54 protein-coding genes and 2 pseudogenes (2 of these 56 only partly in view) are annotated in these 57,671 nt (G+C 52.8%); 30 read left to right on the top strand and 26 right to left on the bottom strand.

Going from position 1 to position 57,671, the window contains the following annotated elements; translation table 11 throughout:
* From potF to B9P82_RS01955, 5 genes are all read right to left on the bottom strand, one after another.
* Positions 1-206 carry the start of a spermidine/putrescine ABC transporter substrate-binding protein PotF gene (potF, locus tag B9P82_RS01975; protein WP_101699870.1) on the bottom strand. Its footprint begins 907 nt before the window's first position, so only the first 206 of its 1,113 coding nucleotides appear in the window; it begins with the start codon at positions 204-206; its stop codon lies off the left edge, out of view.
* A gap of 433 nt (positions 207-639) precedes the next feature.
* On the bottom strand, positions 640-1,116 hold the full coding sequence (locus tag B9P82_RS01970) for a type III secretion system chaperone family protein (protein ID WP_016152413.1): 477 nt from the start codon (positions 1,114-1,116) through the stop codon (positions 640-642).
* Between the two features lie 90 nt (positions 1,117-1,206).
* Entirely contained in the window at positions 1,207-2,109 is a 903-nt protein-coding gene (gene rimK, locus B9P82_RS01965; RefSeq protein WP_016152412.1) for a 30S ribosomal protein S6--L-glutamate ligase, read from the bottom strand.
* A 59-nt stretch (positions 2,110-2,168) separates the two neighbouring features.
* Entirely contained in the window at positions 2,169-2,891 is a 723-nt protein-coding gene (nfsA, locus tag B9P82_RS01960; RefSeq protein ID WP_101699869.1) for a nitroreductase NfsA, read from the bottom strand.
* Positions 2,875-3,165 (bottom strand): YbjC family protein, encoded by a 291-nt coding sequence (locus tag B9P82_RS01955; RefSeq protein ID WP_016152409.1) that lies wholly within the window; start codon positions 3,163-3,165, stop codon positions 2,875-2,877. Before B9P82_RS01955 ends, nfsA begins: the two co-directional genes overlap by 17 nt.
* Positions 3,166-3,337: 172 nt before the next feature.
* Here B9P82_RS01955 and B9P82_RS01950 point away from each other — a divergent pair, with 172 nt between their 5' ends.
* Positions 3,338-3,601: a GrxA family glutaredoxin gene (locus tag B9P82_RS01950; protein ID WP_016152408.1), complete on the top strand. Its 264-nt coding sequence runs from the start codon at positions 3,338-3,340 to the stop codon at positions 3,599-3,601.
* 34 nt (positions 3,602-3,635) lie between these two features.
* Here the strand turns inward: B9P82_RS01950 and B9P82_RS01945 are convergent, their stop codons facing one another.
* Entirely contained in the window at positions 3,636-4,016 is a 381-nt protein-coding gene (locus B9P82_RS01945; RefSeq protein ID WP_016152407.1) for an inner membrane protein YbjM, read from the bottom strand.
* Between the two features lie 269 nt (positions 4,017-4,285).
* On the opposite strand from B9P82_RS01945, the gene B9P82_RS01940 reads away from it, so the two are divergent.
* Together B9P82_RS01940 and B9P82_RS01935 are read left to right on the top strand one after the other, a co-directional pair.
* Positions 4,286-5,971, top strand: a complete 1,686-nt coding sequence (locus tag B9P82_RS01940; RefSeq protein WP_016152406.1) for an aspartate:alanine antiporter — start codon at positions 4,286-4,288, stop codon at positions 5,969-5,971.
* Between the two features lie 270 nt (positions 5,972-6,241).
* Positions 6,242-7,039 (top strand): SDR family NAD(P)-dependent oxidoreductase, encoded by a 798-nt coding sequence (locus B9P82_RS01935; protein WP_101699868.1) that lies wholly within the window; start codon positions 6,242-6,244, stop codon positions 7,037-7,039.
* On the opposite strand, the gene B9P82_RS01930 is transcribed toward B9P82_RS01935, so the two are convergent.
* Entirely contained in the window at positions 7,026-7,586 is a 561-nt protein-coding gene (locus B9P82_RS01930; protein WP_029139468.1) for a TetR/AcrR family transcriptional regulator, read from the bottom strand. The two genes, B9P82_RS01935 and B9P82_RS01930, sit on opposite strands and share 14 nt — an antisense overlap.
* Before the next feature lie 85 nt (positions 7,587-7,671).
* Between B9P82_RS01930 and B9P82_RS01925 the strand changes: the two genes are divergently transcribed.
* The 3 genes from B9P82_RS01925 (at position 7,672) to B9P82_RS01915 (ending at position 10,083) form a co-directional block, all read left to right on the top strand.
* On the top strand, positions 7,672-8,880 hold the full coding sequence (locus tag B9P82_RS01925) for an MFS transporter (RefSeq protein WP_029139467.1): 1,209 nt from the start codon (positions 7,672-7,674) through the stop codon (positions 8,878-8,880).
* Entirely contained in the window at positions 8,880-9,695 is an 816-nt protein-coding gene (locus tag B9P82_RS01920) for a Cof-type HAD-IIB family hydrolase (protein ID WP_101699867.1), read from the top strand. Before B9P82_RS01925 ends, B9P82_RS01920 begins: the two co-directional genes overlap by 1 nt.
* Before the next feature lie 106 nt (positions 9,696-9,801).
* Entirely contained in the window at positions 9,802-10,083 is a 282-nt protein-coding gene (locus B9P82_RS01915; RefSeq protein WP_019076373.1) for a hypothetical protein, read from the top strand.
* Positions 10,084-10,111: 28 nt separating this feature from the next.
* On the opposite strand, the pseudogene B9P82_RS01910 reads toward B9P82_RS01915, so the two are convergent.
* Positions 10,112-11,343 (bottom strand): annotated as a pseudogene (locus B9P82_RS01910) (MFS transporter).
* A gap of 297 nt (positions 11,344-11,640) precedes the next feature.
* On the opposite strand from B9P82_RS01910, the gene ybjG reads away from it, so the two are divergent.
* Together ybjG and deoR are read left to right on the top strand one after the other, a co-directional pair.
* Positions 11,641-12,249, top strand: a complete 609-nt coding sequence (gene ybjG, locus B9P82_RS01905; protein WP_075847011.1) for an undecaprenyl-diphosphate phosphatase — start codon at positions 11,641-11,643, stop codon at positions 12,247-12,249.
* A 64-nt stretch (positions 12,250-12,313) separates the two neighbouring features.
* Positions 12,314-13,072 carry a DNA-binding transcriptional repressor DeoR gene (gene deoR, locus B9P82_RS01900; RefSeq protein WP_047415286.1) on the top strand — a complete coding sequence of 253 codons (759 nt, stop codon included), beginning with the start codon at positions 12,314-12,316 and terminating at the stop codon, positions 13,070-13,072.
* Positions 13,073-13,117: 45 nt separating this feature from the next.
* Here deoR and dacC read toward each other — a convergent pair whose 3' ends face one another.
* Complete coding sequence (gene dacC, locus B9P82_RS01895; protein ID WP_016156089.1) at positions 13,118-14,320, bottom strand: serine-type D-Ala-D-Ala carboxypeptidase; 1,203 nt, start codon at positions 14,318-14,320, stop codon at positions 13,118-13,120.
* 328 nt (positions 14,321-14,648) lie between these two features.
* Between dacC and B9P82_RS01890 the strand changes: the two genes are divergently transcribed.
* Positions 14,649-15,275, top strand: coding sequence for a glutathione S-transferase family protein (locus B9P82_RS01890; RefSeq protein ID WP_016156088.1), 627 nt, complete (start codon positions 14,649-14,651; stop codon positions 15,273-15,275).
* Between the two features lie 5 nt (positions 15,276-15,280).
* Here B9P82_RS01890 and B9P82_RS01885 read toward each other — a convergent pair whose 3' ends face one another.
* Both B9P82_RS01885 and bssR read right to left on the bottom strand, forming a co-directional pair.
* Complete coding sequence (locus B9P82_RS01885; protein WP_047415284.1) at positions 15,281-16,378, bottom strand: PQQ-dependent sugar dehydrogenase; 1,098 nt, start codon at positions 16,376-16,378, stop codon at positions 15,281-15,283.
* A gap of 102 nt (positions 16,379-16,480) precedes the next feature.
* Entirely contained in the window at positions 16,481-16,864 is a 384-nt protein-coding gene (gene bssR, locus B9P82_RS01880; protein ID WP_046274655.1) for a biofilm formation regulator BssR, read from the bottom strand.
* A gap of 230 nt (positions 16,865-17,094) precedes the next feature.
* Here bssR and rimO point away from each other — a divergent pair, with 230 nt between their 5' ends.
* Positions 17,095-18,420, top strand: coding sequence for a 30S ribosomal protein S12 methylthiotransferase RimO (rimO, locus tag B9P82_RS01875; protein ID WP_016152393.1), 1,326 nt, complete (start codon positions 17,095-17,097; stop codon positions 18,418-18,420).
* 56 nt (positions 18,421-18,476) lie between these two features.
* Here rimO and gsiD read toward each other — a convergent pair whose 3' ends face one another.
* The 6 genes from gsiD to B9P82_RS01845 form a co-directional block, all read right to left on the bottom strand.
* Positions 18,477-19,388, bottom strand: a complete 912-nt coding sequence (gsiD, locus tag B9P82_RS01870; protein WP_047359421.1) for a glutathione ABC transporter permease GsiD — start codon at positions 19,386-19,388, stop codon at positions 18,477-18,479.
* 2 nt (positions 19,389-19,390) lie between these two features.
* Positions 19,391-20,311 (bottom strand): glutathione ABC transporter permease GsiC, encoded by a 921-nt coding sequence (gene gsiC, locus B9P82_RS01865; protein ID WP_016152391.1) that lies wholly within the window; start codon positions 20,309-20,311, stop codon positions 19,391-19,393.
* A 46-nt stretch (positions 20,312-20,357) separates the two neighbouring features.
* On the bottom strand, positions 20,358-21,896 hold the full coding sequence (gene gsiB, locus B9P82_RS01860; RefSeq protein ID WP_046274653.1) for a glutathione ABC transporter substrate-binding protein GsiB: 1,539 nt from the start codon (positions 21,894-21,896) through the stop codon (positions 20,358-20,360).
* Between the two features lie 28 nt (positions 21,897-21,924).
* Entirely contained in the window at positions 21,925-23,796 is a 1,872-nt protein-coding gene (gene gsiA / locus B9P82_RS01855; protein WP_047415279.1) for a glutathione ABC transporter ATP-binding protein GsiA, read from the bottom strand.
* Positions 23,783-24,748 carry a beta-aspartyl-peptidase gene (iaaA, locus tag B9P82_RS01850; protein WP_016156081.1) on the bottom strand — a complete coding sequence of 322 codons (966 nt, stop codon included), beginning with the start codon at positions 24,746-24,748 and terminating at the stop codon, positions 23,783-23,785. The genes gsiA and iaaA overlap by 14 nt, the downstream gene beginning before the upstream one ends.
* Positions 24,749-24,940: 192 nt before the next feature.
* The gene (locus B9P82_RS01845; protein ID WP_101699866.1) at positions 24,941-25,729 is read right to left on the bottom strand and encodes an aminoglycoside adenylyltransferase family protein; all 789 of its coding nucleotides are present in this window, start codon (positions 25,727-25,729) and stop codon (positions 24,941-24,943) included.
* A gap of 176 nt (positions 25,730-25,905) precedes the next feature.
* On the opposite strand from B9P82_RS01845, the gene moeA reads away from it, so the two are divergent.
* Positions 25,906-27,141, top strand: coding sequence for a molybdopterin molybdotransferase MoeA (gene moeA / locus B9P82_RS01835; RefSeq protein WP_019076362.1), 1,236 nt, complete (start codon positions 25,906-25,908; stop codon positions 27,139-27,141).
* Positions 27,141-27,890, top strand: coding sequence for a molybdopterin-synthase adenylyltransferase MoeB (gene moeB, locus B9P82_RS01830; RefSeq protein WP_101699864.1), 750 nt, complete (start codon positions 27,141-27,143; stop codon positions 27,888-27,890). The genes moeA and moeB overlap by 1 nt, the downstream gene beginning before the upstream one ends.
* A 119-nt stretch (positions 27,891-28,009) precedes the next feature.
* On the opposite strand, the gene fsa is transcribed toward moeB, so the two are convergent.
* Complete coding sequence (gene fsa / locus B9P82_RS01825) at positions 28,010-28,672, bottom strand: fructose-6-phosphate aldolase (RefSeq protein ID WP_019076360.1); 663 nt, start codon at positions 28,670-28,672, stop codon at positions 28,010-28,012.
* Between the two features lie 132 nt (positions 28,673-28,804).
* Between fsa and B9P82_RS01820 the strand changes: the two genes are divergently transcribed.
* The 4 genes from B9P82_RS01820 (at position 28,805) to B9P82_RS01805 (ending at position 34,495) form a co-directional block, all read left to right on the top strand.
* Positions 28,805-29,704, top strand: coding sequence for a glycyl-radical enzyme activating protein (locus B9P82_RS01820; RefSeq protein ID WP_101699863.1), 900 nt, complete (start codon positions 28,805-28,807; stop codon positions 29,702-29,704).
* 5 nt (positions 29,705-29,709) lie between these two features.
* Positions 29,710-32,142 (top strand): glycyl radical protein, encoded by a 2,433-nt coding sequence (locus B9P82_RS01815; RefSeq protein WP_101699862.1) that lies wholly within the window; start codon positions 29,710-29,712, stop codon positions 32,140-32,142.
* Between the two features lie 121 nt (positions 32,143-32,263).
* On the top strand, positions 32,264-33,079 hold the full coding sequence (locus B9P82_RS01810; RefSeq protein ID WP_016156075.1) for a Cof-type HAD-IIB family hydrolase: 816 nt from the start codon (positions 32,264-32,266) through the stop codon (positions 33,077-33,079).
* A gap of 153 nt (positions 33,080-33,232) precedes the next feature.
* Positions 33,233-34,495 (top strand): DUF1479 domain-containing protein, encoded by a 1,263-nt coding sequence (locus B9P82_RS01805; RefSeq protein ID WP_019076358.1) that lies wholly within the window; start codon positions 33,233-33,235, stop codon positions 34,493-34,495.
* 143 nt (positions 34,496-34,638) lie between these two features.
* Here the strand turns inward: B9P82_RS01805 and B9P82_RS01800 are convergent, their stop codons facing one another.
* Positions 34,639-36,231, bottom strand: a complete 1,593-nt coding sequence (locus B9P82_RS01800) for an ABC-F family ATPase (protein WP_016156073.1) — start codon at positions 36,229-36,231, stop codon at positions 34,639-34,641.
* Between the two features lie 232 nt (positions 36,232-36,463).
* Between B9P82_RS01800 and ldtB the strand changes: the two genes are divergently transcribed.
* On the top strand, positions 36,464-37,384 hold the full coding sequence (gene ldtB / locus B9P82_RS01795) for a L,D-transpeptidase (RefSeq protein WP_003035268.1): 921 nt from the start codon (positions 36,464-36,466) through the stop codon (positions 37,382-37,384).
* Positions 37,385-37,464: 80 nt separating this feature from the next.
* Here the strand turns inward: ldtB and B9P82_RS01790 are convergent, their stop codons facing one another.
* Both B9P82_RS01790 and mntR read right to left on the bottom strand, forming a co-directional pair.
* On the bottom strand, positions 37,465-38,574 hold the full coding sequence (locus tag B9P82_RS01790; RefSeq protein ID WP_101699861.1) for an anion transporter: 1,110 nt from the start codon (positions 38,572-38,574) through the stop codon (positions 37,465-37,467).
* Complete coding sequence (mntR, locus tag B9P82_RS01785; RefSeq protein WP_003831586.1) at positions 38,571-39,044, bottom strand: manganese-binding transcriptional regulator MntR; 474 nt, start codon at positions 39,042-39,044, stop codon at positions 38,571-38,573. The genes B9P82_RS01790 and mntR overlap by 4 nt, the downstream gene beginning before the upstream one ends.
* Positions 39,045-39,230: 186 nt before the next feature.
* Here mntR and mntS point away from each other — a divergent pair, with 186 nt between their 5' ends.
* Together mntS and B9P82_RS01775 are read left to right on the top strand one after the other, a co-directional pair.
* A complete protein-coding gene (gene mntS / locus B9P82_RS01780) occupies positions 39,231-39,359 on the top strand; it encodes a manganase accumulation protein MntS (RefSeq protein WP_016152374.1) in 129 nt (42 codons plus the stop codon).
* A 276-nt stretch (positions 39,360-39,635) separates the two neighbouring features.
* Entirely contained in the window at positions 39,636-41,222 is a 1,587-nt protein-coding gene (locus tag B9P82_RS01775) for a phosphoethanolamine transferase (protein WP_101699860.1), read from the top strand.
* A gap of 63 nt (positions 41,223-41,285) precedes the next feature.
* On the opposite strand, the gene ompX is transcribed toward B9P82_RS01775, so the two are convergent.
* Positions 41,286-41,801 (bottom strand): outer membrane protein OmpX, encoded by a 516-nt coding sequence (ompX, locus tag B9P82_RS01770; RefSeq protein WP_016152372.1) that lies wholly within the window; start codon positions 41,799-41,801, stop codon positions 41,286-41,288.
* Between the two features lie 411 nt (positions 41,802-42,212).
* On the opposite strand from ompX, the gene rhtA reads away from it, so the two are divergent.
* The 6 genes and pseudogenes from rhtA to ybiO all read left to right on the top strand — a co-directional run bounded on the left by rhtA (position 42,213) and on the right by ybiO (position 48,859).
* Positions 42,213-43,100, top strand: coding sequence for a threonine/homoserine exporter RhtA (rhtA, locus tag B9P82_RS01765; protein WP_016156069.1), 888 nt, complete (start codon positions 42,213-42,215; stop codon positions 43,098-43,100).
* Positions 43,101-43,402: 302 nt separating this feature from the next.
* The gene (dps, locus tag B9P82_RS01760) at positions 43,403-43,906 is read left to right on the top strand and encodes a DNA starvation/stationary phase protection protein Dps (protein ID WP_006685362.1); all 504 of its coding nucleotides are present in this window, start codon (positions 43,403-43,405) and stop codon (positions 43,904-43,906) included.
* A 365-nt stretch (positions 43,907-44,271) separates the two neighbouring features.
* Positions 44,272-45,018: a glutamine ABC transporter substrate-binding protein GlnH gene (glnH, locus tag B9P82_RS01755; RefSeq protein ID WP_016152370.1), complete on the top strand. Its 747-nt coding sequence runs from the start codon at positions 44,272-44,274 to the stop codon at positions 45,016-45,018.
* Between the two features lie 107 nt (positions 45,019-45,125).
* A complete protein-coding gene (gene glnP, locus B9P82_RS01750) occupies positions 45,126-45,785 on the top strand; it encodes a glutamine ABC transporter permease GlnP (protein WP_003035248.1) in 660 nt (219 codons plus the stop codon).
* Complete coding sequence (glnQ, locus tag B9P82_RS01745; protein ID WP_003035246.1) at positions 45,782-46,504, top strand: glutamine ABC transporter ATP-binding protein GlnQ; 723 nt, start codon at positions 45,782-45,784, stop codon at positions 46,502-46,504. Before glnP ends, glnQ begins: the two co-directional genes overlap by 4 nt.
* Before the next feature lie 118 nt (positions 46,505-46,622).
* Positions 46,623-48,859, top strand: a pseudogene (ybiO, locus tag B9P82_RS01740) (mechanosensitive channel protein).
* Here ybiO and rlmF read toward each other — a convergent pair.
* Complete coding sequence (gene rlmF / locus B9P82_RS01735; RefSeq protein ID WP_047359435.1) at positions 48,856-49,782, bottom strand: 23S rRNA (adenine(1618)-N(6))-methyltransferase RlmF; 927 nt, start codon at positions 49,780-49,782, stop codon at positions 48,856-48,858. The pseudogene ybiO and the gene rlmF overlap by 4 nt on opposite strands.
* Positions 49,783-49,992: 210 nt before the next feature.
* Here rlmF and mcbA point away from each other — a divergent pair, with 210 nt between their 5' ends.
* The 5 genes from mcbA to ybiJ all read left to right on the top strand — a co-directional run bounded on the left by mcbA (position 49,993) and on the right by ybiJ (position 54,456).
* A complete protein-coding gene (gene mcbA, locus B9P82_RS01730) occupies positions 49,993-50,253 on the top strand; it encodes a DUF1471 family periplasmic protein McbA (protein ID WP_016152367.1) in 261 nt (86 codons plus the stop codon).
* 293 nt (positions 50,254-50,546) lie between these two features.
* Positions 50,547-52,832, top strand: coding sequence for a catecholate siderophore receptor Fiu (locus B9P82_RS01725; protein ID WP_101700006.1), 2,286 nt, complete (start codon positions 50,547-50,549; stop codon positions 52,830-52,832).
* A gap of 43 nt (positions 52,833-52,875) precedes the next feature.
* Positions 52,876-53,553 (top strand): PKHD-type hydroxylase YbiX, encoded by a 678-nt coding sequence (gene ybiX, locus B9P82_RS01720; RefSeq protein WP_101699859.1) that lies wholly within the window; start codon positions 52,876-52,878, stop codon positions 53,551-53,553.
* A 75-nt stretch (positions 53,554-53,628) separates the two neighbouring features.
* The gene (locus B9P82_RS01715; RefSeq protein ID WP_003035233.1) at positions 53,629-53,895 is read left to right on the top strand and encodes a DksA/TraR family C4-type zinc finger protein; all 267 of its coding nucleotides are present in this window, start codon (positions 53,629-53,631) and stop codon (positions 53,893-53,895) included.
* Between the two features lie 300 nt (positions 53,896-54,195).
* On the top strand, positions 54,196-54,456 hold the full coding sequence (ybiJ, locus tag B9P82_RS01710) for a DUF1471 family protein YbiJ (protein ID WP_016152363.1): 261 nt from the start codon (positions 54,196-54,198) through the stop codon (positions 54,454-54,456).
* Between the two features lie 97 nt (positions 54,457-54,553).
* On the opposite strand, the gene B9P82_RS01705 is transcribed toward ybiJ, so the two are convergent.
* The 3 genes from B9P82_RS01705 to dinG form a co-directional block, all read right to left on the bottom strand.
* The gene (locus B9P82_RS01705; protein WP_019076349.1) at positions 54,554-55,639 is read right to left on the bottom strand and encodes a malate/lactate/ureidoglycolate dehydrogenase; all 1,086 of its coding nucleotides are present in this window, start codon (positions 55,637-55,639) and stop codon (positions 54,554-54,556) included.
* A gap of 161 nt (positions 55,640-55,800) precedes the next feature.
* Complete coding sequence (ybiB, locus tag B9P82_RS01700; RefSeq protein ID WP_016156063.1) at positions 55,801-56,769, bottom strand: DNA-binding protein YbiB; 969 nt, start codon at positions 56,767-56,769, stop codon at positions 55,801-55,803.
* Positions 56,770-56,798: 29 nt separating this feature from the next.
* Positions 56,799-57,671 carry the final stretch of an ATP-dependent DNA helicase DinG gene (dinG, locus tag B9P82_RS01695; protein ID WP_101699858.1) on the bottom strand. 1,278 nt of this gene lie beyond the right edge of the window, so 873 of the gene's 2,151 nt are visible here — the last part of the coding sequence; its start codon lies off the right edge, out of view — the gene reads right to left on this strand; it ends in the stop codon at positions 56,799-56,801.

The following is a 57,671-nucleotide window of genomic DNA, read 5'->3' as shown; positions in this document are numbered from 1 at the left end:
TCCAGCACTTCATTGGAATCAAATACGTCATAGATAACTTTAATTCCGGTCTCTTTTTCAAAATTAGCCACCGTATCTGGGGCAATATAATCAGACCAGTTATAAATATGCAGCGTTTTTTGTTCAGCAGCGAGCGTGCCAGCAGAGATGGCCATCAGAACACCCGCAACCAGGCCTGGTAACCATCGTTTATTTAAGGCGGTCATAATCTCTTTCCTTCTGAAAGTTCGTTAACAAACGAACAAAAATGTCACACTCTAATGATATGCAAGAAACGTGCATATTCTTTCAAGCGGCACCCATGAAAAGAGAGGCCTCTCCTCACGCCGCTATTGCGCGCTGTTATCCGCCCATGCATTCAATATGCATTGTGGCCACAGGTCAGGCCACAAGGGGCTGTTTGAATGATGACGTTGATAAGCTTCGCAAGAATAACTTTAGCCAGGATTTGTGGATATAGCCCAGATTAAAAAACGTCTTTTATCAATTTTTTATGCATGAATTGTCTATGACATACAGCGGAAGGCGCTGAATGGAGGTGAATAATTCTTTAATGAACGGTTAAATGCAGAATAAAAACAGGCAATACGCAACCGCTTTGGCAGCGGCTGCGCAATATATGTCCAGATTCAGGAAGAATTAATGGAGGAAATGAACTTCGGCGTTGCTGTTTTGCGCATCTTCTTCAGCGTTAAATAACAGCTGATGCGCACCGGCCTCGAGGATCACCATCGATATTTGCTCTTCACTCTGGCGAACAAAATATTCGAACTGCTCAAACGTCACGCCCGGGATAACGGATAAAGACTGGCAGACCACCAGCTTTGGCAGATTATCATCCTGCATATCCAGAAAGGCTTTCACCGTCAGTGAACTGGCGTTAATCGCAGACAGATCGGCGGCCAGCGGCAGTAGTGCAGAAGGTCTGACTTCTGCCATCGCAGAAAACAGAATGACGTTATCGACCAAATCAACTTTTGCATCAAAGATGCCGTCAAAATTCTGCATGTGCGGCAAATGCAGCGCCTGACAGGTATCGCATTCAAAAAAACTCATGCCCAGGTCGTCGAGCCATTGACGCAACGTATCCAGAGTGGGAACGACCAGTGATGTCATAATAATGTGCGACCTCTATTGATGAAAAAAATACCGGCACAGCTTACGCAAAAAGAGCGTGTCATACTACGATCGCAATCGATATTGTGCTTAGCCGCCGATTTTAAGGCAAAATTCAGGCGTAGCGTGACGCTCAATCCACTGGATCATCTTGCCGGCAATGTCTATTCCGGTGGTTTTCTCCACCCCCTCCAGGCCAGGAGAAGCGTTGACCTCCATGACCAGCGGCCCACGTTCAGCACGCAGAATATCAACGCCAGCAACGTCCAGACCCATTGTCTGAGCGGCTTTGAGCGCAATTTCCCTTTCGCGCGGCGTGATATTCGCAATAGTGGCAACCCCACCGCGATGGAGGTTAGAACGAAAATCACCTTCTTTGGCCCGGCGCTCAATGGCGGCCACCACCTCGTCACCCACCACGAAACAGCGAATATCTCGCCCTTTCGCTTCTTTGATATATTCCTGAACCAGAATATGGGCATTCAACCCACGAAAGGCATCCACCACGCTTTCTGCGGCCTGGCGCGTTTCCGCCAGTACCACGCCGATCCCCTGCGTACCTTCAACCAGTTTCACCACCAGCGGCGCGCCGCCAACCATGTCAATCATGTCGCTGGTATCGTCCGGAGAGTGAGCAATCCCGGTGATGGGTAAATCGATTCCCTGACGCGCCAGCAGCTGCAGCGAACGCAGCTTATCGCGCGCACGCGTAATCGCTACCGACTCATTCAGCGGATAGCTACCCAGCATCTCAAACTGGCGCAACGCCGCGGTACCGTAAAAGGTAATCGCTGAACCAATCCTTGGGATCACTGCATCGAAATGAGGAAGCTGGCGGCCCTTGTAATGAATAGAGGACGCCGCCGGGCTGATGTTCATATAGCAAGAAAGGGGATCGATAATTTCAACCAGGTGACCACGCTGCATCGCCGCTTCACGCAGGCGCTTACAAGAATAGAGCGTTCCGTCCCGGGACAAAATGGCAATTTTCACCCTGCACCTCTCTGAATGACCTGGTAAAAGCTGGCGTATCATACACTGCGTTAAAATCTTTAGCGCGTAGCCCATCCCAGTTTATGCAAATATTCCAGGATAAAGGGACGACTTTCTTTAATGATGGTGCGGCGAATATGGTCGCTCCAGGTGTCACGGCGCGTATTGCTCCCGCGGGTCAGATAGTACTGCGCGAGCTGCTCATCATATTGCGACAAAACGTCTTTGTTGAGTGGCTGATACTGATTTTCGTGCACCACAAGCGACGCTGGCAGTCGCGGCTTGATATCCGGGTTATCAGCAGGCCAGCCGATGCATAGCCCAAACAACGGCAGAACATGTTGCGGAAGCTTCAGAAGTTCAGTGACCGGCTCAATATTATTTCGCAGACCGCCAATAAACACGCCGCCAAGTCCCAAAGACTCTGCCGCCGTCAGCGCATTTTGCGCCATCATCGCGGTATCAACAACGCCCAGTAGCAGCTGTTCCGCCAGCCCGAGTTGCGCGTCAGGGCAAATCTGCAAATGGCGATTAAAGTCAGCGCAAAACACCCAGAACTCGGCAGCCTGCGCTACATGTTTTTGTCCGCCGGATAAAGTAGCCAGTGATTCACGCAAGGCGTTATCCGTTATGCGAACGATGGTTGTGCATTGTAAAAAACTGGAGCTTGAGGTCCCCTGAGCGGCGGCAATAATCGCCTCCCGCTGCGCATCTGAAATGGCATCATCGGTGAAATGGCGAATGGAACGGTGGCTACGAAGTAAATCAATGGTTGGCGTCATCTCTTTTTTCTCTGTCTGAACGTGAAGAATCACCGGGGGTTCGTGACATCAGCTGCGGCGCAACCAGTTGAGCAATACGCCACGTTAATACCACCGCGGCGGGAAGCATCAGCAGCACACCCAGAAATATCATCACCACGCAGGCTAACGGACTGCCAAGCGGTGCGGGTAAAGTGAGGTAATCGTTAAGCGATAGCAGCGCCAGCGATAACAAAACCATCCCGATTATTTCCAGCATCAATACGCTTTTGGGTAATGCACCAATTGTGCGCATAAGCGGCCTCCCGGCGAAATGGCTTTCATTATAAAACGTTCCGGCTTGTCGTGTTTAACAGTTATAGCTTGAGGATATCAAAGCAACAGGCTGAACCTGCTTTTCATCCGTCACAAATCGCGGCATCATAACAAGTATTGCCATCCGGCCTGATAAGTTCGAGGAGAGAGAGATGTTTGCCGTTATTTTTGGTCGTCCAGGGTGCCCGTATTGCGTGCGCGCAAAAGAATTAGCAGAAAAATTAAGCAATGAGCATGACGATTTTAACTTCCGCTACATTGATATCCATGCCGAAGGTATTACGAAAGCCGATCTGGAAAAGACGGTAGGTAAGCCAGTTGAAACCGTTCCGCAGATTTTTGTTGATCAAAAACACATCGGCGGCTGCACGGATTTTGAAGCGTGGGCAAAAGAGAACATGAATCTGTTCGCCTGATCGCCGTTTCTACGCCCTCCGCTGGAGGGCGTCTTCAGTTCTTTTTCCGTCGATGATGCTGATTGAACAAGTTGCTGATAAACAAAAAACACAATGCGCCAAGCGCGCACCAAAACACCGCACTAAACAACCACGCCAGCTCTTGCCACAATGAACGCGTCGGCATAAAAACGAACCGCATCAGTAACAGACAGCACGGCGCCGCCAACATGGCACCAAGAAGGGGTTTGAGCACCTCCCGACGATGGGAGAAAAAGCTTGCTGCAGCACCAGGCAGGATAAAAAACAACAATCCGACCTCAGGATGCCCTGCCGCTCTGAATGCCCCTTTCACGTTCAGCGTTAATGAAAGACACACCACAATAAAGAGCACAAAGCAGCAGACCGCACCCGCCCAACTTTGCTTATGTTTCAATTGTTCCTCCTGACACATTCTCTATCGAACACTCTTTTCGCCCGCAGGCGTCCAGTCAGATAAAGTAACCAGGCATTCCATGCCAAAAACACACTCACACGATTCTTATAGCCGTTGATACGTAATGAGATTAAACTAACCGCATATATTGTTATGCTGCATTATTCGGGGCTGTGTACGAAGCTGTCGCCCCTTAATTTCTGGCAAAAACATTAGCGTAAATTGCCATTTCTTTCAATAGCTTACTAGTAAACAAGAAGTTAGTCTCCGTGAATATAAACGTCGCAGATTTGTTAAATGGGAATTACATCCTGTTATTATTTGTGGTCCTGGCACTGGGCCTGTGTCTGGGTAAATTACGTCTGGGTTCAGTCCAACTCGGTAATTCCATTGGCGTTTTAGTGGTGTCCCTATTATTAGGTCAACAGCACTTTAGTATTAACACCGATGCATTAAATCTCGGCTTTATGCTGTTTATTTTTTGTGTCGGCGTCGAAGCCGGTCCCAACTTTTTTTCGATTTTTTTTCGCGATGGGAAAAATTATCTAATGCTTGCTCTGGTGATGGTCGGCAGCGCCATGCTGATCGCCCTGGGGCTGGGTAAGCTATTTGGCTGGGACATCGGCCTGACGGCAGGTATGCTGGCCGGTTCGATGACCTCAACGCCGGTGCTGGTCGGCGCGGGTGACACCTTGCGCCATTCCGGAATGTCGGGGACATCGCTTTCAACCGCCCTCGATAACCTGAGCCTCGGTTATGCGCTCACCTATTTGATTGGTTTGGTCAGTCTGATTGTTGGCGCGCGCTACCTGCCGAAACTTCAGCATCAGGATCTGCAAACCAGCGCCCAACAAATCGCACGTGAACGGGGTCTGGATACTGATGCCAACCGTAAGGTTTATCTGCCGGTAATTCGTGCCTATCGCGTTGGCCCGGAACTGGTGGCATGGGCCGATGGCAAAAATCTGCGCGAGCTGGGTATCTATCGCCAGACCGGTTGTTACATTGAACGCATCCGTCGCAACGGCATTCTGGCCAATCCGGATGGCGACGCGGTACTGCAAATGGGCGATGAGATAGCCCTGGTGGGTTATCCTGATGCGCATGCCCGCCTCGATCCAAGCTTCCGTAATGGTAAAGAGGTGTTCGATCGCGATCTGCTCGATATGCGCATCGTCACTGAAGAGATTGTGGTGAAAAATCACAATGCCGTTGGCCGCCGCCTGGCCCAGTTGAAGCTGACCGATCACGGCTGTTTTCTCAACCGCGTGATCCGTAGCCAGATTGAAATGCCTATCGATGACAACGTCGTGCTTAATAAAGGCGACGTGCTGCAGGTCAGTGGGGATGCTCGCCGCGTCAAAACCATTGCCGATCGTATCGGCTTCATTTCCATTCACAGTCAGGTGACCGATCTGCTGGCCTTCTGCGCCTTCTTTATCATCGGTCTGATGATCGGGATGATCACCTTCCAGTTCAGTAATTTCAGCTTCGGCATCGGGAATGCGGCTGGACTGCTGTTCGCTGGGATCATGCTGGGCTTCCTGCGTGCCAACCATCCAACGTTTGGCTATATCCCACAGGGGGCGCTGAACATGGTCAAAGAGTTTGGCCTGATGGTATTTATGGCAGGCGTCGGTTTAAGCGCGGGCAGCGGCATTGGCAATGGCCTTGGCGCCGTGGGTGGGCAAATGCTGATTGCCGGCCTGGTTGTCAGCCTGGTGCCGGTTGTCATCTGTTTCTTATTCGGTGCTTACGTATTGCGCATGAACCGCGCCCTGCTTTTTGGCGCCATGATGGGCGCGCGTACCTGCGCTCCGGCAATGGAAATCATCAGCGATACGGCACGCAGCAACATCCCCGCATTAGGCTATGCCGGGACCTACGCAATTGCCAACGTACTGCTGACATTAGCGGGGACACTCATCGTCATTGTCTGGCCTGGGCTTGGTTAGCGCTGAAATTTACTCTTAAACGAAAATTTTTTGCAGGTAAGCAGAACTTTTCTTCAAGACGTCAGTCATAACTATTGCCACTGCTTTTCTTTGATGTCCCCAATTTGTGGAGCCCATCAACCCCGCCGTTTTGGTTCAAGGTTGATGGGTTTTTTGTTGCCTGAATTTTGCGATCGCTGACTCCCTCCCCCGAAACTCTCTGTCACATTTGCAGCATGCTGGTTATGACACATACTTTTAGTCAGAGCTAAATGGTAATAGGTGGTTGCTATGTTACTCGCAGGCAAAGTCGCGGTAATTTTCGGTGGCAGCGGCGCTATAGGCAGTGCAGTTGCGCATGCTATGGCGCGTGAAGGCGCTCATGTGTATCTGGGCGCGCGCAGTCAGGAAAAGCTGGATTGGGCGGCCAGTAGCATTCGAACCGCGGGCGGTGCCGTCGAAACCTTTGTCACCGATGTCCTCGACGAATACGGTACCTCAAAACAAGTTACTCACCTTGCGCAGCAAACCGGTGGAATAGATGTGGTGGTTAACGCAACCGGCTTTATGCATGAACAGGGCAAACGCATCGAGGCGTTATCCCTTTCTGAGTTTATGAGCGGTATCACCCCTTTCCTCTCGGCGCAGTTCAATATCACAAAAGCCGTAACACCACACATGGGCGGCAATCGTGCGGGCGTCATTCTCACCGTTGTTGCGCCAGCGGCCCCGATGGCGATCCCTGGACATCTGGGACACATCGTTGGCTGTGCGGGAACAGAGGCCTTTATTAAAGCGCTTGCCAGCGAACTGGGGCCGGCGAATATTCGGGTCGTCGGCGTGCGCTCGCATGCGATTGTGGATGCCGTTCAGGCCGGTTCCTATACCGGGGAAATTTTTACCGCTAAAGCGCAGTCAATGGGTATTACCGTCGCACAATGGTTAGCTGGTGCGGCGCAAAGTACCATGCTTGGGCGTCTGCCTACGCTTGCACAAATCGCTGAGGTAATGACCTTTCTGGCTTCAGACCATGCCGGAGCAATCACCGCAACGGTGGTGAATATTACCGGCGGCGCTACGCACAACTGACCGTTGCGGGCAACCCCGCAATACGCTCCACCATCAGCAAGATATCTTCTCGCCGCAGTGGTTTTTTGTCCGTGACAAAATGCAGCGTCATCCCTTCAATAAACGCATCCAGCGCCCGCGCCGTAACCGGAGCAAACCACTGCTCCAGCGTTTGTTGGCTGCGTAACATCCAGTTTTGCATCACCGTTTTTAGTGCCGGTTTACGGCTGGCGAAGGCATACAGCTGATACATGAGTTCCATGTTATCGGGTGTCGTGACCTGGGAGCTGTAAATCATATCGGTAATCGCATGGCAAGCCTGCGACGCATCCGCAACGTCGGCAAAAAAAGCCTGATACTGCAGCATCATCCTGTCAGTAAAACGGTCAAACGCCTCCATTAAAAGCTCATCAATTCCCGAAAAGTAATAGGTCATAGAACCCAAGGGCACCTGAGCAATTGTCGCAATCTTCCGATGTGTAACCGCATGAATACCATGGGCTATTACCGCATCCAGAGTCGCCTGAACTATTTTTTCCCGCCGTTGCGGATCGTTCGCACGTCGCACTGCATTACCTCTTCTTGCATTTGTGTACAAATGTACACAACCTTGCTAAGGTTGTCTTCTTTCCTCTTTTCTTCGGCTCGAATTCATGACTGGCATCTCATCACGCAAAGCCTTAAGACGTCGCACCTGGGCACTGTTCACGTTCTTCTTTTTACCAGGATTATTAATGGCTTCCTGGGCAACGCGTACCCCTGCCATCAGAGATATCCTCTCCATCTCAACCGCCGAAATGGGCGCGGTGCTGTTTGGACTTTCAATTGGTTCGATGAGTGGCATTCTTTGTTCGGCCTGGCTGGTGAAACGATTTGGCACGCGTAAAGTGATCCGCACCACCATGTCTTGCGCAGTCCTCGGAATGGCAATCCTCAGCGTGGCGCTCTGGCTGCATTCCGCATGGCTTTTCGCATTTGGTCTGGGCGTGTTCGGCGCCAGCTTTGGCGCAGCAGAAGTTGCCATCAACGTCGAAGGTGCGGCTGTTGAGCGCGAAATGAATAAAACCGTACTGCCGATGATGCACGGTTTTTACAGCCTGGGAACGCTAGCGGGTGCCGGAGTCGGGATGATGCTTACCGCCTTCAGCGTACCGGCGACCGCGCATATCTTGCTGGCGGCGATGGTGGCAATCACCCCTATCTTCATCGCCATCAAAGCCATTCCTGACGGCACGGGTAAAAATGCCGCTGACGGGTCTCACTCCGGCGAAAAAGGACTGCCTTTTTATCGCGATATTCAGCTATTGCTGATTGGCGTCGTGGTGCTTGCAATGGCATTTGCTGAAGGTTCCGCCAACGACTGGCTTCCGCTGCTGATGGTGGACGGACATGGATTTAGCCCGACATCAGGCTCGCTGATTTATGCCGGATTTACGCTGGGTATGACCGTTGGACGATTTACTGGCGGCTGGTTCATCGACCGCTACAGCCGCGTCGCGGTAGTACGCGCCAGTGCGCTTATGGGGGCTCTTGGGATTAGCCTGATTATTTTTGTCGACAGCACTTGGGTGGCGGGTGTTTCCGTTATTCTGTGGGGACTCGGCGCATCACTGGGCTTCCCACTGACCATTTCGGCTGCCAGCGACACCGGCCCCGATGCGCCAACCCGCGTCAGCGTTGTCGCCACTACCGGCTATCTGGCATTCCTGGTTGGACCACCGCTGCTGGGCTACCTGGGTGAACACTACGGCCTGCGTAGCGCTATGCTGGTGGTGCTGGCGCTGGTGCTTGTCGCCGCCATCGTCGCGAAAGCGGTGGCAAAACCGGATCTCAAAAACACCACTGTGATGGAGAACAGCTAATGCGTATCAAACTGATTGCAGTCGACATGGACGGCACATTTTTAAGCGACCAAAAAACCTATAATCGTGAGCGCTTTATGGCGCAATACCGCCAGATGAAAGAACAAGGGATCCGCTTTGTGGTCGCCAGCGGCAACCAGTATTACCAGCTCATCTCCTTTTTCCCTGAACTGGCCAGTGAAATCTCATTTGTTGCCGAAAACGGCGGATGGGTGGTCAGTGAAGGGGAAGATGTCTTTAACGGCGAGCTGGCAAAAGACGATTTCCAGGCCATCGTGGAACATCTGCTGACCCGTACGGACATCGACATTATCGCCTGCGGTAAAAATAGCGCCTATACCCTGAAGCGGTACAGCGATGAGCATAAGACGGTCTCCGCCATGTATTATCATCGTCTTGAATTTGTGGATAATTTTGACAACCTCAACGACATTTTCTTCAAGTTCGGGCTAAATATTTCAGACGATCGTATCCCCCAGGTGCAGGCTGACCTCCATGAGGCGATTGGCGACATTATGGTGCCGGTACATACCGGCTACGGCAGCATCGATTTAATTATACCCGGTGTGCATAAGGCAAACGGTCTGCGTCTGCTGCAACAACGCTGGAATATTACCGACGATGAGGTTGTTGTGTTTGGCGATGGCGGAAATGATATTGAGATGCTGCGTCAGGCAGGATTTAGTTTTGCAATGGCGAACGCCCATGAGCCGGTGATCCAGGCGGCAAAATATCGCGCAGGGTCGAACAACGAAGAGGGCGTGCTGGATATTATCGACCGCGTGTTAAGGAATGAAGCACCGTTTACGCAATAACGCCTCAGCACAGACGGCAACAAAATGATGGCATGATCTATTCATAATCCGCCTCAAATTAACCCGCTGGATTATTACCTCCAGTGAATATTCAGACGAGCGGATTATGAAGAAAAGTGTACTGATAGCGACATTGTTGCTGGGTTTTGCGGGGACAACATTTGCGCAAAGCGTTACCGTTGATGTACCAAGCGGTTATAAGGTGGTGGTAGTGCCCTCTTCCGTCAGCGTTCCGCAGGCGGTCAGCGTCACCACCGCGCCACAAACGGTGTATGTTGCTCCGGCGCCTGCCCCAGCCCCAGTCTATCGCGCACATCCTTATGCGCGACATGTTGCAAGCGTCGGTGAAGGAATGATCATCGAACACCAGATTGACGATCACCACTAAGTTTTTGCCTGGCCCGGGCAACCGGGCTTTAACCTTCCCGTGAATCCCCTACCCGTTTATCTTTCAGGAAGATAACCATCAGAATCACCCACAGTACGCCGCTTGCCAGATTGAACAGGCTGAACAAGCCGTTTCCTCCGAGCAGATAAGCGTGTTTACTCAGCTCAATACCGACGGTAAAAATCAGCATCTGCAACATACCCATGGCGGCAGAAACCGTGCCCTTACTCATTTCACTGGCAAACAGCGTCAGACGTACCAGTCCCGCATTCGCCACGCCAATACCAAACGCATAGATGCTTAAACCCGCCGTCATCCATAGATAAGCGTGGGATGACACCACCGTGGCCGCAGCGGCAATCACCAGCCCGACGGCGATTGGCCAGCCGCCCATGATAATCAGCGAACGTACGGTTTTTCGTGAGGTCAGGCGCGCCAGTACCAGGTTACCGGCAATCAATGCGCCAAAAATCGGCACCTGCAATAGGCCATATTCGTAGCTGCTGAGAGTTCACCGCTGATGATTATAATCGGGGACTGCGCAATCCACGCCAGTAACGGCAGACTGACAAAACCCAATGCCAGCGCGCCTGCAACGAAGCGCACGTTCCTCAGCACCAGCTTATAATCTTTGCCCAGCTCTTTAATCGACAGCTTTTCACCAAGCCGGGTTGCCGTCTCCGGCATCGCGCGTTGCAGACCAAAAAAAGAGATGGCGGCCAGGGCGGCAAACAGGATAAACATCCCTTCCCACGGCAGAACATGTACCCAGGCTGCACCGACCAACGGCCCCAGCAGGGGCGCAATCAACGCTACGTTTGCCATCAGCGCGGTAATTTTTATGCACACCGCTTCTTCAAAGGATTCTTGAATTGCGGCGTAACCCACCGCGCCAATAAAGCACAGGCTTATCCCTTGTAAAAAACGCAGGAAGGTAAATTGCTCAATATTCTGCGCAAGCAGGGTTGCAAGGCAGGTCACAATGAACCAGAGCACGCCGGTTAACATCACCGGGCGACGTCCAATTCGATCCGACAGCGGTCCTAATAACCACTGCAAAAACATGCCGCCAGCCAGATAGGCGGTCATGGATGTGGGCACCCAATCTAATCCGGCATTATATTGCTCCACCACCGCCAACATTCCGGGCTGGATCATATCGTTGCCGATATAAGTAGAGAATTCGTAAAGCACCAGACAGAGAGGGAAAAGTAATGCCTGACGCCCCAAACGGGCGCCTGAAGATAAACGGTTCTGCATGCAGTCTCTTAACTATAGAAAAATCGCGCAAAGTGTAATAAATGCGCCGTACTGGCGATAGTGAATTATGTGATTTGAAAGCAAATTGCGCACATTTTTACACTCATTTGCTCAGGAACATTTTGCGTTAAGGTTAATTTAAGTTGAGGCCGCTATCATGTTCAATAAGTCTCATTAATTGTCTGAAAAATAGTCATTTAACAGACAAATAAGACAAGACCGCTTTTTATCCCGTGAAAGCAATTTTATGCTCTCCCCTCTTGGGCCTTTTTAACGATTACACTGAGTCTGGACGTTATGCTGGAAAATCTGAACAACTCACTTTTTTATCTCATCAATGCCACGCCGGACTCTGCGCAATGGATGATATCGCTTGCCATTTTTATTGCCAAAGACCTGATTAACATCGTACCGCTGTTAGCCGTTGTGCTTTGGCTTTGGGGGCCGCGGGCCCAGGTTACTCTCCAGCGCCAGTTAGTTATAAAAATGGCGATTGCGCTGATCGTCGGTCTGACGATTTCATGGCTGATGGGGCATCTGTTCCCTCACGATCGTCCGTTTGTTAACCACATCGGTTACAACTTCCTGCATCATGCGGCGGATGACTCTTTCCCGAGCGATCACGGTACGGTTATCTTTACCTTTGCACTGGCTTTCCTGTTCTGGCATCGCCTGTGGACGGGCGCTCTGCTGATGGTCGTTGCTGTGGCGATTGCCTGGTCGCGGGTCTACCTTGGCGTACACTGGCCGCTGGATATGCTGGGAGGATTACTCGTCGGGCTGATTGGCTGCCTGAGCGCCCAGATGATCTGGCAGCGGTTTGGCGCGCCCCTGTACCTCGGCTTGCAAAATGGCTATCGCGCCTGCTTCGCTCTGCCCATCCGTAAAGGCTGGGTGCGTGACTAACCCACGGTAAAAAGAGTAGTATTAAGCGCGATACTGAGCACTTATTCTACTCTCCAGGGGAACTATGGAAACTCGACGCGACGAGCGTATTGGTCAATTACTGCAGGCGCTGAAACGCAGCGATAAATTACACCTCAAAGAAGCCGCGACGCTGCTGGGCGTATCTGAGATGACCATTCGTCGCGACCTGAATAATCACGATGCTCCCGTCGTCTTGCTCGGGGGTTATATTGTTCTGGAACCCCGCAGCGCCAATCACTATTTAATCAGCGATCAAAAATCCCGACTGGTTGATGAAAAGCGCCGTGCCGCCCAGATGGCGGCAAGCCTCGTGCAGGCACATCAGACTATCTTTTTCGACTGTGGTACCACCACGCCGTGGATCATTGAGGCTATCGAAAATGAATTGCCTTTCACCGCAATCTGCTACTCGCTGAATACGTTTCTGGTGCTACAGGAAAAACCGCAGTGCCGCGTCATTCTGTGTGGTGGCGAATTCCATGCCAGCAACGCAATTTTCAAACCGCTTGATTTCCAGGAAACGCTGAACAACCTGTGCCCGGATATCGCTTTTTATTCCGCAGCTGGCGTTCATATTGAGAAAGGCGCGACCTGTTTTAACCTGGAAGAGCTACCGGTGAAACACTGGGCGATGTCGATGGCGCAGCATCACGTGCTGGTGGTCGATCACAGCAAATTTGGTAAGGTGCGTCCTGCGCGGATGGGTGAAGTAAAACGCTTTAATACCATCGTCAGCGATAGCCGTCCTGACGAGGCGTTTGTTGAATACGCGAAAGCGCAACGTATCAAACTGATGTATTAAGCGATACTGCCGGATGGCGATAGCGTCATCCGGCAAACGCTAAGATTAAGAGAACCAGCCGCCAAACCACTGGTGGAATTTCATCATCACGAAGTCCCACATGCGACTAAAGAATCCCCCCTCTTCCACGGCCTCCATCACCATCAGTGGACGCTGCTCGATGGATTTCCCGTTCAACTGGAAGTCGATAGTCCCCACAACCTGGCCTTTCTTCAGCGGCGCGGTTAACTGTGGTTCGGTCAGGGTAAAGCTGGCCTTCAGGTTTTTGAGCTGACCACGCGGGATAGTCACCGAGCCCGCTTCTCCGGCGCCCAAATTAACTTCACTCTTATCGCCAAACCAGACGCGCTGCGTCACGAAAGTGGCATCCGGTTTAATCGGCGTAACGGTTTCAAAGAAGCGGAAGCCCCAGGTCAGCAACTTTTCTGACTCATTAAAACGAATGCGGTCGGTTTTCGCCCCCAACACCACAGAGATCAGGCGCATATCCCCTTGGGTCGCGGAAGCAACCAGGTTGTATCCCGCCCCGGCCGTGGTACCGGTTTTCATACCGTCCACGTTCAGGTTGGTGCTCCACAACAAACGGTTGCGGTTCGGCTGGCGGATTTTATTAAAGGTAAATTCTTTCTCTTTGTGGATAGCGTACTCTTCCGGTACATCGTGGATTAGCGCCTTCCCGAGCAGGGCCATATCACGTGCGGTACTGAACTGTCCTGCCGCATCCAGGCCATGCACGGTCTGGAAAGTGGTATTGGTCAGCCCCAGTTTTTTCGCGTAGCCGTTCATCAGACCAATGAAGGATTCCTGGCTGCCGGCAACGTAATCAGCCAGTGCGATACAGGCATCGTTACCAGACTGGATGATAACGCCTTTGTTCAGATCGGACACTGCAACCTGATCGCCGGGCTTGAGGAACATAACAGACGAACCGCGCAGGGCCGGATTACCGGTCGCCCAGGCGTCTTTGCCCACGGTGACCATGTCGTTGAGGTTAATTTTCCCGGCCTTCAGCGCCTGACCGACTACATAGCTGGTCATGATCTTGGTCAGACTGGCAGGATCCAGTTTCTCATCAGCATTACCTTCCGCCAGTACCTTACCGCTGGCGTAATCCATTAGGATCCACGCGCGCGCGTCGACGCTCGGTGGGGCCGTTGGTTGCTCCGCCGCCTGTACGCTCGGCGCCAAAAGGATTAAGAGTGCAGAACCTGCAGCAAAGCTGCGAAGTGAAGAGAAGTATTGCGTCATAAATGCCACCCGAGTATCCATTCCAAAAAACCACGTCATACCACACCGTGTTTACACAAAACCAGCCAAGCGACCCTGGCCAACCCATGCAGAAAAGGTCTGATGGATGACGTGTAAAATAAGTGCGGTGAGTAATAACGCACTAACGAGCTTAAAGAAACCGTAAGTTGGTAAAGTTTTTAAAGTTTATGCAATAACACCGCGCTGCGCTGCTCCTGGCACGATTTTTTTAGACTTTGTTGCGTAAATATTAGGTTTACCCCACCATGTGGGCTAGTCAGATGGCATCTGCAGCCATAAAGCTGCTCAATTAATTTGCGGGGTTACTATGATTACACTGTGGGGTCGCAATAACTCGACCAACGTAAAAAAAGTATTGTGGACGCTCGAGGAACTGGAACTGCCGTATAACCAAATTCTGGCGGGCGGACAGCATGGCGGTAACCGCGATGCCGACTATCTGGCACTCAACCCGAACGGACTGGTCCCGCTACTACGTGATGATGAAACGGACGTTGTTCTCTGGGAATCCAATACCATTGTCCGCTATCTGGCAGCTCAGTACGGACAAAAGCGTTTGTGGATTGACGCCCCGGCCGCGCGCGCCGTCGGTGAAAAATGGATGGACTGGGCAAACCAGACGCTAAGTCCTGCGCATCGGGTTATCTTGTTTGGCCTGGTCAGAACCCCTGCCGAGAAACGCGACATGGCGGCAATCGAGGCGGGTAGTCAGGTGTGCGATAACCTGTTTGCCATTCTGGATAACGCGCTGGCGGACCAGCCATGGTTCTCCGGGGCTGAATTTGGCACTGCCGATATCGCCGTTGCGCCGTTTATCTATAACCTGTTCAACGTTGGCCTGAGCTGGACCCCGCGCCCACATCTGGAGAACTGGTATCAGCAACTGACCGAACGTCCGGCGTTTCAAAAAGTCGTGATGATCCCGGTCAGCTAACTAAATCAGGGACTCACTTTCAGTAATTCCCCGTCGGACTCGTCGGTTAGTACGTATAAGTACCCGTCTGGTCCGACGCGCACATCACGGATCCGTTGCCCTCTTTCCTGCAACAGACGCCCCTCTTCGGTGACGGCATTCCCTTTGACGCTCAGCACGATCACTTCTTTATCTTTCAACGCGCCAATGAACAACTTCTGCCGCCACTGTGGGAAGGTATCGCTATTATAAAAAGCCATTCCGCTGACCGCCGGTGACTTTTCCCAGTAAAAGATGGGTTGCTCTGTACCAGCAACAATTGGGCCTTTTGCTTCGGGAATTTTAAGACCACTGTAGTTAACGCCCCAGGTCGCAAGCGGCCAGCCGTAGTTTTTCCCTTTCTCCGGGATATTGATTTCATCGCCCCCGCGTGGGCCATGCTCATTGAGCCACAGCGTATCGCTCCAGGGATTCATCGCCATCCCCTGCGGGTTGCGGATACCATATGACCAAATCTCTGCCCGCGCTCCTGCCCTCTTCACAAACGGATTATCCGGCGGAATTTTTCCCTCATCGGTCAGTCGTACGACCTTGCCCTGCAGCTTATCCAGATCCTGTGCGGTAGAACGTTGATTGTTTTCACCAAGGCCAATAAACAGATAACCGTTGCCATCAAAAACCATACGTCCGCCAAAATGGTTTCCGCTGGAGAGCTTCGGCTGTTGGCGAAAAATGGTCTGGAACCCTTGCAGATGTTTGAGATCGTCGCTCAGTCGTCCGTAACCAACCGCTGTCCCGGCGTTACCTTCACCGTCAGCTTCAGCAAAGCTAAGCCACACCCGGCGGGATTGTTTAAAATCCGGTGCTAATGCCACATCAAGCAATCCCCCCTGACCATTCGCCCAGACTTTGGGAACGCCGGTCAGCGGGTCGGAAAGCCCCTTCCCTGACTGCCAAAGTCGAAGCTGGCCGCCTTTAAGCGTAATGAGCATACCGCGATTGTCGGGTAAAAACGCCAGCGACCACGGATGATCGAGTTTCGTTTGCAGCACTTCCACCTCTACCGCGACGGCATAAGAGGAAAATAGCGCGAGTGGGACAGCACAGAGAAAGAGTCGACGCATAACACCTCCTTAATGGCTCTGCATAAAGCGTAGCCAGCAAGGGGAATTATCCCGCCACATTTACATAATCTTAACGAAAAGGGGGAGCGCCCTCCCCCTGATTCAGACGTGTTCCAGCGTTGAATAAGATTGCAAACACTGGATACTTAGCGTCAGCGTTGTCAGGCAGTTTTCCAGTTTCTCTGCGTTAACGGCGATAAAAGTTGGACAATCGTGATGTCCACTCATAAGACAAACAGCGGCGGCGGCTAACGCCCCTTCAGCACGATGAAGGGCATTCCACTCTTCCTGATCAAGATGCATACCGTGAGGCTGTGATTGCTCGTGCAATTCGCGATTCAGTGCAAAAAAATTATCACGCAGACGATCGCTCTCGCTGACTGACATGTAGCCTTTCGCTTTTCTCAACAGCAGATAAGCGGCAAGTTCGACACGGGCGTTTATCAATTTGTTGAGAAGATCGGTTCTCAGTCTGTCAACAACCATACTTTGTTCCTCCTCTTTCCAACTATGGTGCAACTTAATAGTATGGTCATTTTTTGAACAAAGTCGTGTCCAGGATCAATCCATCACCGAAAATTAACACAATTTACAAATAATCTTTAATTCCACGCCGGGCGTGGCGACTGATGGTATGAGATTGCGATACAATTTTTATTCAGAACTCTGTAGAATCCGTGCCCTGAATATTCCAATAACTGAACAATTTTTACGCTATGAGCAATGTAACCCACCAGCCGAAAATCGGCTTTGTCTCCCTCGGCTGCCCGAAAAACCTCGTCGATTCTGAACGCATCCTGACCGAACTTCGTACCGAAGGCTATGATGTTGTGCCAAGCTACGACGACGCGGATATGGTTATCGTTAACACCTGTGGCTTTATCGACAGCGCGGTTCAGGAGTCGCTGGAAGCAATCGGCGAAGCGCTGAACGAAAACGGCAAGGTGATCGTCACCGGCTGTCTGGGCGCGAAAGTCGATCAGATCCGTGAAGTCCACCCGAAGGTGCTGGAAATCACCGGGCCGCATAGCTACGAACAGGTTCTGGAGCACGTTCACCACTATGTGCCCAAACCAAAGCACAACCCGTTCCTGAGTCTGGTTCCTGAACAGGGCGTCAAGCTCACTCCGCGTCATTATGCCTATCTGAAAATTTCTGAAGGCTGCAACCACCGCTGCACGTTCTGCATTATTCCGTCGATGCGTGGCGATCTGGTGAGCCGTCCGATTGGCGACGTCCTCAGCGAAGCCAAACGTCTGGTGGATGCGGGCGTGAAAGAGATACTGGTCATTTCTCAGGATACCTCCGCGTACGGCGTGGATGTGAAGCATCGCACCGGTTTCCATAACGGCGAGCCGGTCAAAACCAGCATGGTTGATCTGTGCGAGCAGTTATCAAAACTGGGGATCTGGACTCGTCTGCATTACGTCTATCCCTATCCGCACGTTGATGACGTGATCCCACTGATGGCGGAAGGGAAAATCCTGCCGTATCTGGACATCCCGCTACAACATGCCAGCCCGCGTATTCTTAAGCTTATGAAACGCCCAGGCTCCGTGGACAGACAACTTGCACGCATCAAACAGTGGCGTGAAATCTGCCCTGAACTGACGCTGCGCTCAACCTTCATTGTCGGTTTCCCAGGTGAAACGGAAGAAGACTTCCAGATGCTGCTCGACTTCCTGAAGGAAGCGCGTCTGGACCGCGTGGGCTGCTTTAAATACAGCCCGGTAGAAGGCGCTGGCGCCAATGACCTGCCGGACCAAATCCCGGAAGAGGTGAAAGAGGAACGCTGGAACCGCTTTATGCAATTGCAACAGCAAATCTCTGCTGAACGTTTGCAGGAGAAAGTGGGCCGCGAAATTCTGGTTATCGTTGATGAAGTTGACGAAGAAGGCGCGATTGGCCGCAGCATGGCTGACGCCCCGGAAATCGACGGCGCGGTATACCTGAATGGCGAAACCAAGGTGAAACCTGGCGATATCATTCGCGTGAAGGTCGAAAACGCTGATGAATACGATCTGTGGGGCACCCGCGTTTAAATAAGCGCAACCCAACAGTAGGCCGGATAAGCGTTACGTCTTATCCGGCCTGTGATTTATCCTTTAATTTTCGGGTCCAGCGCGTCGCGCAGACCATCTCCCAGTAAGTTAAACGCCAGTACCGTCAGGAATATCGCCACCGCCGGGAAAATCGCCACGTGCGGCGCGATAACCATATCAGCGCGGGCTTCATTGAGCATTGCCCCCCACTCCGGGGTCGGCGGCTGCGCGCCCAATCCCAGAAATGACAGGCTCGCGGCAGAGATAATCGACGTGCCAATACGCATGGTAAAAAAGACCACGATCGATGAAACCGTACCCGGCAAGATATGGTTGAAGATGATGGTCGCATCGCTGGCGCCGATACTGCGCGCGGATTCAATAAAGGTCTGCTGCTTTAGCACCAGCGTATTTGCGCGCACCAGCCGCGCGAAGGCCGGAATGGAGAAAATGGCCACGGCAATAATCACGTTTGCAATGCCGCTGCCCAGCACGGCGACCACGGCTATCGCCAGCAAAATGCCCGGAAAGGCGAACAGCACATCGCAGATACGCATAATCAGTCGATCCCACCAGCCTTCGTAGTATCCCGCCAGCAGACCCAGCACGGTGCCAATCGCCGCGCCAATAAATACGGCAAAGACCCCCGCCGCCAGCGAGATTTGCGCCCCCACCAGCACGCGGCTAAAAATATCCCGCCCCAGCGAGTCAACGCCGAACCAGTGCAGCATCGATGGTCCGTCATTCAGACGGTCATAATCGAAGTAATTCTCGGCATCAAATGGCGTTAACCAGCGAGCAAAAATCGCCACCATTATCAGCAGCAGGACAAATAACCCCGCTAACATCGCCATGCGCTGGCGACGGAAACGACGCCAGAATTCATGCCACGGCGTGCGTATCTGCTCAGGCTTAACAAGGGGCATCGCATTTAAAATCGCCTGTCGGCGCCAGTTAAAAAATCGCATCCTTACTTGTACCTGATAGCCGGATTAATGGCGGCATAGAGCACATCCACCACTAAGTTAATAAGAATAAACTCCAGAGAAAACAACAGCACCTCGGCCTGAATCACCGGGTAGTCGCGCATTTCGACTGAGTCCACCAACAGCCGCCCAAGCCCTGGCCAGTTAAACACCTTCTCAACGACAATTGAGCCGCCAAGCAAAAAGCCAAACTGTAGCCCCATCATGGTGACCACCGGGATCATCGCATTACGCAAACCATGTTTTAACACCACCCAGGTTTCACTCACCCCTTTGGCCCGCGCGGTACGCATATAGTCTTCACTGAGCACATCGACAAACGAAGCGCGGGTAAACCGGGCTAACACCGCAGCCACCGCCGCACCCAGGGTAATAGACGGGAGGATATAGTGCCGCCAGGTATCAGCGCCAACGGTGGGCAACCAGCCAAGCTCAACGGAGAATATCTGCATGAGCAGCATGCCGAGCGCAAACGCCGGGAAAGAGATCCCGGTGACGGCGAGCGTCATACTCAATCTGTCCGGCCAACGATTACGCCATACAGCAGCAATGATCCCTGCCGTCATGCCGAATAACACCGCCCACGCCATGCTGGCAATGGTCAGCCATAGCGATGGCATAAAACGACTGGCTATCTCTTCGGAGACCGGGCGACGAGAAACCATTGAGGTTCCAAAATCGCCTTGCAACACGTTAGTAATGTAATGCCAGAACTGAATATGCAGCGGCTGGTCCAGACCCAACTGCTGACGCACCAGTTCGATCACCTCAGCATCAGCCTCCGGTCCGGCAATCAGCCGGGCCGGATCGCCTGGTAGCAGGTGAACAAATAAAAATACCAGCACCGCTACGATCAACAGAGTTGGAATCAACCCCAGCAGGCGCTTGAAAACATAGTTAAGCATCACACTCCCTTCGCCGGCCCCTGCGTGGCGGGGCCGGATGAATAGCTTATTTTAAATCCGCATCATCAAAGCTAAATCCGGTATCCGGCATGATCCAGAACCCGGTCAATCTGGTGTTGTGCGCCGAAATCAGTTGTTCCACTACCAGTGGGATCCACGGCGACTCTTTCCAGATAATATCCTGCGCATCCTTGTACAGCTTCGCTTTCTGGGCCGGATCGTTGGTTTGCAACGCTGCCGCTAAATCACTGTCCACCTGCTTATTGCTGTAGAACGCCGTATTAAACAGCGTTGGCGGCCAGTTTTGAGATGCAAACAGCGGTGACAGCGCCCAGTCTGCTTCACCCGTAGAGGCAGACCAGCCGGTGTAGAACATGCGTACCCCGCTCTCTTTCTGCGCTTTACCTTCGACTTGCGCCGCGCGCTGACCGGCATCCATCGCCGTCACCTGAGCCTTAACGCCCACCTGCGCCAGTTGCTGCTGGGTAAATTGCAGCACTTTTTGCGCGGTACTATGGTTATGAGAAGACCATAGCGTGGTGGTAAAACCGTTCGGATAACCCGCTTCTTTCAGCAGTTCGCGCGCTTTTGCCGGGTCGTATGGCCATGGCGTATAGCTTTGCGCATAGGCGATCGACGGAGGGAGAACGCCGGTTGCTGGCGTCGCGTAACCGGCAAACGCCACTTTCACCAGCGCCTGACGGTTAATGGCATAATTCAGCGCTTCACGCACCTTCGGGTTATCGAACGGTTTTTGCGTGACGTTCATGCTGATGTAACGCTGCATAATAGACGGACTGGCCACCAGTTCCAGGTTTTTATTCTTCGCCAGTAGCGCCGCCTGCTCGTAAGGGATCGGGAAGGCAAACTGCGCTTCCCCGGTCTGCAGCATTGCCGCACGCGTGTTGTTGTCGGTCACCGGACGCCAGGTAATCGTATCCAGCTTTGGCAGCCCTTGCTGCCAGTAACCCGCGAACTTCTTAACCTTTACAAAATCCGTCTGATTCCAGGTCTCAAGCTGATACGGCCCGGTCCCCACGGGATGAAAACCGATCTCCTTGCCGTATTTCTCCAGCGCGGCGGGAGAGATCATCGCCGTAGCCGGGTGCGCCAGAATATTGATAAATGCAGAGAACGGCTGCTTCAGCGTTATCTTCACCGTCGACGGATCGACGACCTCGGTTTTATCGATATTCTTATACAGGTTGTAGCGTTTCAGATGGTTTTCCGGGTTGCTGGCCCGGTCGAGGTTAGCTTTAACCGCATCGGCGTTGAAGTCGGTGCCGTCCTGAAACTTCACGCCCTGTCGCAGCTTAAGGGTATAAGTCAGGCCATCATCAGAAACCGTATAACTCTCCGCCAGCACATTTTTCAGCTTCATCTCTTTATCAAGGCCAAACAGCCCCTGGTAAAACGACTTCGCTACCGCCTGCGACAACGTGTCGTTTGCGTCGTAGGGATCGAGGGTGGTGAAATTGGATCCTACCGCCACTACTACATCTTTGGCGGCCCAGCCAGGTGTGGCGGCCAGCGCAGAGGCCACTCCCACAGCAACCAGCCATTTTCGAGCAACAATTTTTGTCATGTTATTCTCCTTAAACCCTGCCTGCCTGTTATAAACGCGAAAGCGCATTTTCTGGTTGCGGACGCGCAACATAATGCCCCGGGCCAACTTGCTGTAGTGAAACGGGGGAAATCTCTTCACCGCGTTTGCGGATATTACTGGGGATATCATCCGACAGCAGCACGCGCTGGGGCCGGTGATGTGAGGGATCGGCGACCGGGACTGCCGCCATCAGTTTGCGGGTGTACGGATGCTGCGGATTTTCAAACACCGCGCGTCGGGTGCCGATCTCGACGATTTGCCCAAGATACATCACCGCCACCCGATGACTGATCCGCTCCACAACCGCCATATCGTGGGAAATAAACAGGTATGCAATCCCCATTTCTCGTTGGAGGTCGAGCAACAGGTTGATAATTTGCCCGCGAATTGAGACATCCAGCGCCGAGACTGACTCATCGGCAATAATCACCTTGGGATTGAGCGCCAGCGCCCGGGCAATACAGATCCGCTGACGCTGCCCACCGGAAAACTCATGCGGATAGCGCCAGGCATGCTCAGGGAGCAATCCTACGCGTTCCAGCAGCCATGCAACCCGTTTTGCCGCCGCATCGCCTTGCAGTAGCCCATGCACCCGCAGCGGTTCTAAAATGGAATATCCCACGGTCTGACGCGGATCGAGCGAAGCATAGGGGTCCTGGAAGATAAATTGAATATCCCGACGCAGCGGCTGTAGCTTACTGGCGGCCAGGGTATCAATACGCTGTCCGTTGAAAACAATCTCCCCGCGTTGAGACTCTACCAGACGTAGCAGCGCCCGACCGGTGGTGGATTTCCCGCAGCCTGACTCCCCCACCAGCGAGAGCGTCTCTCCGGGCCACAGGTCAAAGCTAACGTTTTCCACCGCATGCACCTCGCGGGTCACCCGATTAAGAATGCCGCTGCGCAGCGGAAAACGCGTCACCAGATTACGTACCTGCAAAATAGGCTCGCCTTCAACCACAGTATCCTGTTCAGTCTGTGGTTCTACATGGCTGGGATCGTGTAATGAAATGAGTGGAAACCGGCGCGGGTACGCTTGTCCGGTCATCGCCCCAAGCTGCGGCACGGCTGCCAGCAGCGCTTTGGTGTAAGGATGCTGGGGAGCGTGAAAAATCTGCTCAACGCTGCCGGTTTCTACCGCCTCGCCCTGATACATCACCAGCACGCGATCGGCAATATCCGCCACGACGCCCATATCGTGGGTAATAAAGATCACTCCCATCGACATATCCTGCTGCAGCACTTTTATCAGTTGCAGGATCTGTGCCTGAATAGTGACATCCAGCGCGGTAGTCGGCTCATCGGCAATTAAAACCGCAGGGCGACACGATAGCGCCATGGCGATCATTACCCGCTGGCGCATGCCGCCAGAAAGCTGGTGCGGATAGCGCGATAAAATAGCCTTCGCCTCGGGGATACGCACCTGGTCGAGCATCCGTTTCGCTTCCACCATCGCCTCTTCGTGGCTGGCCCCCTGATGCAAACGGATTGACTCAGCAATCTGCTCACCCACGGTAAATACCGGATTAAGCGATGTCATGGGCTCCTGGAAGATCATGGCGATATCTGCGCCACGCACGTGACGCATCCGCGACGCGCTCTGTTCACCCAGCTCAATAACCTGTCGGTTACGGCGTCGAAGGAGCATTTCATCGCAGCTCACCTCGCCGCCTGACTGTTCAATCAAACGCATCAGCGACAAGGCTGTTACCGACTTTCCTGAACCGGATTCACCCACTATCGCCAGCGTTTCACCACGCTTCAGGCGAAATGACAGATTACGCACCGCACTGATGCGCTGTTGCTCCTGTTCAAAGGCAATGTTCAGGTTGCTGACTGCCAGCACGTCGCAGGCGTCAAGCTCATCACTGTGTGGCAACGGTATCTCCTTTTTCCCGATAAATACCGGTGGTTGGCGTATCGCCTGCATATCCCCAGGCACGGTACATGCCTTCGCTGTTAAAGGGCAAGGCGACGTTGCCCTCGTGATCGACGGCAATTAAACCGCCGCTACCGCCGAGCGCCGGTAATTTTTCCATTACTACGCGTTCGCACGCCTCCGATAAACTCAGGCCGCCATAGTCCATCAACGCCGCAATGTCATAGGCCGCCAGCGCACGAATAAAGACTTCACCGGTTCCGGTGCAGGAAACGGCCACACTTGCGTTATTGGCATAACAGCCTGCGCCGACCAGCGGACTGTCACCTACCCGCCCCGGTAATTTGTTGGTCATTCCGCCGGTCGATGTTGCCGCCGCCAGATTGCCAAACATATCCAGCGCGACCGCACCCACGGTACCCATTTTGTTGTTTTCATCTAGCGGGGTCGCGCTATGATCCAGCACCGTTTCCCCCGCCGATTGCGCTGCCAGCAGTTGAGCGTAGCGTTCTGGCGTCGAGAAAATATCCGCCGAAACGCGCTCCATACCCTGCGCAATGGCAAAGTTTTCAGCCCCTTCACCTATCATCATGACGTGGGGGCTGTGCTCCATCACCAGGCGAGCCGCGAGAATTGGGTTGCGCAGATGGCTAACCCCGGCGACGGCTCCCGCGTTTAGCGTATTACCGTCCATCACACAGGCGTCCAGTTCATGGGTTTCATCACGGGTATACACCGCGCCAATTCCGGCATTAAACAACGGACACTCTTCCAACAAACGCACGGCTTCGGTGACCACATCCAGTGCGCTACGACCGTCTTCAAGCATCCGCTGGCCGGTTTCAACGATATCCGACAGCGCTTGTATATAACGCAATTCTTGCTCCTGGCTCAGTAACGCGCGGGTGATAGCCCCTGCGCCGCCGTGAATTGCAATGACTGCTTTACCCATTTTATTCGTCCATTAGGTGGCGGGTACCGGGGGGTTATAAATATCAGAATTTCGGTGACTTATTGATTCGATTTTTGAATATAGAAAGATGCAGACGTCATGTAAAGGTAAAGGCCTGCACCTCACACCCCGTCTCATCAGGTCATTCAGATGTGTTTAACGGAAAGGAGATCTCCCGACGTTGGTGCTAAATTATTCAAGCCGATCGGTAATCTGTTTTTTTGCATAAAACACAAAGCGTTCTACAGACGGCATATACGCTGCCCAGTTATGTTTGGTTAACCCCAGATATTCCGCACGCGCCGCTTGCAGCAAATCAGCATGCTCAGCGGGTAATTGCGGCAGAAGCCAGGATGCGGCCTCATCTTTAGCGACAATATTACCCGTAACCACGCTATACCAGATACGTGCCAGAGCAAGGATGATATTACGCTCGTCCCCCTCTAAATCAGCCGGTTTCTGCCACATCTCAAGGATATGCCGAAATGTTTGCAATACATCGCTAAACGGAATGACGTTAAATAACGTCTCAGCCGGCTCACCGAACAGCGGTACGCTGGCGCGCCGGGCCTGGGTCAGCAGAATAGAAAGATCAGCATCCACCATTGCCGGTTCAAACACGCCAGCACGAATATCATCACGCAACCATTCGCCAAACTGCATTTCTCTCGCCGGTGGGAATCGCCACGGCACGATCTGCGAGTGCAGAACCACGGTCACTTCCAGCGCACGATATGGCCCGGAGGTGCCGGGAGGCGCTGAAATGGTCAGCAAATCCTGCATCAGTTTTTTTCTTTGTCGGGCATTTATTGGTTCACGCAGGGTGACCAATAAATCAATGTCGCTTTGGGGTTTTAAGCCGCCTTCAACCGCAGAGCCATACAAATGAAGGGCAATGAGATTCCCCTCGAAAATCTGGCGGATGCACGCACTGGCGGCCTCCACCTGTCGTCGAATTGCGTCTGGAATAATATTAGCCATTTAGCCCCCAGGGAAAAATGAGCGGAAATATTGAGTCTATACTGCATTCTTCCTGCAGCGCTATCCTTGGCACAAAACCTTTACCAGATCTGATTCTAAGCCTGAGGTAGCATACTGCCCGCGTCCATTTTCTGACATAATGAGCAGATTCGATTTTGCCCCGCAGGAGTCTTCTCATGGAATTTACCGCCGGACTGATGCCGCTTGAAACGGCTCTCTCTCAGATGCTTTCGCGTATTACCCCGCTCACCGCCGTCGAAACGCTGCCGCTGGTTCAATGCTTTGGCCGCATTCTGGCCACCGACGTTGTCTCCCCCATTGATGTACCGGGATTCGATAACTCGGCAATGGATGGCTATGCGGTACGATTAGCCGATTTACAATCTGATCAGCCGCTTGCTGTGGCGGGTAAAGCCTTTGCCGGTCAGCCTTTCCATGGCGAGTGGCCTGCGGGAACCTGCATCCGTATTATGACCGGCGCCCCGGTACCTGCTGGTTGTGAAGCGGTGGTGATGCAGGAGCAAACGGAACAAACTGACGACGGGGTGCGTTTTACCGCCGAAGTCCGCCGCGGGCAAAATATTCGTCTGCGCGGTGAAGATATTGCAAACGGCGCGGTGGTGTTTCCCGCCGGGACTCGCCTGACAACCGCCGAGCTTCCCGTTCTGGCTTCGCTCGGTGTTGCCGATGCTCCCGTTGTGCGCAAAGTCCGCGTGGCGCTGTTCTCCACCGGTGATGAACTGCAGTTACCAGGTCAGCCGCTGGGAGACGGGCAGATTTATGACACTAACCGTCTGACCGTTCACCTGATGCTGCAACAGTTGGGCTGCGAAGTGATCAACCTGGGGATTATTCGCGACGATCCCAACGCGCTGCGTGCCGCGTTTATCGAAGCCGACAGCCAGGCCGATGTCGTCATCAGCTCCGGCGGCGTTTCAGTAGGCGAAGCGGATTACACTAAAACTATTCTGGAAGAGCTGGGAGAAATTGCCTTCTGGAAGCTGGCCATCAAACCGGGCAAACCGTTCGCGTTTGGCAAACTGAGCAACAGCTGGTTTTGCGGTCTGCCGGGTAATCCAGTGTCTGCGGCCCTCACCTTCTATCAACTGGTACAACCGCTCCTGGCGAAACTCAGCGGCAACACCGCCTGTGGACTGCCGCCTCGCCAGCGCGTGCGCACCGCCTCACGCCTGAAGAAAACACCTGGCCGTCTGGATTTTCAGCGCGGCGTATTGCAGCGTACCGCTGAAGGCGAACTGGAAGTCACCACGACCGGGCACCAGGGCTCGCATATTTTTAGCTCTTTTAGCCAGGGTAACTGTTTTATCGTGCTGGAGCGCGATCGCGGTAACGTCGAAGCCGGCGAATGGGTTGAGGTCGAGCCGTTTAACGCACTGTTTGGAGGCCTGTAATGGCAGAACTCAGCGACCAGGAGATGATGCGCTATAACCGGCAAATCATTCTGCGCGGCTTCGATTTCGAAGGTCAGGAAGCGCTCAAGGACGCGCGGGTACTGGTCGTTGGTGTGGGGGGACTGGGATGCGCAGCAACTCAGTACCTTGCAGGCGCTGGCGTCGGGCATTTAACCTTGCTCGACTTTGACACAGTCTCCGTGTCGAACCTCCAGCGCCAGACGCTGCACAGCGATGCGACCGTTGGACAGCCAAAAGTGCTATCCGCCCGCGACGCACTGGCGCGGATTAACCCTTATATCGCCATTACGCCGGTGAATGCGCTGCTGGACGAGAGCGAGATTCACGCACTTATCGCCGAACACGATTTGGTGCTGGACTGTACGGATAATGTCAGCATCCGCAATCAGTTGAATGCCGGATGCTTCGCCGCCAGGATTCCGCTGGTTTCCGGTGCGGCAATTCGCATGGAAGGACAAATTACCGTATTTACCTACCAGGAAGGAGAGCCCTGCTACCGTTGCCTGAGCCGTCTGTTCGGTGAAAACGCCCTGACCTGCGTAGAGGCCGGAGTGATGGCCCCGCTGATCGGCGTGATCGGCTCGTTACAGGCGATGGAAGCCATTAAGCTGCTGGCTAACTACGGTAAACCGGCGTCAGGAAAAATCGTCATGTACGACGCCATGACCTGCCAGTTTCGCGAAATGAAGCTGATGCGCAATCCCACCTGTGAGGTCTGCGGGAGTTAGCAGAGAAATCGTCGGCACCACACTATTGCCAGAGGGCGATGCTAACGCCTCCTGTCTGGCCTACAACAGCGCATTGTGTAGGCCGGATAAGGTGTCAGCCGCCATCCGGCAAAACAGACTTACAGAGAAGTGCGTCCAAATGCGCTCTGCCAGTCGTGCTCGAACTTCGCTACGGCAGCATCAACGGCCGGAGAGCTAATCATCTGCTGAGCGACATCCAGCGGCAGCGTGATGGACTCGCAGCCTGCCAGCAGGCAATCCAGCGCCTGACGCGGCGTTTTAAAACTGGCGGCCAGTACTTTGGCGTGCGGGGCATGCATTTTCAGTAAGGTCTGCAGATCGGTCACCGTCTGAATGCCGTCCCCCCCCTGCGCATCCACACGGTTAACGTATGGCGCAACGTATTCGGCCCCCGCAAGCGCAGCTAATAGCCCTTGAGCAGCGCCGTATACCGCGGTACCCAACGTCGGGATCCCCTCTTCTTTCAGCAATTTAATGGCCGTCAGACCTTCTGCCGTGACCGGCACTTTGACCACGATATCCGCAATGATTGCCCGCAGCTTACGCGCATCGCTGACCATGCCTTCGGCGGTGGTCGCCATTACCTGAGCAAACAGGCGTCCTTGCCCTCCCATCGCTTCCTGCAGTTGCGGCAGTAACACGTCCAGCGTCTGCTTACCTGCCGCCACAATGCTTGGGTTAGTGGTCACCCCTGCCAGCGGAAAAACACGCGCCAGAGCTTTTACCGCGTCAACGTCAGACGTATCTAAATAGAGTTCCATAACCTTTCCTCAAACGAATAATTAGCATGAATAAAAGGTAGCACGGCGAAACCTCACGGTTAGTTGACGTACGTCAATATAACTTTCATTCGAAAGTAATTTAATCTTCATACGAAAGACGAGAGGCCGCTTATGATTTTCAATATCCAGCGCTATTCCACACATGATGGTCCCGGTATCCGTACCGTGGTGTTCCTTAAGGGATGCTCACTGGGCTGTCGGTGGTGCCAGAATCCGGAAAGCCGCGCCCGCACGCAGGATATGCTCTATGACGCGCGTTTGTGCCTCGACGGTTGCGATCTCTGTGCTCAGGCCGCACCGAAGGTGATTGAACGCGCGCTGAGCGGATTGCTGATTCATCGCGAAAAACTGACCGATGATGCGCTCACAGCGCTGACCCACTGCTGTCCAACCCAGGCGCTGACCGTCTGCGGAGAGGAAAAAAGCGTGGACGACATCATGGCGACCGTAGTGCGTGATAAACCGTTTTACGATCGCAGCGGCGGGGGCCTCACCCTGTCTGGCGGTGAACCCTTTATGCAGCCAGAACTGGCGGCAGCGCTGCTCAAAGCCAGCCACGATGCAGGTATTCATACAGCGGTTGAAACCTGTCTGCATGTCCCGTGGAAGTATATTGAACCGTCATTACCTGACGTCGACCTGTTCCTGGCCGATTTAAAACATGTCGCCGACGCGCCGTTTAAACAGTGGACCGATGGCAGCGCCTCTCGCGTACTGGAAAATCTGAAAAAACTGGCCGCCGCCGGTAAAAGAATGGTTATCCGCGTCCCCCTGATTCAGGGGTTCAACGCTGACGAAGCCGCTATTCAGGCCATTACCGACTTTGCTGCCGACGAGCTTCACGTCGATGAGATCCATTTTTTGCCCTACCACACGCTGGGCATCAACAAATACCACTTACTCAGTCAACCCTACAACGCACCGGATAAACCGCTTGATGCGCCTGCGCTGCTCGAATTTGCCCAGCAGTACGCCAGCCTGAAAGGTTTAACCGCGACCCTACGAGGATAATCGCCATGACTACTCTGAAACTGGACACACTCAGCGACCGTATCAAAGCGCATAAAACGGCCCTGATCCACATCGTGAAGCCGCCGGTTTGTACCGAGCGCGCCCAGCACTATACCGAGATGTATCAACAGCATCTGGATAAACCTATCCCGGTTCGCCGCGCGCTGGCGCTGGCCCATCATCTGGCGGAACGCACCATCTGGATCAAGCATGACGAACTGATCATTGGTAACCAGGCAAGCGAAGTGCGTGCCGCGCCAATCTTCCCGGAATACACCGTGTCGTGGATTGAAAAAGAGATCGATGACCTCGCCGACAGGCCGGGCGCGGGCTTTGCGGTAAGCGAAGAGAACAAACGCGTGTTGCACGAGGTGTGTCCATGGTGGCGTGGTCAGACCGTGCAGGATCGCTGCTACGGGATGTTTACGGACGAGCAGAAAGGGCTGCTGGAAACCGGCATTATCAAAGCCGAAGGTAACATGACCTCCGGTGACGCACACCTGGCGGTAAACTTCCCGCTGCTGCTGGAAAAAGGTCTCGACGGCCTGCGCCACAAAGTTGATGAACGTCGTTCCCGCATCAATCTGACATGTCTGGAAGACCTCCATGGCGATCAGTTTCTGAAAGCGATTGATATCGTGCTGGAGGCCGTCAGTCTGCACATTGAGCGCTTTGCCACGCTGGCACGTAAAATGGCGGCCACGGAAACTCGCGCCAGTCGTCGTGATGAACTGCTGACCATGGCGGACAACTGCGATGTGATCGCCCATGAGCCGCCAAAAACGTTCTGGCAGGCGCTGCAGTTGTGCTATTTCATCCAGTTGATCCTGCAAATTGAATCAAATGGTCACTCAGTGTCGTTTGGTCGCATGGATCAGTACCTCTATCCGTTCTACCGTCGTGACGTAGAACTGAACCAAAGCCTCGATCGTGAGCACGCCATTGAGCTGCTGCACAGCTGCTGGCTGAAACTGCTGGAAGTGAACAAAATCCGCTCCGGCTCCCATTCGAAAGCCTCGGCGGGTAGCCCGCTGTATCAGAACGTGACCATTGGTGGCCAAAACCTGGTTAACGGTCAGGCAATGGATGCCGTCAATCCGCTCTCCTACGCTATTCTGGAATCCTGCGGTCGCCTGCGTTCTACTCAGCCAAACCTGAGCGTGCGTTATCATGCAGGGATGAGTAATGATTTCCTGGATGCCTGTGTACAGGTGATCCGCTGCGGCTTCGGGATGCCTGCCTTTAATAACGACGAAATCGTCATACCTGAATTCATTAAGCTTGGCATTGAACCGCAGGACGCCTATGACTATGCGGCCATTGGTTGCATCGAAACCGCTGTTGGCGGCAAATGGGGCTACCGCTGTACCGGTATGAGCTTTATTAACTTTGCCCGCGTGATGCTGGCAGCGCTGGAAGGTGGTCGCGATGCCACCAGCGGTAAAGTATTTCTGCCACAGGAAAAAGCGCTCTCGGCTGGTAACTTCAACAATTTCGACGAAGTGATGGATGCCTGGGATGCGCAGATTCGCTACTACACGCGTAAATCTATCGAAATTGAGTATGTTGTCGACACCATGCTGGAAGAGAACGTACACGATATTCTGTGCTCTGCGCTGGTAGATGACTGTATTGAACGCGCGAAAAGCATTAAGCAAGGCGGCGCGAAATACGACTGGGTATCGGGTTTGCAGGTGGGTATTGCCAACCTCGGCAATAGCCTGGCTGCGGTGAAGAAACTGGTCTTTGAACAAGGCGCTATCGGTCAGCAGCAACTGGCCGCCGCGCTGGCCGACGATTTTGACGGTCTGAGCCACGAACAATTACGCCAGCGGCTGATCAACGGCGCACCGAAATACGGTAACGATGACGATAGCGTTGATACGCTGCTGGCTCGTGCTTATCAGACCTATATCAATGAGTTGAAACAGTATCATAATCCGCGTTATGGACGTGGCCCGGTTGGCGGCAATTACTACGCGGGTACCTCATCGATCTCCGCAAACGTACCGTTTGGCGCGGCAACGATGGCCACACCGGATGGTCGTAAGGCGCACACTCCGCTGGCAGAAGGCGCAAGCCCGGCTTCCGGAACGGACCATCTCGGCCCAACAGCGGTAATTGGCTCGGTGGGTAAACTGCCGACCGGTTCAATCCTCGGCGGCGTGTTGTTAAACCAGAAGCTGAACCCGGCCACGCTGGAGAATGAATCCGATAAGAAAAAGCTGATGATCCTGCTGCGTACCTTCTTTGAGGAGCACAAAGGCTGGCATATTCAATACAACATTGTCTCCCGTGAAACGCTGCTGGAAGCCAAAAAGCACCCGGATCAGTATCGTGACCTGGTGGTCCGTGTAGCAGGTTATTCGGCCTTCTTCACCGCGCTGTCTCCAGATGCGCAGGACGATATCATCGCACGTACTGAACATATGCTGTAATCCCCCTTACCCGGCGGCATTTCGCTTGCCGGGTATTCTTCTTTCGAATGAAATAAATTTGTGCTTTAGCTCACATTGTTATTAAAATGTTTCTGGTCGCAGTTATGAGCCAGGAGCAAGTATGACCATCAAAGTTATCGTCACCGATATGGACGGAACTTTTCTCGACGACGCCAAAAAATACGATCATGCACGTTTTATGGCGCAGTATCAGGAACTGAAAAAACGGGATATTGAATTTGTCGTGGCCAGCGGCAATCAGTATTACCAACTGATCTCCTTTTTCCCGGAACTCAAAGATGAGATCTCTTTTGTTGCCGAGAACGGGGCGTTAGTCTTTGAACATGGCAAACAGCTGTTTCACGGTGAGCTGACCCGCCACGAATCCCGCATTGTCATTGGCGAACTGCTCAAAGATACGCATCTCAACTTTGTGGCTTGCGGCCTGCAAAGCGCCTACGTTAGCGAAAATGCCCCCGAGTCCTTTGTCGCATTGATGTCAAAACACTACCATCGCCTGAAACCCGTGAAGGATTATCAGGACATCGATGATGTGCTGTTCAAGTTCTCGCTGAATTTACCGGACCAACAAATCCCATTAGTGATCGATCACCTTCATTCTGCCCTTGACGGTATAATGAAGCCCGTCACCAGCGGCTTTGGGTTTATCGACCTGATCATTCCTGGTTTGCATAAAGCCAACGGAATCAGCCGTCTGCTAAAGCGCTGGAACCTGTCCCCGCAAAACGTGGTCGCCATTGGCGATAGCGGCAATGACGCAGAAATGCTGAAAATGGCGCGCTACTCTTTCGCCATGGCCAACGCGGCAGAGAGTATCAAATCGATTGCCCGCTATCAGACCGACGACAATAACCATCAGGGCGCGCTGAACGTGATTCAGGCGGTGCTGGATAACACTTCCCCTTTTAATTGCTAATCCTGCCCAACCGGGGTATCCCCTTGCCCCGGTTTCCACGCTTTTTCATGTTTCTCACACCATCAAATTTTAAACTTGCGTTAACTAAATTTTAACTTATATTATCACCTGTAAGTTAAACAAGTTTCGAATGAAAGTTAATGCGAGGTGGATATGGCTTTTACTTTTACCAGCGACACGTTGCCCACCGATCACAAAGCGGCAATCCGGCAGATGAAAAAGCAATTGCGTGAACAGCTTGGAGATGTTCAGTCGATTTTCAATCAGTTGAGCGAGGCCATTGCTAATCGCGTGGCGGAAATCAACGCCCTCAAAGCGCAAGGCTCTCCGGTATGGCCTGTGTTGTCCTATGCGGATATCAAGGCGGGTCGCGTGAGCGCTGAGCAGCGTGAAGAAATTAAGCGTCGCGGATGCGCGGTCATTAAAGGCCATTTCTCTCGCGAACAAGCCCTCGATTGGGATAGGTCAATGCTGGACTATCTGGACCGCAACCATTTTGACGACGTTTACCAAGGACCGGGCGATAATTTCTTTGGTACCCTGAGCGCGTCGCGACCTGAAATCTACCCCATCTACTGGTCCCAGGCGCAGATGCAGGCCCGTCAGAGTGAAGAAATGGCAAATGCGCAGTCATTTCTCAACCGTCTTTGGACATTTGCAGGCGAAGGTAAGCAATGGTTTAACCCGGATGTCAGCGTTATCTACCCCGACCGCATACGCCGTCGTCCACCGGGAACGACATCCAAAGGGCTGGGCGCGCATACGGATTCCGGCGCGCTGGAACGCTGGCTTCTGCCGGCATATCAGCAGGTCTTTGCTAATGTTTTCAATGGTAAGCTGGAAGATTACGACCCGTGGCAGGCCGCGCATCGCACTGAAGTAGAAGAGTACACGGTGGATAACACCACCAAATGTTCAGTATTCCGTACCTTCCAGGGCTGGACTGCTCTCTCTGATATGCTGCCAGGTCAGGGGTTGTTGCACGTGGTCCCTATCCCTGAAGCGATGGCCTGGGTACTGTTACGTCCATTGCTTGACGATGTGCCGGAAGATGAACTTTGCGGCGTTGCGCCCGGCAGAGTTCTGCCGATTTCTGCGCAATGGCATCCGCTGCTGATTGAAGCGTTAACCAGCATTCCGCAACTGGACGCCGGAGACTCCGTCTGGTGGCATTGCGATGTGATCCACTCCGTCGCGCCGGTAGAAAATCAGCAGGGTTGGGGCAACGTGATGTACATCCCTGCCGCACCGATGTGCGAAAAGAATCTGGCCTACGCCCATAAAGTGAAGGCCGCGCTGGAAAAAGGCGTATCGCCGGGTGATTTCCCACGCGAGGATTATGAAACTCACTGGGAAGGACGCTTCACGCTGGATGATTTGAATATCCATGGCAAGCGTGCGCTGGGGATTATTTAATCTATAACTTACACAAGTTTCCCTAAGTATTTCGCGTTACAGGAAGGCGGCCAGCCTGTAAATCCCCGCAAGCTTACACAAGTAAGTGACCGGGGTGTACAGGTGCAGCCAACACACCTGTAACACGAAAGACGACGGGAAAATTATTCGACGCCCTTGCTACGCAGGTAATCTTCGTAGTTACCGGTGAAGTCGATTACGCGTTCCGGCGTAATTTCAATCACGCGGGTTGCCAACGAACTGACGAACTCACGGTCGTGAGAAACGAAGATCAGCGTGCCCTGGTACATTTCCAGCGCCATGTTCAGCGATTCGATAGATTCCATATCCAGGTGGTTGGTCGGTTCATCCATTACCAGGATATTCGGTTTCTGCATCATCAGCTTACCGAACAGCATGCGTCCTTTTTCACCACCGGACAGCACTTTAGCAGGTTTCTTGATATCGTCCTGGCTGAACAGCAAGCGACCAAGGAAGCTACGTACTACCTGCTCATCATCGCCTTCCTGTTTCCACTGACTCATCCACTCGAAGACCGTCAGATCGTTTTCGAATTCGTACTCGTGATCCTGCGCGTAGTAACCAACCTGGGCGTTTTCAGACCATTTCACGGTACCGTTATCCGGCTGTAATTCGCCGACCAGCGTCTTCAGCATGGTTGATTTACCCACGCCGTTGGCACCCAGAATGGCAATTTTCTCACCGACTTCCAGCAGCAGGTTAAAGTTCTTAAATAACGGACCTTCATCAAACCCTTTCGTCAGCGCTTCCACTTCCAGCGCGTTACGGAACAGTTTCTTATCCTGTTCGAAGCGGATGAACGGGTTCTGACGGCTGGACGCCTTCACTTCGTCAAGCTTGATCTTATCAATCTGACGCGCACGAGAAGTCGCCTGACGAGATTTAGATGCGTTGGCGCTAAAGCGGCTGACGAAGGATTGCAGATCGGCAATCTGCGCTTTCTTCTTGGCGTTATCGGCCAGCAGACGTTCACGCGCCTGGGTTGCCGCCGTCATATATTCGTCGTAGTTACCCGGATAAACACGCAGTTCGCCGTAGTCCAGATCCGCCATGTGCGTACAGACCATGTTCAGGAAGTGACGGTCATGCGAAATGATGATCATGGTGCTGTCACGCTCGTTCAGCGTCTGCTCCAGCCAGCGGATGGTGTCGATATCCAGGTTGTTCGTTGGTTCGTCGAGCAGCAGAATGTCCGGGTTAGAGAACAGCGCCTGTGCCAGAAGCACACGCAGCTTCCAGCCGGGGGCTACTTCGCTCATCGGGCCATAATGCTGTTCTACCGGAATACCTACGCCCAGCAGCAATTCACCCGCACGCGCTTCCGCAGAGTAGCCGTCCATTTCGCCATACTGAACTTCAAGGTCAGCAACTTTATAGCCGTCTTCTTCGCTCATTTCGGCCAGGGCGTAAATGCGATCGCGCTCCTGCTTTACTTCCCACAGTTCACCGTGACCCATGATCACGGTGTCAAGCACGGTGAACTCTTCAAAGGCGAACTGATCCTGACGCAGCTTACCAATACGCTCGTTCGGATCGAGGGAAACGTTGCCCAGCGTCGGTTCGAGGTCGCCGCCGAGAATTTTCATAAAAGTGGATTTACCGCTACCGTTCGCGCCAATCAGGCCGTAACGGTTGCCGCCGCCAAATTTGACGGAAATATTTTCAAACAGCGGCTTACTGCCGAACTGCATGGTGACGTTGCTGGAAACTAACACTGGCGTATCCTGAAAGAGAAAGAAATATGTGACGAACCGCTTATTATGCCATAAGTCTGCAATAAGATCGCGCCTTGATGCTGAAGGGATAAAGTGAAAGCAAAAGGAAAAAAATGTGATTTAGTACACATCCGAATTCCTTGTTGCTCAGATTGCACATATAATGCGTGCCCAACACTACATAAATCTCAACCCACTAGCCTGCCTGGCACTGAATCTCGCATACATGAACATGAATATGAAATTAACAACGCTTTTCGCGGCGGCACTCGCAATAGTTGGTTTTTGTAACACCGCTTCTGCCGTCACGTACCCGCTGCCTACCGATGGCAGCCGTTTGATCGGCCAAAACCAGGTCATCACTATTCCTGAAGGCAACACCCAACCGCTGGAGTATTTTGCGGCGGAGTATCAGATGGGTCTGTCTAATATGCTGGAAGCCAACCCGGGCGTGGATACCTTCCTGCCGAAGGGCGGCACCGTCCTGAACATACCTCAGCAATTGATCCTGCCGGATACCGTGCATGAAGGTATTGTTATTAACAGCGCTGAAATGCGTCTGTACTACTACCCGAAAGGCACCAACACCGTTATTGTTCTGCCGATCGGTATTGGCCAGTTGGGCAAAGACACGCCAATCAACTGGACCACCAAAGTAGAACGTAAAAAAGCGGGCCCAACCTGGACGCCAACGGCAAAAATGCATGCGGAATACCGCGCTGCGGGCGAACCACTGCCAGCTGTTGTTCCGGCAGGTCCGGATAACCCGATGGGCCTGTACGCGCTGTATATCGGTCGCCTGTACGCCATCCACGGCACCAATGCTAACTTCGGCGTCGGCTTACGCGTCAGCCACGGTTGCGTGCGTCTGCGTAACGACGACATCAAATTCCTGTTTGAAAATGTACCGGTCGGCACCCGCGTACAGTTTATCGATGAGCCGGTAAAAGCCACGACTGAACCAGACGGCAGCCGTTACATCGAGGTACACAACCCACTGTCTACCACTGAAGCACAGTTCGAAGGCGGGGAAATCGTACCGATTACGCTGAACAAGAGCATTACCAGCATCACCGGTCAGTCTGACGTCGATCAGGCCGTCGTTGAGCAGGCGGTACAGAACCGTTCAGGTATGCCGGTTCGTCTGAACTAAGCATCAAAACTGCCCTTTCGCCTTATCGGGCCTACTTAACCTGTAGGCCCGATAAGCGCCAGCCCCATCGGGCACAATCCTTACATCACCTGCAATAAACCATACCCTACCAGCGCCGCCCATATCAGCATCGGCACCGAATACCAATGAAAACGCCACCAGATCCGTCGATCGTTTGCCATCCGTAAAGCAATAAGATTCGCCAGCGATCCCGGCAACAACCCAAAACCGCCCACATTGACCGCCCAGGCCAGCAGCAGCGTTGGCGGGACGTAGTTCAGCAGCAAAATCGTGCTGGGAACATTACTGATAAACTGCGACAGGCCAATGGCCGTCAACCAAAGCCCCGGCGCTGAAAGCGTGCCAATCTGGTGGGTAATCTCCTGCAAGGCCGGGAGTTGCGTCAGCAAGTGCACATCAATGAACATCGCCATAAACACCAACAGCAGCGTCCAATCCACGCTGAGGATCACGCGGCGAGCCAGCACCATGAATCCTACCGCGACGATCGCCAGGCCCCACAGCTCTTGTTTTAACTCCAGTGCCACCAGGAAAATGATATACAGCCCCAGACAGCTCCACACCAGGCGCGGTTGCCAGTCAGGTGCGCGCGTACCGGTATGATAATGCAATGCTTTATGCGGGAAACTCAACCAGCACAGCACCACCAGCGTCAGCATCATGGTCCCCGCAAGCGGCGCCATCTGCCAGGTAAACGCGGTAAACGATAAGCCGGAGCGTCCCCACATCAGAATGTTTTGCGGATTACCTATTGGCGTGAGCAACGATCCGGCGTTTACCGCCAGCGCCTCAAAGATAATCAGGCGATTTACAGGAATGGCGCACAATTTTTTCAGGGTGATCGTCAGCGGAACAACAATAAACAGCGCAACATCGTTGGTCAGAAACGTCGACAGCAGCGCCGCCGCCAGCACCATAAATATCGCCAATTGACGTTCGGTGTTAAAGCGCCGGGTCATCTTGCGCCCTAACACATCGAAGTAACCGCTTAGCTCCACGCCTTTGGTCAGTAACATCAGGCCGCTAAGTGTAATAATCGTGTGCCAGTCTATCGCCCCCGGCCACGACCTTGGCGTAAATGGCACGAACAGGCTCAGTACAACCCCGACGATGATTAACAGCTGAAAAAAGCGATCGCGCTGTAAGGCGCGTAGTAAAGGAAAACTCATTCAGAGCCTGTGCCTTGCTGTTGCGTAAACCGGCTAAAAGCCTCCAGCGTTTCCTTACTGACGTGATGCTCCATTCCCTCCGCGTCGCGACGGGCAATTTCCGGGCTGATACCTAACATCAGCAGGAAGTTCTCCACAATCTGGTGACGCTCCCGACTCTCCTGAGCCAGTCGCTCACCCTCTGCGGTTAAAAAAACGCCCCGCCAGGGGATCATTTCAATCAACCCAACTGAAGCAAGACGCTTAAGCATTTTAGCAACCGTCGGCTGGGAAACCCCAAGCCGTGCGGCCATATCGACCTGGCGCGCTTCACCCACCTCAATAATGAGATCGGAAATCAGCTCTACGTAGTCATCAATCAGCTCACGGCGATGTGCCTCCCGGACCTGACGAAATCCTTCAACGTGTTCTTCGACATTCACCAATTGCGTCACTTTTTTTGTTGTTGGCATACCTGCGCGACGACTCATTCTGCTTCCTCGTTACTGTGACGCGTTAACGGCATCTGATTAGAGAACGCTCATTGTAAACCAGAGTTGCGTGGGCACAAAAAATTAACGTTTTAGCAATAGCTATATAATATAGCCTGTGCTATATCTGTATATAATAAAGACATCCCTCAAGGACTGATGGGATCGTGAAGTCAGGAGGTTTATATGAATGAATTTAAGAGGTGTATACGCGTGTTTAGCCACTCTCCCTTTAAAGTACGGTTAATGCTGATCTCTATGCTGTGCGACATGATTAACAGCAAACCAGAGCAGGATAAACCTGCAGATAAATAATGCGGCGTCGCGGCACGCCGCTTTATTTTCCTGCCGTAACTCGGATACGGTGATCGTTTTCGTGCCAATAACCCTTCTTTTTGTCAGTTTTGCCACGCCCCTCGCAAAACAATTTCTTAGTAGTAGTTGACCTTCTCTTGCACACACTCTATCTTTTCGCAGCCCTGCATATATTGCGGCTCGCGGATGCGGACCCTATCCCCCTTCTCGCTCTCTCAGGCAGGCAATGACCCTTAGCGCCAGGGTAAGCACATGGCGTTTTTGTAACAGTGGCATATGAATTTAACCCTCAAAGATTCAATCATTGCTCGTAGCCGGGCGATTAGTCCGTGGACTGGCCTCTATTTCTTACAGTCTCTGCTGATCAACCTTGCGCTGGGCTATCCGCTTAGCCTGCTCTATAGCGTTGCTTTCACCTGTATATTGATGCTGCTGTGGCGCAGCGCGCCGCGTGCGCAGAAAGTGCTGATTGGCATTTGCTCGCTGGTAGCGGCAATGTACTTCCCGTTTGGCCAGGCTTACGGTTCGCCGAACTTCAATACCTTGCTGGCGCTGCACTCAACCAATATGGAAGAGTCTACTGAAATCCTGACCATCTTCCCCTGGTACAGTTATCTGGTTGGGGTGTTTATTTTCGCCCTCGGTGTTATCGCCGTACGCCGTAAAAAAGAGGTGCAGCAGCGTAGCTGGAATAAGTTCGACAGCATTTGTTTGCTGTTCAGCGTTGTCGCGTTTTTTGTTACCCCGGTGCAAAACCTGGCCTGGGGCGGCGTGTTCAAGCTGAAAGACACCGGCTATCCGGTTTTCCGCTTTGCCAAGGACGTTATCGTTAATAACAACGAAGTGCTCGACGAACAAGAGCGTATGGCGAAGCTGGCGAGCGTGAAAGACAGCTGGACGGTAACCGCCGTGAAGCCGAAGTATCATACCTACGTGGTGGTCATCGGCGAAAGCGCCCGCCGCGATGCGTTAGGTGCTTTTGGCGGTCACTGGGATAACACCCCGTTTGCCAGTTCCGTTAACGGCTACATCTTCGCGGATTACATCGCGGCAAGCGGTTCGACACAAAAATCACTCGGCCTGACGCTAAATCGGGTGGTCGACAATAAACCCCAGTTCCAGGATAACTTTGTCACTCTGGCCAACCGCGCGGGATTCCTGACGTGGTGGTTCTCCAATCAGGGACAGATTGGTGAATACGATACGGCCATCGCCAGCATTGCGAAGCGAGCTGATGAAGTTCAGTTCCTCAAAAGCGGTGATTTCGAAGCGGATAAAAATACCCGTGACGAAGCGTTGTTGAAGATGACCGCCCAGGTGCTGGCAACCGAGCGCACTCAGCCACAGCTTATCGTGCTGCATTTAATGGGCTCGCATCCGCAGGCCTGCGACCGTACGCAGGGTAAATACGAGACTTTCGTCCAGTCGAAAGAGACATCTTGCTATCTGTACACCATGACGCAGACGGATGACCTGCTGCGCCAGCTTTACGATCAGTTACGTAACAGCGGTAACAGCTTCTCGATGGTCTATTTCTCCGATCATGGCCTCGCGTTTAAAGAGCGGGGGAAAGAGGTGCAGTACCTGGCGCATGACGATCAATTCCAGCAGAATTTCCAGGTACCATTTATGGTGCTGTCGAGCGATGATAAAGCGCACCGGGTGATTAAAGCCCGTCGCTCCGCCAATGATTTCCTCAGCTTTTTCTCGCAGTGGACGGGGATAAGCGCGAAGGAAATCACCAACAGCTATCGCTTTATTTCAGAGAAAAAGGCTGGCCCGGTGTACATCACCAACTTCAAATTGCAGAAGGTGGACTACAACCATCTGGGTACCGACATCTTTGAGACCAAATCTCGTTAATCTCTGAGTTGCGCACAAAAAAAATCCGCCCCGAGAGGCGGATTTTTTGTATCACCGAAGTGATTAGAAGCGGTAACCCACGCCAGCGATCCAGGTGCCAACGTCAACGCTACGAATACGGCTCTGCTCGTAGGAGAAGTCCAGAGCAACGTTTTCGATCGGGTTGAACTGCAGACCAGCACCGTAAGAGAAACCGTAGTCACTGGTGGTGTGGTTATCAGCCGGGGATGCTGCGTTCTGGAATTTACCGTAGCCAACACCCACTACACCGTAGATGCTTGCCCAGTCGTTCAGACGGTAAGCCGGGCCAGCAGTGATGCCGTAGTACTGGGTTTTGTTGTAGTCGCCAGACGCATCGGTACGATCTTTTTCAGTGTAAGTGAAGGAACCGATAACACCCAGCGGGTTGCTGTCCTGCTCGTAGCGATACTTCAGGTTAAAACCGTTCATTTTGTTCGCTGCGCCCTGAGCATCGCTCTGAGCGTAACCACCGGTAACGGTAGAAGTCGCAGCTACAGCAGTACCTGCGGAGAAAGCCAGAACAGCGGCCAGTGCTGAAAGACATGCAATTTTTTTCATAACCACCTCAAATGTGCTTCAAGTAAATCCTAAGTTTTAAATATACCAAAAATTGATGGGAAACTCTTTGCGATTCGCGATGTCTAACGGGGTCTTTCATGTAACAGAACGTTTCAGAAACCCGCTATCTCTTTCAATTAACATCACTTTTCTAACCTAAAATGCCATTATTGCGCGCACAATATGGCACATTCATCCAGAATATTCCTAATCACACAGATTATTAATCCATCACTTTCATGCCATTGTACGGAACTGAGCAATTTTTTTTTCAACGAATACTCAACCAGCGGTGCGTATTTCCATTACACTCGCTGTTTTACTTTTCTATACATCACGTCATCCGTGTCGTAGCAAATTTGCAACGTCACGCAGATGAAGGCGTGTACTTATCATTTGACAGGAGAAAGGATGCCGGGGTCGTCACGTAAAGCGCCAGTCTGGTTGCCTATTTTGGTTTTGCTTATTGCTATGTCCTCCATTCAAAGCGGAGCATCTCTGGCAAAATCGCTATTCCCACTCGTCGGTGCGCCGGGCGTTACCGCATTGCGCCTTGCGCTGGGCACCCTCATCCTTATTGCCTTCTTTAAACCCTGGCGTTTGCGATTCGCCAAAGAACAACGCCTGCCGCTGCTGTTTTATGGTCTGTCTCTGGGCGGGATGAACTATCTCTTCTACCTGTCAATCCAGACCGTCCCGCTGGGAATTGCCGTAGCGCTGGAGTTCACCGGCCCGCTCGCGGTAGCGCTGTTTTCATCCCGACGTCCGGTGGATTTCATTTGGGTTGCACTGGCTGTACTCGGACTATGGTTCCTGCTGCCGTTAGGTCAGGACGTTTCTCACGTGGATTTAACCGGCGCTGCGCTGGCGCTGGGCGCTGGCGCCTGCTGGGCAATCTATATCCTTACCGGGCAGCGAGCCGGCGCGGAACATGGTCCGGCGACCGTTGCGGTAGGGTCATTAATTGCGGCGCTGATTTTTGTACCCATCGGCGCGCTCCAGGCCGGGGATGCCTTGTGGCACTGGTCCATTCTACCGTTAGGCCTGGCCATTGCGGTCCTCTCCACTGCGCTTCCCTACTCGCTGGAGATGATTGCGTTGACGCGGCTACCAACACGCACTTTTGGTACTCTGATGAGTATGGAACCTGCACTGGCTGCGGTTTCAGGAATGATCTTCCTCGGTGAAACGCTGACGCTTGTCCAGACGCTCGCTCTGGGCGCCATTATTGTCGCATCAATGGGATCGACGCTCACTATTCGCAAAGAACCGCAAATTAAGCAAGTTGACGTGAATTAACCACTTAATATTCTGCATGGTTTGCATAATCATGCAGAATATCCAATTGTAAATCTGCGTGATAATTATTCTAATAAATATAATTTTCTCATCTGCATATTTCTTGAAATTTTTACATTAACATAAAAATAACACACCCCCATTAATAACCATAGTATCTATATGATTTTATTAGTTATTTCATATCCACCCATCTCTTTGCTATTAAAGTGATAGGTAACACCAGAAAAATAAATCCAAAATTCACGCTAACTTATTCCCGTTGAAGAGCTGGGACATAATTATCAAGAGGATATGAAAATATGAGTACCGCAAAACTGGTAAAAACAAAAGCATCTGCCCTCCTTTATACCCGCAACGATGTAACAGATAGCGAAAAGAAAGCGACCGTAGAGCTGCTGAATCAGCAAGTGATCCAGTTCATCGACCTGTCTTTGATCACCAAACAGGCTCACTGGAACATGCGCGGCGCGAACTTCATTGCTGTGCATGAAATGCTCGATGGCTTCCGTACTGCCCTGACCGACCACCTCGATACCATGGCTGAGCGCGCCGTACAGTTAGGCGGTGTGGCATTGGGTACCACCCAGGTTATTAACAGCAAAACGCCTCTGAAAAGCTATCCGCTGGATATCCATAGCGTACAGGACCACTTAAAAGAGCTGGCCGATCGTTATGCCGTCGTCGCTAACAGCGTCCGTAAAGCCATTAGCGAAGCAAAAGACGAAGATACAGCAGATATCTTCACCGCCGCTTCACGCGACCTCGACAAATTCCTGTGGTTTATCGAAGCCAACATTGAATAACAGCAGACATAAGAATTACCTATATAACCCTCGCCCTGACGGGGGTTTTGCACATCTATGGTGCATGACATTGATCGTTCGTCACTCCAAAGTAAATTATTTGTAATAATCACTTCACACAATCGTTAACGAAAGATTGTTTTATCAACAATTTTTACGCTAAATAGTCATACCGTTTGCACTGTGTCAGGTACGCACCAAATGAGTGCCCCAAAATAGTGCAGATTACCCACTTTGCCCTACTTATTGTGCAGAGAAACGAGACACCCTCTTGTTAAAACAATGAGTTGCAAAACTGGCACGATTTTTTCATTAAGCCATATGTTCTCGCAGGGGATCGCCCCGTGGATAAAAAAGGAAATCCTATGAAGTCTGTATTAAAAGTCTCACTGGCTGCACTTACCCTGGCTTTTGCGGTGTCCTCCCATGCCGCAGATAAGAAACTGGTTGTCGCAACCGACACCGCATTTGTACCGTTCGAATTCAAACAGGGTGACAAATACGTTGGTTTTGATGTGGATCTGTGGGCTGCCGTGGCCAAAGAACTGAAGCTGGATTATGAACTGAAACCAATGGATTTCAGCGGCATCATCCCGGCTCTGCAAACCAAGAATATCGACCTGGCGCTGGCGGGTATCACCATCACTGATGAGCGTAAAAAAGCGATCGACTTCTCTGACGGCTACTACAAAAGCGGTCTGTTAGTGATGGTCAAAGCGAATAATAACGACGTGAAAAGCGTGAAAGATCTGGATGGTAAAGTCGTCGCTGTGAAGAGCGGCACGGGTTCCGTTGATTACGCGAAAGCTAACATCAAAACCAAAGATCTGCGTCAGTTCCCGAATATCGATAACGCATATATGGAACTGGGCACCAACCGCGCAGACGCCGTGCTGCACGACACGCCAAACATTCTTTACTTCATCAAAACCGCTGGCAACGGTCAGTTCAAAGCTGTAGGCGAATCCCTGGAAGCCCAGCAGTACGGTATCGCCTTCCCGAAAGGCAGCGATGAACTGCGTGAGAAAGTGAACGGCGCGCTGAAAACGCTGAAAGAGAACGGCACATACAACGAAATCTACAAAAAATGGTTCGGTACCGAACCTAAATAACAAGAACGTTCTGTAACGCCCGGTAGCGCCAGCGCCGCCGGGCCTGCAATTTTGAGTCATCGCGTTATGGCTCATTACTTTTCTCACCACGGTAACAGGAACGAAATATGCAGTTTGACTGGAGTGCCATCTGGCCCGCCATCCCGCTTTTGATTGAAGGCGCCAAAATGACCCTGTGGATCTCGGTCCTCGGTCTGGCAGGCGGTCTGATAATCGGGCTTGCAGCAGGGTTTGCGCGTACTTTCGGCGGTTGGATAGCCAACCACGTAGCGCTGGTGTTTATCGAAGTCATTCGCGGTACGCCAATCGTTGTGCAGGTGATGTTTATTTACTTTGCCCTGCCAATGGCATTTAACGATTTACGCATTGATCCCTTTAGCGCCGCCGTTGTCACCATCATGATCAACTCCGGCGCCTATATTGCGGAAATCACCCGCGGCGCGGTGCTCTCAATCCATAAAGGATTCAGCGAAGCCGGACTGGCGCTTGGGCTTTCACGTACAGAGACTATCCGCCACGTTATTTTACCTCTCGCGCTGCGTCGTATGCTGCCACCGCTGGGCAACCAGTGGATCATCAGCATTAAAGATACCTCGCTGTTTATTGTCATTGGCGTCGCTGAACTGACCCGTCAGGGCCAGGAAATCATTGCCGGTAACTTCCGCGCACTGGAAATCTGGAGCGCCGTTGCGGTGTTCTATCTGATCATTACGCTGGTGCTGAGCTTCATTCTGCGTCGTCTGGAAAGAAGGATGAAAATCCTGTGATTGAATTTAAAAACGTTTCTAAGCACTTTGGCCCAACCCAGGTGCTGCACAATATTGACCTGAACATTCAGCAGGGCGAAGTGGTGGTAATTATCGGGCCATCCGGGTCCGGCAAATCAACCCTGCTGCGCTGCATTAACAAACTGGAAGAGATAACCTCTGGCGATCTGATCGTCGACGGTCTGAAGGTAAACGATCCAAAGGTAGACGAGCGGTTAATCCGCCAGGAAGCCGGGATGGTGTTTCAGCAGTTCTACCTGTTCCCGCATCTGACGGCGCTGGAAAACGTCATGTTCGGACCGCAGCGCGTACGCGGGGCGAATAAAGAACAGGCCGAGAAACTGGCTAAAGAGCTGCTGGCGAAAGTAGGTCTGGCCGAGCGTGCGCATCACTACCCTTCTGAACTGTCTGGCGGTCAACAGCAGCGTGTGGCGATCGCCCGTGCGCTGGCGGTGAAGCCTAAAATGATGCTGTTTGATGAGCCAACCTCAGCGCTGGACCCGGAACTGCGCCACGAAGTTCTGAAAGTTATGCAGGATCTGGCGGAGGAAGGGATGACCATGGTCATTGTGACCCACGAAATCGGCTTTGCCGAAAAAGTGGCTTCACGCCTGATTTTCATCGATAAGGGACGTATTGCCGAAGACGGTAATCCGCAGGCCCTGATTGAAAATCCGCCCAGCCAACGTTTACAGGAATTCTTGCAGCACGTTTCCTGATAGCTCTCCCTCCCTTCGCCTGAAGGGAGGTTTTTCACCAGAATCCTCTCATTTCATTTCTCCCCCGCCCTGACATCTATACTTATCCTTTTGAATTTATTTTCTCATGGGAGGAGTCATGCGCTGGATCCTGTTCATCTTTGTTTGTCTGGTGAGTCTCCCGACTCAGGCGGTGACGATACCTGGCGTCACTACGCCAACGTCAACCAACGCGCAAACCGCGCCGGCGAAAGAGCCGGATGTTGAACAGAAGAAAGCGGCCTACGGCGCACTGGCTGATGTGCTGGAAAATGACGCCTCGCGCCAGGAACTGATCGGTCAGTTACGCAAAGTGGCGACAGCGCCCCCTGCCGAGCCGGTGCCAACCATTGTTCCGCCCACGTTAACGGAAGAAAAAACAGTGCTGGAAAACGTCACGGATGTCACCCGCCACTACGGTGAGGCGCTCTCCAGCCGCTTTGCTCAGCTTTACCGCAATATTACCGATGCACCACACAAGACCTTCAACCCGCAAACGTTCACCAATGCCCTGACCCATTTTTTAATGCTGGCGGCGTCAGTGTTCGGTTTTTTCTGGCTGCTTCGCCTGTGCGCGCTGCCGCTGTATCGCAAAATGGGGCAATGGGCACGACGGAAAAACCGCGAACGCAGCAACTGGCTCCAGCTTCCGGCGATGATCATCGGCGCATTCATTATCGATTTGCTTCTGCTGGCGCTGACTTTGTTTGTCGGGCAGATACTGAGCGACAGAATGAACGCCGGTAGCCGCACTATCGCCTTTCAGCAAAGTCTGTTTCTCAATGCCTTTGCGCTGATTGAGTTCTTCAAAGCCATTCTGCGCCTGATATTTTGCCCAACGGTGGCCGAACTGCGCCCGTTTAACATTCAGGATGCCGGTGCGCGCTACTGGAATCGCCGTTTAAGTTCATTGAGCAGCCTGATTGGATACGGACTTATCGTTGCCGTGCCCATTATCTCGAATCAGGTCAACGTGCAGGTCGGCGCGATGGCCAACGTCATCATCATGCTCTGTATCACGCTATGGGCGCTGTACCTGATTTTCAGAAACAAGAAAGAGATAACGCAGCATTTGCTGAATCTGGCGGAAAGATCGTTAGCGTTTTTCAGCCTGTTTATCCGCGCCTTTGCGCTGGTATGGCATTGGCTGGCCAGCGCCTACTTCATTGTGCTGTTTTTCTTCTCGCTGTTTGATCCTGGCAACAGCCTGAAATTCATGATGGGCGCTACGCTGCGCAGCCTGGTGATCATTGGAATCGCCGCTTTTGTTTCCGGTATGCTTTCCCGCTGGATAGCCAAGACCATTACCCTTTCTCCACACACCCAGCGCAGCTATCCGGAATTACAAAAACGGTTGAATGGCTGGCTGTCGACGGCGTTAAGCGTGGCCAGGATCCTGACGGTGTGCGTCGCGGTAATGCTGCTACTGAATGCCTGGGGATTGTTCGACTTCTGGAACTGGCTGCATTACGGCGCAGGAGAAAAAACGGTGGATATCCTGATCCGTATCGCGCTGATTTTATTCTTCTCCGCCATCGGCTGGACGATCCTTGCCAGCCTGATTGAAAATCGTCTGGCTTCCGATATTCACGGCCGTCCGCTCCCCAGCGCCCGTACCCGCACCCTGCTGACGCTGTTTCGCAACGCGCTGGCGGTGTCATCAGCACGATCACCATCATGATTGTGCTATCCGAAATTGGCGTCAATATCGCGCCCTTACTGGCCGGGGCCGGGGCGCTGGGGCTGGCTATCTCTTTCGGCTCGCAAACGCTGGTAAAAGATATTATTACCGGGATCTTTATTCAGTTCGAAAATGGCATGAACACAGGTGACCTGGTGACTATCGGCCCACTCACCGGTACGGTTGAACGGATGTCCATCCGCTCTGTGGGCGTCCGTCAGGACACCGGGGCGTACCATATCATTCCCTGGTCATCGATAACGACCTTCGCCAACTTTGTGCGCGGGATTGGATCGGTCGTCGCCAATTACGACGTAGACCGCCATGAGGATGCGGATAAAGCGAATCAGGCGTTGAAAGACGCTGTGGCTGCAGTGATGGAACAGGACGATATTCGCGGGCTGATTATTGGCGAGCCGTCGTTTGCCGGGATTGTGGGGTTAACCAATACGGCCTTCACGCTACGGGTCTCATTTACCACATTACCGCTGAAACAGTGGACGGTACGTTTCGCGCTCGACAGCCAGGTGAAGAAATACTTCGATCTGGCCAACGTACGCGCGCCGGTACAGACCTATCAGGTCTTGCCTGCACCGGTGAATGGCCCTGCGTCGGCAGCAAGCGAACCGCTGCCGCCAACCGAGCCAACGCTTTAGCGTTTACGCGCCATAAAACGGCGACGCTGATCGTTATCCATAAAGGTCCAGGCAATAAAGCGACTCTGCTTTTGCCCCTGGGCCATCTCTTTCTTAACCACTTTCACCGCACCCGCATCCGTTAACGCGTGGTACAGCGGAGGCAAATTCTCACCGCGCGAAACCAGCGTGGTGAACCACATCACCTGACGGCCAAAGGCCTGGCTTTCGGCGATCATTTTTTTGATGAACGCCACTTCACCGCCTTCACACCACAGCTCCTGCTGCTGCCCGCCAAAGTTCAGCGCATCATCTTTATCCTGCCCCAGATTACGACGTTTGCGCTCGCTTCCGGCGCGGGCTGAAGCCGCAGAATCATGGAAAGGCGGGTTACACAATGTGGCTTCATATTGCTCATTCTTGTGAATGATACCGTTGAAGATTGCCGTAGCATCTTTCTGGCGACGCAGACGAATAGCACGGGTTAACCCCGGATTGGCGTTTACGATCGCCTGAGCGCTGTTAAACGCTTCGCTACTGGTCTCACTACCGGTGAATCGCCAGCCGTATTCATGCACGCCGATCAGCGGATAAATACAGTTTGCCCCAACTCCCACGTCCAGCACGCTCGCATTTGCCGGAATGGTTCCGCTGGTTTCACCTAACAGGTCGGCCAGATGGTGAATGTAGTCAGCGCGACCAGGAACCGGCGGGCACAGAAAACCGTCTGGAATATCCCAGTTTTTCACCGCATAAAAATGCGCCAGCAGTGCTTTATTGAGCGCCTTCACTGCCTGCGGATTCGCGAAATCAACACTCTGCTCGCCGCCTGGCGTGAGGGTGAGAAATTGCGTCAACTCGGGTGTAACCTGGCATAAAGTCGCAAGATCATAACGGCCATTGTGGCGGTTGCGTGGGTGTAATCCCGGTTTCTGGGGGGGCATAGCATTCTCCTTTTAACAGCGGCGTAAGATACCCGCATAACGCCACGCGGTAAACACACAGCAAGGAAATTTGCTTTTTTTATACCTATTTGATGGCTTGCTGGTTGTTCAAAAAACAGACACCTCATCACCAGTTTTTTGCGGTAAATGTCATCCGCTGACGGCCTAAACTTATCAGGCACGACCTGTTGTTTCTCAGAGGATATCACCATGAAGAAATGCCTCACATTCCTTGCCGCTACCGTACTGACCGGCATGACATTTGCGTCCTTTGCTGCACAGCCCTACACCAGCCCTCAAACCGGCCAGCTACAAGCTTCCGGCACTGTTTTCGCTACCGGAGCCTCTAACCTGAGCGATCTCGAAGACAAGCTGGCAGAGAAAGCGAAAGAGCAAGGCGCAAAAGGCTTTGTCGTCAATTCTGCGGGCGGTAAAAACCAGATGTACGGCAGCGCAACTATCTATAAGTAGTCCCTCACCTTAGCCCAACTGCATTCACCCCGAATGCAGTTTGCTACCTGCTGTTCACGTCGTTCACCGCTCAAATTGTAATCATCGTGTAGCAATTTTGAATCCAATGTAAATAAATGTATTTATTTTTGAATTAATGAATGCTAAAACGTCGCACTGATTAGTAATGCTTATCAAAATCATTATCAATTACACATTCACTCCCGCGAGGCCTGCAGGGTATAACATCCACAGAGATGTCCCTTCGCGCGAGTGAAACCGTCTACTCAAAAAATAATAAGTCACTCACTAACATGGATAAAAATCGCAATTTGCCTGCCAGTAGTTTTCATTCACTGACTTTTTTTGCCGGTCTGTGTATTGGCCTGTCTCCGGTAGCTCAGGCTGTCGCCGCGGGCGATCAAGATAAAAAACAAGAAGATACGCTGGTTGTTGAAGCTGCCAAACCTTCGCTATACGCCCCAACGCAGTCTGCCGACCCTAAGTTCTCCCGCCCGGTAGCGGATACAACCCGCACCATGACAGTGATTTCTGAGCAGGTGATTAAGGATCAAGGTGCAACCAATCTGACCGATGCGCTGAAAAACGTACCGGGCGTTGGCGCGTTTTTCGCCGGTGAGAACGGTAACTCCACCACCGGTGACGCGGTTTACATGCGTGGTGCGGATACCTCGAACAGTATTTATATCGACGGTATTCGTGATATTGGCAGCGTTACGCGCGACACTTTCAATACCGAACAGGTTGAAGTGATCAAAGGTCCCTCCGGCACCGACTATGGCCGTAGCGCGCCAACGGGCTCCATCAATATGATCAGCAAACAGCCGCGCACCGACTCAGGGATCGATGCCTCGGCCAGCGTCGGTAGCGCCTGGTTCCGCCGTGGTACGCTGGACATTAACCAGGTCATCGGCGAGACCACCGCTGCACGGTTAAACCTGATGGGTGAAAAAACGCATGATGCCGGTCGCGATAACGTTAAGAATGAACGTTATGGTGTGGCCCCCTCCCTCGCCTTTGGCTTAGGCACTGAGAACCGACTGTATCTGAACTATCTGCATGTCACCCAGCACAACACCCCGGATGGCGGTGTCCCCACCATCGGTCTGCCGGGATATTCCGCGCCTTCCGCGGGGACAGCTGCACTGAATCAGTCAGGAAAAGTGGATACGCATAACTTCTACGGTACCAACTCGGATTACGACGATTCAACGACCGATACCGCAACGATGCGTTTTGAACATGACCTGAGCGACAGCACCACTATTCGCAACACCACCCGCTGGTCACGCATTAAGCAGGATTATCTGATGACGGCGGTGATGGGTGGCGCGACTAACATCACTCAACCCACCAGCAGCGTCGACACCTGGACCTGGTCACGCCTGGCAAATACCAAAGATGTCAGCAATAAGATCCTGACCAACCAGACCAACCTGACCTCAAAATTTTACACGGGATCCATCGGTCACGACATCAGCACCGGCGTGGAGCTAACGCGTGAAACGCAAACCAACTATGGTGTAAACCCGATCACTCCGCCGTCGGTAAATATCTATCACCCCAACAGCAATGTGAATATCGGCGGATTGTCTCGTAACGGCGCTAATGCTAACGGGCAAACCGATACCTTCGGTGTATACGCGTTTGATACGCTACAGATTACCCGTGAGTTTGAACTAAACGGTGGTATTCGCCTCGACAATTACCGCACGGAATATGACAGCGCCACCGCTTGCGGCGCTTCTGGTCGCGGCGCGGTCGCGTGTCCGACAGGCGCGGCGAAAGGTTCTCCGGTCACCACCGTGGATACTGCCAAATCAGGCAATCTGGTGAACTGGAAAGCGGGCGCGCTGTATCACCTGACCGATAACGGTAACGTTTACATTAACTACGCTGTTTCTCAGCAACCGCCAGGCGGCAGCAACTTTGCCCTCGCTCAGGGCGGAAGCGGTAACAGTGCGAACCGTACCGATTTCAAACCACAGAAAGCAAAAACCAGCGAGATCGGCACCAAATGGGAGGTGCTGGATAAGCGCCTGCTGTTAACTGCCGCGATTTTCCGTACGGATATTGAGAACGAAGTTGAGCAGAACGACGACGGCACATATTCCCAGTACGGGGAGAAGCGCGTTGAAGGTTACGAACTCTCGGTAGCAGGGAACATCACTCCCGCATGGCAGGTTATTGGGGGTTACACCCAGCAGCGCGCGACGATCCACAGCGGCAAAAACGTTGCTCAGGATGGTTCTTCATCCCTGCCGTATACGCCAGAACATGCGTTCACGCTGTGGAACCAGTATCAGGCTACCGATGATATCTCTGTTGGCGCAGGCGCTCGCTACGTGGGCAGTATGCATCGCGGTTCCGACGGGGCCGTGGGTACGCCATCCTACACCGAAGGTTACTGGGTCGCCGACGCGAAACTGGGTTATCGCGTGAATCGCAATCTCGATTTCCAGTTGAACGTCTATAACCTGTTCGACACCGATTATGTATCCTCCATTAACAAGAGCGGATACCGTTACCATCCGGGTGAGCCAAGAACCTTCCTGCTCACGGCAAATATGCATTTCTGATCTTTTACGTGGGGCGTAAGCCCCACTTTCAGGAGAAACACTGATGATGTATCACATTCCCGGCATTCTGTCGGCGCAGGATGTCGCCTGGTTTCGCGAACAACTGGACGCTGCCGACTGGGTTGATGGACGCGCAACCACCGGCGCTCAGGGTGCGCAGGTTAAAAACAACCAGCAGGTGGATACGCAAAGTGAGCGTTACGGCGTTTTACAACAGGCGGTACAAAACGCGGTGAACAACAGCGCGTTATTCTTCACCGCTGCATTACCGAAAACGCTCTCCACACCGCTGTTCAATCGCTACCAGGACAACGAGACCTACGGTTTTCACGTTGACGGCGCGGTGCGTAGTCATCCGGAAAACGGCTGGATGCGCACAGATCTTTCCGCCACCTTATTCCTGAGTAATCCCGACGATTATGAGGGAGGAGAGCTGCTGGTCAATGACACCTACGGCCAGCATGCGGTAAAACTTCCGGCAGGCGATCTGGTACTTTATCCTTCCAGCAGCCTGCACTGCGTTACGCCAGTGACCCGTGGTGTTCGGGTGGCGTCCTTTATGTGGATCCAGTCGATGATCCGGGACGATAAAAATCGCGCCATGCTTTTTGAGCTGGATAAAAACATCCAGTCCCTGAAGACTCGTCATGGGGAGAGTAGCGAGATCCTGTCGCTTCTCAATCTCTACCATAACCTGCTGCGCGAATGGTCTGAAATCTGATACCGCTGACGCGTGGTCGTTTTTCAGCCATCACATTCGCTATACTTATTCTGTAGACATCAGCAGGAGGTAGGTATGGCATCCGGATGGGCAAATGACGACGCTGTTAACGAACAGATCAACAATACTATTGAAGATGCTGTTGCCCGCGCCCGCGGTGAGTTACCGACGGGGGAAAGTCTGTATGAATGCGAAGAATGTGGTAATCCAATCCCTCAGGCCAGACGGGAGGCCGTGCCCGGCGTACGCTTGTGCATCACATGCCAGCAGGATAAAGATTCACATAGCGCAGCATTTTCAGGATATAATCGCAGAGGTTCGAAAGACAGCCAGCTACGTTGACTTATCTTTACCGAAAGTTTCAGCGCATACGATTTCCTTTACGAGCACGCTTTTTTGCACTCTGTGTAGCAAAATGTGCCGTTGTCGGTTTCTCTGTAAAGCGCAATGACAAGAACTGTAAATCCCTCTTTCGAATTTATTAATATTCAATAAGTTATTTGTCATTCAATTTTTTTGATTGATGTCGTCAATTCTATTCGATTTTATCTCGCATAAAAAAACGTGATACTTCTCACATCGACGAAACAACGTCTTCTTAAAGAACACTGACTAACAGAACAAACCTGCGAGAAATTAATCATGAAAAATATCAAATTTGCTGTTGCCGCCATCGCTCTGTCTACCCTGTCATTTGGCGTTTTTGCTGCCGAGCCAGTTTCCTCTACTCAGGCGCAAAACATGAACAAAATTGGTGTGGTATCTGCTGACGGCGCTACCACGCTGGACGGCCTGGAAGCAAAACTGGCTGAAAAAGCGACTGCTGCTGGTGCAACGGGTTACAGCATCACTTCCGCTATCGGCAAAGACAAAATGAGCGGCACCGCGGTTATCTATAAATAACCGAAAGATTACCTGTACGACCCAATGCTCCAACCCTCATTGACCCTGTTTGTTACCCTTTGTTTGCCCGTCCGCCACTGGACGGGCTTTTTTTTGCTTAGTGTTCCAGTCGTTGACGGAATTCCTGCAACACGGCGTCTGGCATCCCTATTTGCAACGCCGCCTCGCAAATCGCCTGCCAGCTTCCGGCATCCAGCGGAATACCTTGCTCCAGCCGTTCTTCACGAGTATTCACCTCCCACTCCCCTGGCAACAGGATCGGGGCATCTTCAGCATGGGGGGACGCTTTCACCCACTTAGCAAAGGCCGTGACCTGGTTGTCGCAGTCCGGCGCGCCAAACAGTTCCGGATTCATAATGATGGTCGTCATACAGTTAATGATGGCGTCCGCGCTGGTCTGCAGGCTCTCTTCATGTGTGGTTTTACCACCAGAAAGCGCTCCCCCCATAATTTCGCACATTGCCGCCAGCGCATAACCTTTGTGTTGGGCGAAGGTCAGCAACGACCCCAGCGGAGAGACCTGCATTACGGCAGGATCGGTTGTGGGTACCCCATTAGCATCAATCAGGCATCCCGGAGCCACCGGCTCACCCTTGTGCCATGCCACGCGGGTTTTGCCAAACGCGATGGCGCTGGTTGCATAGTCCAGCAACAACGGGAACGTATTTTTACGTGGGAACACCACACAGAAGGGGTTGGTGCCAAATCGACTATCGCGGCCATGAAACGGTGCGACCATCGGGATCCCTACCACATTCACAAAGTGCACCGAAACAAAACCCGCCGCCGCACATTGCTCCGCCCAGTAGCCAATGCGTCCAATATGGTGCGAATTATGTAATGCCACGGCAGCGATACCGTACTGGCGCGCTTTTTCGATCCCAAGCGTAATTGCCTCGTGGGCCGCCACCTGACCAAATGCGCAGTCGCCGTCAAGCGTAATCACCGCTCCCGCATCGTTGACCACTTTGGCATGGCGGTTGATCTGCAGGTGTCCCTGCGAAAATGAGCGAATATAGCTTGGGATCATGCCGATACCGTGGGAGTCGTGGCCGGCGAGGTTAGAGGCTATCAGATGGTCGGCCACCAGCCGCGCCTCCAGCTCATTGCTTCCCATCTGGTGAAAAACGGCCTGGATAAAGGCGTGCAGCGTTGGCACATGGAAGCGATGTCCACTGTTCATTGTTATCTCCTGTTGTGTCGCGTGTTGATTGTGGTTCTTATTTTTCAACAAACTATGCTGCGCCACAGCGCTCAGGAGGTCAATAAACGTGCAGAAATTTCACGTTGCCGGAAAGCGTGAACCGACGGGACTGGCAAATGACCCGTCGGGAGAAAGAAAAATCAGAAGCTTTGCTCGACGCGGCCAAGTCCTTCAGCCAGCGTCGCGGATTCACCGGTTGCTACCAGGCAGCAGGCCATCTGGATCTTCAGCGATGCCGGAACCGGCTCACTGCCCGCCAGACAACGCTCAATCCAGCGCGCGGTAGTTTCTGGGTCTTTAGCCACCGGCAGCGGGACCGGCTCATCGGGCATCTCGCTCTGCCGGTCCTGTAGCACTCGCACGCCGGACGAATCTATCAGGCTTATCTGCGGGCAGCGCTGCGGGTTGGCGTACACTTCACCCTCGGTACCGTGCATCAACAGGGCACGCCCACCGATATCGCCGAAAAATTTAGCCACGCGCGATACGTATTCCGGGTGGGAAACGCTGGAAAGACGCAGCGCGGCATCTTCGGCAAACGGCGTGGCTAATTTAGCCAGCGTATGCGCACTGTTACGCACGCCCATTCGCCAGCGCATCGCCAGCTGTTTTTCCAGCGGAGGACACAGCGCACTCACCGGGATAAACACCGGCTCATGACCATCCAGCTTTGCCTGCGCCTGCCCGGCATGCAGCGTCGGCGCAATCCCCATCAGTTCGAAAATGGTTTCAGTCAGCACGCGGGTTGGATCCTCGCTGACACCGTGCACCACCACCGGGAAGCCAAGTTTATGCAGTAAAATCGCCAGCAGCGGAGTCAAATTTGCCTGCTTGCGCGCGCCATTGTAGCTGGGAATGACAATCGGCATGGGTTTGGCCACTGGCGGAGTCAGGCGAATGGTGTGGTTCTGCATCGCTTCGTAAAAGCCCAGCATCTCCGCTTCGCCTTCGCCTTTAATGCGCAGCGCAATCAGTACACCGCCCATCTCAAGATCGGGCACCTCGCCGTTCATCATATGGGTATACAGTCCGCGAGCAGTATCCTTATCCAGGTCACGCGCGTGATTTTTTCCTCGCCCAATCTCTTTGATGATTTTGCGGTAATCCATCGATAACTCCTTGCCTGTTGCTCGCATCGTTAACGCCGACGGCGACGCGTGGGTTTCGCTTTTTCTTTTGGTTTTACTATAACGTCTGGCACAGCAGGTTGCTCTATCGGAAATATGGGTAATGCGTTCAGTAAACGCTTGCCATAGCTTTTGGTCAATAAACGCTTGTCATAAATAACCACTTCTCCCCAGCAGCCGTGGCTACGAATGAGTCGCCCAACCTGCTGGATCAAATTGAACGATGCCGCGGGCAAGCTCTGCACCTCAAAGGGGTAGCGGTTCAGGCTTTTCAGCCACTCGCCCTCGGTGATCACCACCGGGCTGTCGATAGGCGGAAAAGCAATTTTGTGAATATGCACCTGGGTCAGCAAGTCGCCTTTCAAATCCAGACCTTCGGCAAAAGATTGCAGCCCGATCAGTACGCTACGCTCGCCGTTGGTCACCCGCTTGCGGTGCAGCTCCACCAGTCGATAGCGCGGCTGGTCGCCTTGTACCAGCAACAGCAGACGCAGATCGGTAACGTGCTCAAGAAAACGCTGCATTGCCCGACCGCTGGCAAAGAGTACCAGCATGCCCTGATGCTTTTTACTTTCCAGCTGTTCGCGGAAATAGGCGGCCATTTCCGCGATATGCTGCTCTTCGTTATCAATTGACGGTTCGTAGCGCATCTGCGGAATGACGATTTTGCCTTGCTCAACGTGATTAAACGGTGAATCCAGCGCGATAAACCGGTCCCCTGCTTTTTCTTTCAGCCCGCTCATCTCCTGCAAACGCGAGAAGCTGTTGAGCGAACGCAGCGTGGCGGAGGTCACGATAATATGCGGTACGCTGCGCCACAGCAGTCGTTCAAGCTGATCGCTCACACGGATCCCCACACAGTGGAACCAGACGTGGATCTGCCC

Source organism: Citrobacter sp. L55 (genome assembly GCF_002850715.1).
Taxonomy (GTDB): domain Bacteria; phylum Pseudomonadota; class Gammaproteobacteria; order Enterobacterales; family Enterobacteriaceae; genus Citrobacter; species Citrobacter braakii.
The sequence above is the reverse complement of the archived record's forward strand: the minus strand, read 5'-3'. Positions and strand labels throughout refer to the sequence as shown.

What these genes read in the sequence shown, in the direction of transcription:
- B9P82_RS01970 (WP_016152413.1), bottom strand. Translation starts at nt 1,116, where the DNA reads ATGACATCACTGGTCGTTCCCACTCTGGATACGTTGCGTCAATGGCTC.
- nfsA (WP_101699869.1), bottom strand. Translation starts at nt 2,891, where the DNA reads ATGACGCCAACCATTGATTTACTTCGTAGCCACCGTTCCATTCGCCAT.
- B9P82_RS01955 (WP_016152409.1), bottom strand. Translation starts at nt 3,165, where the DNA reads ATGCGCACAATTGGTGCATTACCCAAAAGCGTATTGATGCTGGAAATA.
- B9P82_RS01950 (WP_016152408.1), top strand. Translation starts at nt 3,338, where the DNA reads ATGTTTGCCGTTATTTTTGGTCGTCCAGGGTGCCCGTATTGCGTGCGC.
- B9P82_RS01935 (WP_101699868.1), top strand. Translation starts at nt 6,242, where the DNA reads ATGTTACTCGCAGGCAAAGTCGCGGTAATTTTCGGTGGCAGCGGCGCT.
- B9P82_RS01925 (WP_029139467.1), top strand. Translation starts at nt 7,672, where the DNA reads ATGACTGGCATCTCATCACGCAAAGCCTTAAGACGTCGCACCTGGGCA.
- B9P82_RS01920 (WP_101699867.1), top strand. Translation starts at nt 8,880, where the DNA reads ATGCGTATCAAACTGATTGCAGTCGACATGGACGGCACATTTTTAAGC.
- B9P82_RS01915 (WP_019076373.1), top strand. Translation starts at nt 9,802, where the DNA reads ATGAAGAAAAGTGTACTGATAGCGACATTGTTGCTGGGTTTTGCGGGG.
- ybjG (WP_075847011.1), top strand. Translation starts at nt 11,641, where the DNA reads ATGCTGGAAAATCTGAACAACTCACTTTTTTATCTCATCAATGCCACG.
- deoR (WP_047415286.1), top strand. Translation starts at nt 12,314, where the DNA reads ATGGAAACTCGACGCGACGAGCGTATTGGTCAATTACTGCAGGCGCTG.
- dacC (WP_016156089.1), bottom strand. Translation starts at nt 14,320, where the DNA reads ATGACGCAATACTTCTCTTCACTTCGCAGCTTTGCTGCAGGTTCTGCA.
- B9P82_RS01890 (WP_016156088.1), top strand. Translation starts at nt 14,649, where the DNA reads ATGATTACACTGTGGGGTCGCAATAACTCGACCAACGTAAAAAAAGTA.
- B9P82_RS01885 (WP_047415284.1), bottom strand. Translation starts at nt 16,378, where the DNA reads ATGCGTCGACTCTTTCTCTGTGCTGTCCCACTCGCGCTATTTTCCTCT.
- bssR (WP_046274655.1), bottom strand. Translation starts at nt 16,864, where the DNA reads ATGGTTGTTGACAGACTGAGAACCGATCTTCTCAACAAATTGATAAAC.
- rimO (WP_016152393.1), top strand. Translation starts at nt 17,095, where the DNA reads ATGAGCAATGTAACCCACCAGCCGAAAATCGGCTTTGTCTCCCTCGGC.
- gsiD (WP_047359421.1), bottom strand. Translation starts at nt 19,388, where the DNA reads ATGCGATTTTTTAACTGGCGCCGACAGGCGATTTTAAATGCGATGCCC.
- gsiC (WP_016152391.1), bottom strand. Translation starts at nt 20,311, where the DNA reads ATGCTTAACTATGTTTTCAAGCGCCTGCTGGGGTTGATTCCAACTCTG.
- gsiB (WP_046274653.1), bottom strand. Translation starts at nt 21,896, where the DNA reads ATGACAAAAATTGTTGCTCGAAAATGGCTGGTTGCTGTGGGAGTGGCC.
- iaaA (WP_016156081.1), bottom strand. Translation starts at nt 24,748, where the DNA reads ATGGGTAAAGCAGTCATTGCAATTCACGGCGGCGCAGGGGCTATCACC.
- B9P82_RS01845 (WP_101699866.1), bottom strand. Translation starts at nt 25,729, where the DNA reads ATGGCTAATATTATTCCAGACGCAATTCGACGACAGGTGGAGGCCGCC.
- moeA (WP_019076362.1), top strand. Translation starts at nt 25,906, where the DNA reads ATGGAATTTACCGCCGGACTGATGCCGCTTGAAACGGCTCTCTCTCAG.
- moeB (WP_101699864.1), top strand. Translation starts at nt 27,141, where the DNA reads ATGGCAGAACTCAGCGACCAGGAGATGATGCGCTATAACCGGCAAATC.
- fsa (WP_019076360.1), bottom strand. Translation starts at nt 28,672, where the DNA reads ATGGAACTCTATTTAGATACGTCTGACGTTGACGCGGTAAAAGCTCTG.
- B9P82_RS01820 (WP_101699863.1), top strand. Translation starts at nt 28,805, where the DNA reads ATGATTTTCAATATCCAGCGCTATTCCACACATGATGGTCCCGGTATC.
- B9P82_RS01815 (WP_101699862.1), top strand. Translation starts at nt 29,710, where the DNA reads ATGACTACTCTGAAACTGGACACACTCAGCGACCGTATCAAAGCGCAT.
- B9P82_RS01810 (WP_016156075.1), top strand. Translation starts at nt 32,264, where the DNA reads ATGACCATCAAAGTTATCGTCACCGATATGGACGGAACTTTTCTCGAC.
- B9P82_RS01805 (WP_019076358.1), top strand. Translation starts at nt 33,233, where the DNA reads ATGGCTTTTACTTTTACCAGCGACACGTTGCCCACCGATCACAAAGCG.
- ldtB (WP_003035268.1), top strand. Translation starts at nt 36,464, where the DNA reads ATGAATATGAAATTAACAACGCTTTTCGCGGCGGCACTCGCAATAGTT.
- B9P82_RS01790 (WP_101699861.1), bottom strand. Translation starts at nt 38,574, where the DNA reads ATGAGTTTTCCTTTACTACGCGCCTTACAGCGCGATCGCTTTTTTCAG.
- mntR (WP_003831586.1), bottom strand. Translation starts at nt 39,044, where the DNA reads ATGAGTCGTCGCGCAGGTATGCCAACAACAAAAAAAGTGACGCAATTG.
- mntS (WP_016152374.1), top strand. Translation starts at nt 39,231, where the DNA reads ATGAATGAATTTAAGAGGTGTATACGCGTGTTTAGCCACTCTCCCTTT.
- B9P82_RS01775 (WP_101699860.1), top strand. Translation starts at nt 39,636, where the DNA reads ATGAATTTAACCCTCAAAGATTCAATCATTGCTCGTAGCCGGGCGATT.
- ompX (WP_016152372.1), bottom strand. Translation starts at nt 41,801, where the DNA reads ATGAAAAAAATTGCATGTCTTTCAGCACTGGCCGCTGTTCTGGCTTTC.
- rhtA (WP_016156069.1), top strand. Translation starts at nt 42,213, where the DNA reads ATGCCGGGGTCGTCACGTAAAGCGCCAGTCTGGTTGCCTATTTTGGTT.
- dps (WP_006685362.1), top strand. Translation starts at nt 43,403, where the DNA reads ATGAGTACCGCAAAACTGGTAAAAACAAAAGCATCTGCCCTCCTTTAT.
- glnH (WP_016152370.1), top strand. Translation starts at nt 44,272, where the DNA reads ATGAAGTCTGTATTAAAAGTCTCACTGGCTGCACTTACCCTGGCTTTT.
- glnP (WP_003035248.1), top strand. Translation starts at nt 45,126, where the DNA reads ATGCAGTTTGACTGGAGTGCCATCTGGCCCGCCATCCCGCTTTTGATT.
- rlmF (WP_047359435.1), bottom strand. Translation starts at nt 49,782, where the DNA reads ATGCCCCCCCAGAAACCGGGATTACACCCACGCAACCGCCACAATGGC.
- mcbA (WP_016152367.1), top strand. Translation starts at nt 49,993, where the DNA reads ATGAAGAAATGCCTCACATTCCTTGCCGCTACCGTACTGACCGGCATG.
- B9P82_RS01725 (WP_101700006.1), top strand. Translation starts at nt 50,547, where the DNA reads ATGGATAAAAATCGCAATTTGCCTGCCAGTAGTTTTCATTCACTGACT.
- ybiX (WP_101699859.1), top strand. Translation starts at nt 52,876, where the DNA reads ATGATGTATCACATTCCCGGCATTCTGTCGGCGCAGGATGTCGCCTGG.
- B9P82_RS01715 (WP_003035233.1), top strand. Translation starts at nt 53,629, where the DNA reads ATGGCATCCGGATGGGCAAATGACGACGCTGTTAACGAACAGATCAAC.
- ybiJ (WP_016152363.1), top strand. Translation starts at nt 54,196, where the DNA reads ATGAAAAATATCAAATTTGCTGTTGCCGCCATCGCTCTGTCTACCCTG.
- B9P82_RS01705 (WP_019076349.1), bottom strand. Translation starts at nt 55,639, where the DNA reads ATGAACAGTGGACATCGCTTCCATGTGCCAACGCTGCACGCCTTTATC.
- ybiB (WP_016156063.1), bottom strand. Translation starts at nt 56,769, where the DNA reads ATGGATTACCGCAAAATCATCAAAGAGATTGGGCGAGGAAAAAATCAC.